The following is a 57,671-nucleotide window of genomic DNA, read 5'->3' as shown; positions in this document are numbered from 1 at the left end:
GGTGGCCCAAGTCTTGACCGATCAAATTGCGGCCCATGCGGTACAACTAGATTCCACCCAGCCTTCAGCCCTGCAGGAAGCCGGTATTCCTGATTTTGACACTGTGATTGTCGCGATCGGCAATTACATTCAAGAAAGTATTATCACCACCCTGAATGTAAAGGAAGCAGGTGTGGCCAATGTGGTCGCGAAGGCGTCTACGGAAATCCATGGCAAACTGCTTCAGCGGGTCGGCGCCGACCATGTGGTGTTTCCAGAATTTGAGATGGGGTGTGAGTTAGCCCGCTCGTTAACCCGCCCAGGCGTGCTAGATCGGTTTGAGCTAGATCCAGACCATAGCATCGTGGAGGTAGTGGTCCCCCAAGAGTTTGATGGTAAAACTATCGTGGAATTGGATTTACGCAACCATTACGGTCTAACGCTAATGGCCGTTAGTAAAGAGAATGCTCTCGATAAGTTTGAAATTAATCCGAGCCCTGTGACCCGCTTAAAGGCAGGGTCGCTAATGGTGGTGGTGGGGGCTAACAAGGGTATTGATAAGCTACCAACTACGTAGAATGCCCCTAAACTATGGGCGAGCGCATAAATAGGCCGGTCCCTTGAGGGTGCTGCTAGAAGAACAGCAGCTTAGAGGCCAGGTGATGCAGAGGCTAGGTGAAATGGATAGACATACATGAAAGTCATTGGCCTGATGAGTGGTACATCCGTTGATGGGATCGATGCGGCCCTAGTAGATGTGACAGGCTCCGGATATGAGGTGGCCATTGAAGTCTTAGGCAGCCTCACCGTGGATTACTCGGCGGAATTACGACATCAAATTCTGGGAGTTTGCAGTGGCCAATCGATAACGATGGCTCAGGTAGCTCAGCTGGATGATGAGATTGCGATCGCATTTGCCCAGGCAGCACAACAGCTAGGCCCCGCCGATTTAATTGCCTCCCACGGTCAGACCATTTACCACCGTCCACCCACCGCCAAACACCTGGGATATAGCTGGCAACTCGGACGGGGCGATTTAATCGCCCACCTGACCCAAACGCCCACAGTCAATGACTTTCGCCAAGCTGACATCGCCGCCGGTGGCCAAGGAGCCCCCCTCGTGCCCCCGGTAGATGCCAGCCTCCTCAGCCATCCTCGCCAGCATCGCTGTGTGCAAAACATTGGCGGCATTGGCAATCTTACCTACCTGCCTCCCTGGGATCGCACCGGACAGCCCCCAACAGATATTGTCGGTTGGGACACCGGCCCAGGCAATGCCCTCATCGACTGGGCGGTAGATCTATTTAGCCAGGGCACACTCACCTACGACCACAATGGAGACTGGGCCGCCCAAGGCACTCCCCATGCCCCACTAATTGACCAATGGCTAGGGCAGCCATTTTTTCAACAACCACCGCCTAAATCCACGGGCCGTGAGTTATTTGGGGCAGACTATGGTCAACGCTGTTGGCAACAAGCCCAAACCCTGGACCTTAGTCAGGCAGATTTTTTGGCCACATTAACCGCATTTACAGCGGCGACAATTGTCCACAGCTACCAACAACTACCCCGTTTACCAGATGAAGTTCTACTGTGCGGCGGTGGCAGCCGCAACGCCCATTTGAAAGCCCAGCTACAAACACAGCTACCGGGCTGCAAAGTAAGGCTCACCGATGATGCGGGGCTCGATAGCAACTTTAAAGAAGCGATCGCATTTGCAATTCTCGGCTACTGGCAATGGCATCAGCACCCTGGCAACCTAACCACTGTCACCGGCGCCAGTCGCCCCTGCATTTTAGGCCAAACCCACATGCCCCACACCTAAACCATCACACCATGGGCAACAAGCAAAAACATTACAGTAGCAATCCCCCAGATTATTCATCTATCCTGATTTAGACAGCTGCTCTAGGGCCATAGCCCCATAGCAAGACCAAGCATATCCCCTGGATCATCGCTCAGTAGAGCTTACCTAGAATCTAAAGGGGGAATATGCAATCATCACAAGGAACAACAACGCCAGCATAGATTACGGATCCACAGCTCTTGATATCAATTGTCATCGACCATTAGGGAGAACAGGTGAACCACAGTTTTCTGATTGAGCCAGGGCGTTGGACCCTTCAAGGTAACTGGTTAGCACAGGATTTATTGCCCATAACGGTTAAGGGCAAAATCTTAGTAGCCTGGAATCGCAAAGACTGGTTCACAATGGTCACGAAACTCGTCTTCCCCAATGGGGAATTGGACGATATTGCCCTTCAATACAAAGGCCGGCTTACGACTGGCAATCGCCAATATACCTTCGTACTGCAACATAGCCTGCTGGGACGTGTAGAAGGAGAAGGCTGGATTGCACCAGAATCAATTGTTCAACAATATTGGGCCCTACAAGATCGACAAATGCGCACCGGATTTGAAACGCTCTATCGCATCGATGCCCATAAGTATCACTTTTCCGGCGGCATTATTGCTGGGCACCACTTAAACAGCACCATGGAAGCCGTCATTGAACAACATTTGGGATAACGGACCAACAGTCTTGCCCAAAGCACCCAAGATTATTCTGTAACCGCGAGTAATCTTAGGAACGTATTATAAAGCGACCCATAAGCTAGCATAGAAAAATTACCCTTTGCCCACCCATAGTCACCCTTGCGAACACAGGTTTCCTGAAGCAAGCCCCCTGACTAACATCTGGGTTTATCAACCAAAACCTGGCACTGAAAGCCGTTCCACCCAGGGGCTGCCCAAGACCCGACATCCGGTTAGAAATCATTAGCACGCCAGCAGCGTTTGAACTCCCATGCCGTTGAGATCACTCATCCAGTTGTTGATCACTTCTTAAAATGCTGACCTTGGGGAATATTAAAACAGTAAGCCCCACAAGAATGGCGCCGACACATCTGCTACGTTTAATGCAACCTCGTCAATTCACCCCGTTACATGCCAGACACTTACTTTGGTCTTAGACTTGCTAATCGATATGAGCTGATGGACTCCATCGGTCAAGGCTCGATGGGCAAAGTCTATCTGGCGGAAGATATGCTGCTCGGAGGGGTGCGCGTCGCAGTGAAATTTCTCGCTCGAACCTTGCTCAACGATCACATGAAAGAGCGGTTTATGCGAGAAGCCATGACCTGTGCCCAGCTAGGCAACAATAGTATCCATGTGGTCAGGGTAACGGACTACGGCGTGACTGACGACGAAATCCCTTTCTATGTAATGGAATATTTAAAGGGACAAAATCTAGGACAGGTTATCCACTCAACACCATTACCCATTGCGAGATTTATCGATTTTACTCGGCAAATTTGCTTAGGGTTAGAAACCGCCCATAAAGGCATTGTTCTCAACGGTCAGGTAATCCCCATTATTCATCGGGACATTAAGCCTAGCAATATCCTAGTCACCCAAAGCACCAGCGTTGGTGAACTGGTCAAAATCTTAGATTTTGGCATTGCGAAATTTATGCAGTCCGACAATAGTGAACAAACCAGTAGCTTCATGGGAACGCTAGCCTATGCATCCCCCGAACAAATGGAGGGGCAAGAGCTAGACCGACGGTCTGACATCTATAGCCTGGGCGTTATGATGTACCAGATGATCACAGGCCGCTTGCCGTTTCGTCCTAACAACAATACATTCGGCGGCTGGTATAAAGCGCATCGTTCCCAAGAACCGACGCCGTTAGAAGGACTATCCCCCTACGGAGCCCTGCCCAAAATACTCAAAGATTCAGTCATGGGCTGCCTGGCGAAAGATCGGGACCAACGTCCCGACAGCGTTGAGCACCTACTGGATCAGCTAGCGCCCCTAGAAAATAGACTCGGTCACTCCATCAAACTGAGTAAACAAATTCGTAGCACGCTACGAAAAACCCCAGTCATTTCTAAACCTGAAAGTCCCAGTGGCTCAGAAGAAGATCGATTTTGTCGACTCCAGGTTTGGCCTCCCAAGACCCCCATTGCTGAAATTGTTTTTCCCAAGTTGCTCTCCATGAGCAATCGTCAGCTGCCGACACTATGGGCCATGTTGGGCTCCCTAGAAATCGAACAGCGCATTACTAACACCAGTGCTAATAATTTTTTGTGTGTTCGTAACCCTTACCCCATGGTGCTTTGGCTGACGGCTTTCTATAACAAACAGCAAGGGGCTCGATGGTTATCTAGCTATTTGGATCTTAAAAATCCTGGCACTCAGAAATTTCTCTGGTGTTTGGGAGAGTCTGGTGTTTATCGCATACTCTTTTTCGGCAAAGAATCTCCTAACAATTTTGTCAACTTGAGACGCCTCAATATTGCCGCACCACAGCAAAAACTCCTGAAAGAATGGATCCTGATGGCACGCTCCATCATGCCCATTGGCAATGCCCAAGAGAGTAAGACCCTACTGAAGAAGGAATTGAATGAAAATCTAAAACCCAGGATGCTGCTGAGCTTTGAGGCCATGCACTCTAGCGAGTAAACCGGCCAAACGCCGCGTGCTGATAGATAAGCTGTGGCTCACGGGCGCCGACAGCCCTAGGTTTTGAAAGCTCAATTAGCGCTGGGGAAGTGAATCACGGGATGCCAGCTAGAGCGCAACAACGCACTGGTAAAGCTAGGAACTGACCATTTCAGGATGCCTTTGGATTTACCGGAGGAAATTGCGATCGCAGAAATATCATTCACTTCTGCCGACTTCAGAATTTCGGACTGGGGATCCCCGGCACGCATCTCAGAAAATACTTCTATGCCAGCCGCCTCCAAATTTGCCTTAGCGTCCTGCAGCAGCGCTTTGACCTGGTCTTCCGGCTGTCGTAACTCCACACGAATAGAATCATCCACCACCCAGCAAAGCGTGCACTGCTTTGGATGGGAATGTGTTTGAGCCGCAGCCTTGATATTTTCAACCAAATGGTTAGCGCTTTTACTGCCGTCAAAGGGCACCAACAGATGGTCAAACAAGGTTTGGCAGCGCAGGCTCAGCTCTTGCTCTCGATAGGCCGATACCAGCGGAGGACGCAAAATCATCAGGGGAATCTCCAACTGTTTGGCAATACCCACCGTCGTACTACCAAAGATGCGCTCCGTTAACAGTGAGCGAGTAGGGGTGCCCAAGATCACGACATCCGCATGGTGGCGACGGGCAACCTTGGAGATATTGTCGAGCACCCGGCCAGAACAGACCTCAACCACCACGGACTTGCCGTCGGGCAACGTAGCTTCTTGGGCTGTCGCTAGGGTTTCTTCCGCACTTGCGATCGCAGCCGCGTCAACTTTCGGAATTTCACGCTCCGCCGTAATCGCAACATTATGGAAAAACACAATTTTGTCCAAACCTGACTGCACCACATCAGGCACAAATTTAATCAGCCGTTGCAAACTATCAGTGAAGTCAGTACAAACGAGCGCACACTTAAACATCTAGCACGATTCTCCAATCACCCAACCGACAAAGAACAGAGACCCAGACACCACCACAGCGGGCGCCCATCAGCGCAAAGCTAGTCTTGAAATGCAACCACCACCACCGTGATATTGTCTCGCCCGCCACGCTGTTTCGCCGCATCCACCAAAGATTCAGCCGCCGTAGGGCAAGCGCGGATACTTTTCAAATGAGTCGCAATTAACGGATCAGACAGCTCCTCAGTCAAACCATCGCTACACAGCAACAAGCGATCGCCCCCCAGGACATCTAACGACTGAATATCAATTCGATTCAAGTCTTTACGCCCCAAACATTGGGACAACACATGGCGCCAAGGATGATGCTTAGATTCATCCACGGTCAACTCACCATCTTCAATGGCTTTGGCCACCCACGTATGATCCATCGTAATCTGATCTAACTTAGCGCCCCGTAAACGATACAGCCGGGAATCGCCCACATGGGCACACCAAGGCTCATGGTCAGGGCCCCAAAACATAACCGCCACCGCCGTCGTGCCCATGTCCGCCCGCTCAGGATGGCTATACTGGTCTTTTAAAATCGCATCGTTAGCCGCAATAAAAGCCTTACGCAGCATCACATCTGGCGATTCGGAACTATCCCAATGATTATCCAAATAGTGATAGATCGCTTCTATGGCTAAACGACTAGCTTCCTGCCCGCCCGCATGTCCGCCCATGCCATCAGCAACTACAAAAAACCGGCCTAAATTATCCAGGTAATAAGCATCTTGATTACTTGTCCTGAGTAATCCTGGATCCGTTAAACCAGCAAAAAAGCGTTGCATAAAGCATCTAGGCATATAGAAGTAGAACGCATTGCTGATAACCCATCGAGTTTTCAATCAGACATCTAGCAATTAAGCAAAACCGACAGATTGAATACGCATTTAGCTCAGCAACAATAAAACTAGGGCATACGGTCAGCACGACCAAGTCGCATCAAAGCACGAATCAATGCAATCCCTGAAGCAACAGCCGGTACAGCCATTGCCAAAGCAATCCACGGCAACTGACTAACCAACAGTAATGTAGCCGACAGGGTAAAGGTGCCCAACAGTAAGGTGTAATTTGTCATCAAATTGACACTGCTAAGGCGACGGATAGCCCGATCGGTTTCAATTGAGCGTACCCTAACCCGAATATCCCCTCGATCTAACCGATCTAAAGAATCTTCAATGCGCCGTGGCAGCCCAAAAGCCGAACTACCCACTTGCGCAGCCTGACGGCTAATTTCACCGATTAATCCGTTGGTAGAGGAGTTAGAAACATTAGTCATAAGCTGATTAGCAAATGGTTTTGCAGCCTCCATAAAATTAAAGTCTGGATCCAGACCTTTACCCACACCTTCTAGTGTAGAAAAGGCTCGCATTACAAAGGTAAACGTCGCTGGAAATCGAAATGGTTGATCATAGGCAACCGCGTACAAATCGTCACTAATGGCGGTGATGGACTGATCCTCAAAGGGCTTGTCCATAAAGTTGTCTAGAATATACTGAATCGAGCGGCGCACAGGCCCCATATCGTCAGTTTCTTCCAACGCTCCCAAATCAAGGAGAGAAGCCATCACCATATCAGCATTACGCTGAGCCACACCCATGAACGTGCGCATCAAGCCATCCCGAGTAATGGGCTTGATTTCCCCCATCATGCCAAAGTCATAAAAAATGAGAGCTCCATCTGGATTGACCGCAATATTTCCAGGATGGGGGTCGGCATGGAAAAAGCCATCATTGAGCAACTGATGTAGATAAGCTTGAGCCCCAAGCTGAGCCAAGCGCTGCCGGTCTAAACCTGCCGCCTCCAAGGACTCGTAGTGGCTAATCTTGATACCGGGCAAATACTCTAAGGTCAATACGCGCTTGGCTGCATATCTCCAATAAATTCGGGGAGCCTTAACCCAGTCGATATCACGGAAATTACGTCGAAACGTATCAGCATTACGACCCTCATGAAGAAAATCAATTTCTAGCCACAAAATACGGCAACATTCTTCATAAATCCCAATCCAGTCTCGACCTTTTCCCCACTCAGGATGGTTTTGAAAATAGTGGGCAATTCCCTTGAGGATAGATAGATCAATCTGAAATAGGCGCTGTAGATCAGGGCGCTGAATTTTTACAACAACGTCTTCTCCAGAATGGAGCTGGGCGCGGTGCACCTGCCCTAAACTGGCCGCCGCTAAAGGAATCGGATCAAAGCTTTGGAAAAGCTCATCAACCGGGCGACCTAGATCCGCAGCAATAATTGTCTTAACCTGTTCGTAACTAAAAGCAGGAACCTGGTCCTGAAGCTTCGATAGTTCCTCAACGTATTCAATCGGAAACAGATCGGAACGGGTTGAAAATAGCTGCCCTAACTTAATGAATGTAGGGCCTAAATTGAGGCATGTATGCCGAATCCATTGGGCCTGAGCGCGACGACGAGCCGCCTGTTTTTCAGGCGAAATGCCACCGGAATAACTCCATGACTTTCCGTACAGCCATCGCTTACCCAGCAGGGTCAAAAAAAACGACCAGATATCAACGAATCGCTCTGGTCGACTGTAACGACGGTTCCAACGATAGCGCTTTTCTTCTGGCAAATTGGGCAACTGTTTATCAGGTAAATGCGTCCTCGACGAAATATCCGATGAAGGCATGGTCAAAGCCGCTGCCTGGATATCGCTGTGGTTATCTGGGGCACGCTTTGGCAACGAATGTTCCCCAGGTGACACTTGATCAGTTGTATTGGGAACTGTAGACACGCAGTCTCCTGAATGGCCAACGGCATAGAAAAGGTGGACTGAAAAGTGGCTGTCGACCTGGCAGATGAATTCTGGCCGCAATGCCGATTACGTTTATATTCTCTCCTATCCCTAGGAAGAAGCGCGATATTGCTGCAGCGCGACTCGAACTTGAGCAATTTCTGCTCTCAAATTATCAATGGTGGCTTGCAAATCTTCGCCAACCTCAGCATCCGTAGAATCTGAAGATGAAACGTTTACTTGGGAGGACTGAGCTTGCTCAAAAACATCTTCAACAAAGCGATGCAGCCATTCCCGCTGTTCAGCATCAAAACGCCCAACATTACTCATGCCAGCGGTAAATGCCTCTTCAACTTTTTCACCGATAGCCGTTGCTAAGGCTCGCCCTAGGAAGAACGCTTGCAGCGTTGGATTACTCATAAATTTATTACGGATATCTAAGCGACATTATACCCATGGTTTAAGGCTAGCTGCGCCCAAATGAGTAAACCTATCAAATATTTTTTGCCCCCACTAATGCGTGGGTTAAGTTTGGGGCCACACACTAAATAATAAGCCAGTTTGGCCGGGCGCATCCCCTCAGCCTGCAAACGGGCTAATCAATAAAATCATCATCCCTAAACGGGGGCAGTTCAGCTGCTGCTGGCAAAGCAGGGTCTGCGTCAGACGAAACATCGGATGATTCTGCCGGATTCGGTGACCATCGATCAGAGTCATCTTCATCAGCGAAAGATTGGCGGTCCGAAGTCCAGCTATCCGCCTCATCTGCTGGCAAATCGTCTAATTGTGTATCGCCCAGGACGGGGGGTGCGGGCACGGTTGAGTCTGGGAAGGAATCGCGATCGTAATCAAATCTAGATGACGAAAAATCATCTCTGCTGGATGCAAAATTTTCAGATACAGGGGGAAGCTCATCATCAGCTACGGCATCCTGCTCCGCATCTAGGGATGAATCGGCAGCATAGTCATCGAAGGGCTCGGGGCCATCGTCGGGCACGTCGTTATATACCAACTGTGGGACTTCGGTCACCCTATCCCAAGCATCTAACTCTCGATTATTGTCTTGCTCTGACGGGACTGCCGGTGGCCATTCGGCTAAAGGGGGAAAGTCCTGCTGAGGCTTAAATAAGGGAGCAACCTCCCCTGAAGCCACCTGAAAGCGGACGGTACTGCCTAAAGCAATGCCAATGACGCTAGCTACCGTTGCCGTCGCCCCCAAAAAAATCCATCGCCGCTTCGCCCCGTTACCAGTTTGGGACTTGAAAGATTGTACGGTTGGTTTAGCAGGTGGCGGTATCATCTGCATATAGGCACCAAGACAGGTAAGGAATAAGTGGAGTAGGGCTTAAAACTTGAGGGCGGAATAGTAGATTACAGAATCAATACAAACGATCTTCGACCTCAACAGCCAAAATAGTATGGCAAAAAACTTAATATTTCATTAGTTTCCAACTGTATCGATAGCAGTGGATAAATGGCAACGGTAGGAGCAAGTATATTTTTGCAACGGAGCCCCTGTAAGGCTTACCCCATGGGAGTTTCCAGCATAAAAAATTAATTTTGCTTGCTACGGTCATAGATTGGGAAATGGCCCATGTAACAATTTTTCGCTGTGTATGGCTCGCTAATCAGATGGATTCGATTGAGGGTGCAGTTGTTCCAAGGGGTAATGCCGCTTTAGATAAGCTTCAGCAGAGTCTACGGAAACGACATGGCCATCTAAGGCGGCATGGGTGAGTACGGTTAGCATTTGCCGATAGGTTGGGCCCGGGGCATACCCCAAACGCTTGAGATGATAACCGTCAATGGGCGATTTTATATGAATCAGACGGGTGGCATACTGCCAAACGTAGGTCCCAATGCGCTTTGGATAGCGCACACTGGCCAGTAGTAGGGTAGGAATATCGTAGGTTTCTAGGGTTTGATAGATATCGCTGGGTAATTGCTTTGGCTGCAACTGCGCTAACAGGGTGGCTTCTGTTGAGCCAAGATGTTCTAGGCGTTGAATCGAGCCAAGGGGTAGTTGCAGATCGGTGGCTATTTGCGATCGCGCATCCAGTTTAGCCAGCAGCACCTCTAGACGCATTAACCAAGGCGCCACCCCCATATCTCGCCCTACAGCATCGATAAAGCGCTGTCGCCACCGCCCGACCCGGTGCATCTGCCGCCAGAGGGCCGCATCAATGGACAAGTCGGGATGCAAACAGCTCAAAGCGCCCAATTTATCCAAAAGACCTAAGGACTGGGCCCAGTAATCCGCTTGAAAAATGTAGGATAGCTCGGCCTTGAGGCGAGTCTGCAGAGCGGGTAGTCGCCGCCTTTCTTTCTGGGCTTGGAGATCCGCGTAGATACCGCTATCGATGGCATAGCGAATAAATCGTTCGGTTTGGGCATCCAGGGTGAACCCCAACCGCACCGCAAAGCGCACGGCCCGAAAAATGCGGGTGGGGTCCTCAATAAAACTGTTAGCGTGCAACACCCGCACCTGGCGCCGCCGCAGATCTAAAGCCCCGCCAAAAAAATCTAATAGCAGCCCTGGCTGAGGGGATGTTAAACGAATGGCCAGGGCATTGATCGTAAAGTCTCGTCGATAGAGATCCTGACGAATCGAGCTAGCTTCTACCTCCGGATTAGCCGCTGGATAAGGATAGAATTCTGTGCGCGCCGTAGCAATATCAATCATTAACGGCGCATGCCCCGCCCGTGCCCGCCAAATCAACGCCGCAGTCTGAAACTCGCCATGGACCTGCAGTTCAGCCTCTGGATACTGTTGCTGTAGCTGCTGCGCCAAAACCACCCCCGCCCCATCCACCACGGATGAGCGAAAACTATCCACCACCAGGTCAATATCTTTTAGGGGAACTACGGTATTTTCAGGGGCCAGTAGCAGATCTCGCACCGCACCACCTACCACATAGAGATGCCATCCCCGTTGCTGGGCAGCCTTGGCGATCTGACTTAGCAAGGCCCAGAGTTCTTGGGATTCTAGAGCCGTTGGATAGGCCTGGAGCGATGTTTGCAACCGCTGATACACATTGATGTTGAGCCCACCCCCATCATTCTGGGCCGAGGCAACAGCGGGATACATCTGCCGCAATACATCGGTGCGGGTAACAATACCGACCAACGCACTCCCATCGATGACGGGTAAACGACCCACATCGTAGGTCACCATCAGGGACTGAATTTCATCCAAAGCCGTCCCAGGAGTAACCGTCTTTAAATCAAGGGTCATATACCCTTTGACCGGTGCATGGCTAAATCCATGGTGCAGGGCTAAATCAATGTCCCGCCGCGAAATAATCCCTTGAAGTTCGCCCGCTTCATTGGCCACACATAGACCTGAATGGCCATAGCGCAGCAAAATTCGTTGGGCATCTGCCACCGTCGTGCCCGCCCGGATAGTTCTGACGGGGGACGACATCACATCTTGAGCCACCACAGACGGATGATGGGCCTGCTTTAGGGCCTGACAGACCTGTTGGAAGACCCCCTCAGGATCGTCATCGGGGGCAAGATTCGCCGCAGCAGCACAAATGTGGCCACCGCCGCCATAGGGCTGCAACAAAGCCTGGCAATTCACCCCGGTATGGGCACGGGTCCGACTAATCAGGGTTAGCCTCGATTTAGCTTTGGCTTCATAGACCGCTGCTAACAACAGACTATCCACCCCCAATAGGGTGATCAAATGACTGGCTAAGGTAGATAGGCCCGCCGTAAATTGTGGGGTCTCTAAATAGACGGTGGCAATGGCATAGCCATTTTCCCGGTGGACCACTGCCGTATCCAAGGCAAAACTCAGCAGATCCTGTAGTACCTGGGACAGGCCTGGTTCACTTGACTCAGCAACGGTTTGCTGGTTCGCCCCCTGCTCCATTAACCAAGCTAAAGCATGGGCATCCCTCGGGGTGGCCTGGGCAAAGGTTAACGATCCTGTATCGCCATGAATACCTAAGGCCATCACCGTTGCTTGGGTGGGCGACAGGGTGCGGTTGGCCTGCTGGAGCGCTTCTACCACCAGGGTCGTCGTGGCCCCCACCGCTTCAATGTGATGCGCCCCAGGCATATCGGGGGCTGATGCCGTGTGGTGGTCGTAAATGGTAATCGGCAGCTGGTTTGCGATCGCATACTCAATCCAGGCTGAGGCTCCCCCCAAGCGACTACGCAGATGGCAGTCCACCACCATAATCGACCGCATCATCGCCAACGTCACCGCACGACGTTCAATTAATGGATACTCATCCCGATGCAGCGCCAAAAATGCCCTTACCGCAGCATGGGTCCCCCCGGGCAAAACAATACGGCTCCCAGGACACAAACATGACAATCCAACGGCGGCGCCCAATGTATCAAAATCTGCAGTTGTATGGCAAAGAATCAAATCCATACCCAATCCCCAAAGCCTGCCCCCATCAAGCTTTCCTCACAGCCAACACCCAGCCATAAATATTGATCTAGAAAAAATTAATCCACCAGATTCATAGAAAACGCTTTATTTAGGGGCCTAATGTTTGATAGCTTACTAAACAGGGCGATCAGTGCTCCATACTGTATCACCATCAATAGATTAAGAGGCTTGTCCAAGCCTAAGATTGAAATTCAGCTGGGCTAATATGGCAGATTTCCATCTAGGGCATGGTGTATCAGATGTTTTGCTGTCTTGAGAGTGGCGAGTTATGTCTATCCTGTTCCAACTGTTATTATTTGTTCTGGTAGTTTGGTCTTTTGTAATGGTAATCGGGGTTCCCGTAGCCTACGCTTCCCCCCAAAATTGGGAGCAATCAAAGCGACTCATTTTCCTAGGTTCTATCATTTGGGCAGTCCTAGTAGTTGTAGTAGGCAGCCTCAATTACCTAGTGGTTTAACATGATCAGCCACAGCAAGCTTGGTTATTTTGCTAGCCATAGCTCCTGAGATCACCAATACGAAACATTTACGATCAGGTGGTAAGGTCATTGAGACTTACCACCTTATTTTTTGGAAAAATAAAGTACCCCCATGGCAGTTTTCGAAGGGAATTTTGATCGTGCACGCAACGCTAAATTTGCAATTGTAATCGGTCGATTTAACGACTTAGTGACCAATAAATTGCTAGAAGGTTGCCAAGATTGCTTGAAACGCCATGGTGTCAATATAGACCCTCAAGGAACCCAGGTGGACTATGCCTGGGTCCCCGGTAGTTTCGAAGTTGCCCTTGTGGCTCGACAACTGGCATTGAGCGGTCGCTACAACGCCATTATTTGTCTTGGTGCCGTCATTCGAGGACAAACCCCCCACTTCGACTATGTCGCTGGCGAAGTGTCCAAAGGCATTGCCGCTGCAGGCTTTCAAACCGGGGTCCCGGTCGTCTTTGGGATTCTCACAACAGATTCCATGCAACAAGCCTTGGAGCGAGCTGGCATTAAAAGCAACCTCGGCTGGAACTACGCCATGAGCGCACTAGAAATGGCCAGCCTCATGTCTCAACTTCCCAAAACAGCCACAACCCTAGATATGCCTAACCTCGTCCCACAGCTCCCCACCGCCACAGAAAGTTAACGCATCGCGTTGAATATGGAGTGGAGAGACTGGGGGAATGCATAGCTCCAAGCGCCTTGGCTACTGACCTCGTAAGCCCGTAGCCACCACAGCCATATTCAACCTCCATGGAGGTATCGCCCTCAAGAATCACGCATCATCAGAATGAGCAAAGATACAGTTATCCGCAGACCAGCAAAACCATTTTTTTTTCAGAATTGGTTTGACAAAGAAAAACTCTTTGTGGCATCCTTAATAAGGTCAAAACAAGGCAAATGCGGGTGTAGCTCAGTGGTAGAGCGTCACCTTGCCAAGGTGAATGTCGCGCGTTCGAATCGCGTCACCCGCTTTTAAAACTAAGTCAGTAATGTATCAACTATTTTCCCATAGTAGATATATTTACTTACAGGCACTTTGTCTGTAGCCCAGATTACAAGATTGGCAGCTCATCGGCTTCTAATGGATGAGTAATGCTTCAATGCTAAAGAATTAGAACTCGTGCCCCTCGAATACGAGTTCAGCGTCAAAGCTAAAAATTAGGATTAGTCGCCATGAGGCGTAAAGAGTGACTCTTCACCTCGCTTGACTCTTTACCCGCCTCATTTCAAGTCATATTCTTGGCAGACCACTAGCTTTCAAGGCTAGCTAGTTCAAGGGACCTAAGCTCAGCTAGGTCTAAGACCATACCTTCACGGGCCACAATACTATTAGGGAACTCAGCCGCTGTTTTATAGCCAATGTCGTCCATAAAGTCATCATCATGGAGAGGGTCATGGTGAAACACCACTAGCTTTTTCACATTGGCAGCTTTAGCTAATTTAACCGCCTCTTGCCAAGTGGAGTGGCCCCAGCCCACCTTGCTACTGGTTTCGGAGTGATACTCTGCATCTGTATAGGTACAGTCGTAAATCATCACATCAGCATTTTGCGCCAGATAGAGCACATTTTCATCTAACCGATCTGGAAAGTGCTCCGTATCCGTAATGTAGGCAGCCGCTAACCCATTCCACTCAACGCGATACCCTACCGCCTCGCCAGGATGGTTTAACAAAGCATTCATGACGTTAATATCACCCACGGCGACTGTTTCACCAATGGACAAATCGCAAAACTTGAGCTGGGCCTGCATAATCTGCAGCGGCACTGGAAAATTGGGATGCAACATTTGATCATTCAAACGCTGCTCGATGGTCGCACCATTAGGTGAAATCACACCGTAAACTTCAAACTGGTTGCTCGGCAAAAAAGCAGGTACGAAAAATGGAAACCCTTGAATATGGTCCCAATGGGAGTGGGTGAAAAATAAACTCGCGTGTACCGCTTGCCCCTCCACCAAAATATGTTGGCCCAGCTCCCGTAAGCCCGTTCCGCCATCAAAAATTAAACGCTCACCATTAATACGCATCTCAATACATGACGTATTCCCACCGTAACGCACTGTCTCAGAACCAGGGCAGGGAATGCTCCCTCGCACACCCCAAAAATGAATTGTAAATTGAGCATTCGAGTCGGACATCAGTGGCTAGTAATGACGTTAATGAGGGACGCGAATTTAGAGCTTAATGGCATTGACTGGCTTGATAAACCCCCTTAGGCCACGCATTTCCCTTTTTTAAGAAATTAGCGATATTCAGGAATCATATTACCCATTGATTCATGCACATCTATTGGAAACCCAGACTGTCTTTATAGATCAGGCCATAGGGCCCATCGCTGTAGAAAGTAGGTTTGTGAATCAAATATAGATACGGCAAACCATTGGGACACTAGATGCTTAATTTTAAGATTAAGCTATCTTGCTTAAAGCCAGTTTGCCCACAGCGGTCCTAAAAGTAGGCGTATGCATCAATATGGAAGCAAGTTAGATAGAGCTCCCTGAAGAGTCGAAAGGTCACCATAGGCCGTGAGATCGTAATGAAGCGGTGTCATCGTGATGTAATTGGCCTTCACAGCCTTAGCATCCGTAGGGAATCGCCCCATAAAGTCCTGATTTTGCTCTGGACTTAGGGCATTGGGCAGTCCATGGGATGAATCCAGCTCGCTTTCCTCGACCACTTCTCCCGCTAACCAATAATAGGTTTTGCCACGCGGGTCGATCCGTTTTTCAAATAAGTCTCGATACCGCCTCACCCCCAAACGCGCCACGGTCACCCCTTGAATCTTGGCTTGCGCCACCGGTGGAATATTTAGATTAAGCAGCAGTGGCTGCTTCAGCAAACATAATTTGGGCACCAATTGACAAGCATAGTCTGCTGCTGGCTGAAAGTCAGAATGACTAAAACTAGCAAGACTGATAGCCACACTGGGAATGCCTTCTAACAACCCTTCCATCGCAGCCGAAACCGTCCCAGAATAGAGCACATCATTGCCCAGATTTGCGCCATGGTTAATGCCTGACAAAACACAGTCAGGTGCAGACTCTAGCAGCGCATCTAGCGCTAACTTAACGCAGTCAGCCGGATTACCGGAACAGGCCCAAGCTTTAACACTATCGCCATATATAGACGTTACCTGTTCAGCCCGAATCGGACGATGCATGGTAATCCCATGGCCGGTAGCAGAACGCTCCCGATCGGGACAGACAACGGTCACCTCATGACCTGCATCGGCAAGACTATTAGCCAGGGTACGAATACCCGTCGCAAAAATACCATCGTCGTTGCTGATTAATAGTTTCATGGGGAATCAAAACTTCGGTGTAGACTAAAGACTGGCTTTCGTGCCTTCCTTTTTCCTGCCTCTTTTGTTTTAACTTTTTGGCCAACATGACCACCGATCTCGAGCAGCAACTGAGTACATTACAGCAAGAAGCCAATGATGAGATTTCAAAGCTGACCAGTTTGGATGAATTGGATCAGTTTCGAGTTGGCTATCTAGGGAAGAAAGGAAAGCTCTCTAAAATCTTAGGTGGCATGGGTAAATTATCCGCCGCAGATCGTCCGCGCATTGGGGCATTGGCTAACCAGGTCAAAACGGCACTACAAGCTAGCATTGAAGACCAAAAAGCAGCCTTACAAGATGCTCAAATCCAGGCTCAATTAGACGCTGAGACCCTAGATGTATCAATGCCTGGAACCTATTTATCCCAGGGAAGAGTACACCCGATAAATAGCATCATCGATCAGATTACGGATATTTTTGTGGGCCTCGGCTACACCGTCGCGAGTGGTCCTGAAATAGAAGAGGATTATTACAATTTCGAGGCCCTAAACTTTTTGCCAGATCACCCAGCGAGGGATATGCAGGATACCCTCTATTTACCCAATGGGGATCTGATGCGAACCCACACCTCCAATACCCAAATTCGCTACATGGAAAACCATGAGCCGCCTCTCAGGGTACTGGCAACAGGTCGCTGCTATCGGCGGGATACAGTGGATGCAACCCACGCAGCTGTGTTTCACCAAATTGAATTTTTCGCAGTTGATAAAAACATTACGTTCGCTGATTTGCGGGGTACTATCCAGCTATTTTTAGAAGCCCTATTTGGTGATATTGAGGTGCGCCTGCGTCCCAGCTATTTTCCGTTTACTGAACCATCTGCCGAGGTGGATGTGAAGTGGAAAGGGAAGTGGCTAGAAATTTTGGGCTGCGGCATGATCGACCCCAATGTGCTCAAGGCAGTTGGCTATGATCCTGAGGTTTATAGTGGCTTTGCTGCCGGTCTAGGTGTGGAGCGTCTAGCCATGGTGCAAAGTCAAATCGATGATATCCGTCGGCTATATGCCAGCGATCTACGTTTCCTTAAACAGTTTTAAGAGCGCGAAGTCCACTGTCGTTAGGCATACTTTATAGCTGCAATTCATAAGCCGGTGAGGTTTGCTTTAGGCGCTAACTTCACCGGCTTATTGCTAATAGTGGAGCCTAGCTATCTGAAGAGGATACTCCTACACCAATGGGGCAGGTGACATTGGTGCCGCCCAAACCACAGTAGCCACCAGGGTTTTTAGCTAAATACTGCTGATGGTAATCTTCAGCATAGTAAAACTCGGGTGCATCCACAATTTCAGTGGTGATAGCCCCCAGACCAGCCTCACTTAGAGCGGCCTGATACATGGTTAAGGCACGTTCTGCGGCTGCCTTTTGCTCCGGGGAATAGGTATAGATGCCGGAGCGGTACTGCGTACCCACATCATTGCCTTGACGCATGCCCTGGGTAGGGTTGTGACTCTCCCAAAAGACTTTGAGGACTTGGTCGTAGCTAATGACCTGGGGATCAAACACGACTAGAACCACTTCGTTGTGGCCCGTCATTCCAGAACAAACTTCACGATACGTGGGATTCGGCGTGTAGCCGGCACTATAGCCAACAGCGGTGGAAAATACACCTTCTTGCTGCCAAAATCGACGCTCGGCGCCCCAAAAGCAGCCCAAGCCAAACATTGCTGTCTGCATCCCCTCAGGAAAGGGGGGCTGTAATGGATTGCCGTTAACGTAATGTTGCTGAGGCACAGGCATTTTGTCGGAACGGCCTGGCAATGCATCCTTAGAAGAGGGCATTGTGGCTTTTTTGCCTAAACCACCAAGTCCAAAAAACACCATAGATTTGTAGTAATAGATGTAAGAACGCCGATATCTTTAGTGTACTCAATCTAGAAGCGCATCATCGGGCAAACCTACTAGAGACTTAGAAAACTTACGTTGGTCGAGACTAGTCATTGCTGATATGGCGTGGCAGATTTTGGGAATGAGGCGTTCTGCAAAGCTGACCCATAGTCTAGAAGTGACCGATAAAACGCATGCTGACGATCAGCAACGCCACTGATATTTAAAGCGATGGCTCACTGATATATCAGCGAGCCATCGTAATTTATTCAATTGGATATGAGTGCATTACTTAAGAACGGTGGCTTCAAATGCTGCACGATCTGCAAAGACTTCAAACACTCGATCCATGCTGGTTAGTTCAAACAGCATGCGAATTTGATCGTTGATCGAACAGATGTACATCTTGCAGCTAGCAGAACGGGCGTTCTTTAAACAGGCTACTAAGACACCTAAGCCGGAACTGTCAACAAATGTGACCTCTTTGAGATCGATTAAAAGAACCTTGGTGCCTTTTTGCAAAGCTGAATCTACTTGCTCGCGAAAGGCATTGGTCTGAGTACCGTCTAAAGTACCTTCGGGCTCAATTACATGAACACCTAAGTCCATAGAGATTGTCATGGCTAAATATCAATAATTTATAGTTTAGCTTTGCAGATGTTCAAACTAGCAAACTGAATGGGGACATGCCCACTGTCGATGCTCCCCAAATAAGCCAACGTGGTCACTCTTTCCTAGGTAGGTTAGGCTTTCCACGGCGGATGCCTGTAGCTTAGAACATTTACTTCTTCAACAAAACCGAAACTGTTCCGGTTGATTGATTGGTAGTTTGTATGTAGCTGGTAATTGCGATCGCATCAATTGATTGAGTCCATGGCTGCAGAATAGGCTGAACCAGGGTAAACCAACGATTACTAGCTAAGAGACGCTCCATATCGTTCCAAGTTCCATAGATATATCCTTGATTGGGAGTATCCATTATTTGAACCGTACGCTGAAATCGTTGAGTCGACGTCAGTGCATGCCCGGGAGCATCTAATGCAGCCGTTAAACTCGCCAAGGAAGTTGTAAAAACATCACAATCATCAACTTTTGTATGTAATGCCACCAAGTCTGTTTCAACCGTTGTTTCACGATTACGAGCATCCTGACTGAGGCGGGTAGTCAATCGACTCCACGCTGTTACAGTATGCCCGCCCAAGGTGAGTTGACTAACCGTCAGTCCCTCATCCGCTGCAAGTTGATCTAAATTCGCCACATTTTTAGCATCAGCATTGGAGACAGCCATCACCCAACTTCCATCGTCCAATTGCCCCACACTGTAGTCATGCGCCAACAGCTGACGAATAGGGGCCGCTATTTTCTGGCCTAGCTGGGTTGTGGTCCATTGAGTCAAGGACCTTAATGGCAACGGTAGCTTTTCATAATGGCTGAGTTCGTTCTGTATGTTCAGCCATAGGGGCTGTAGATCGTGACCCAGGGCGACCCATGCCATGGATGGGGGCATATATTGCTGGGGAGACATATCAGCAGAAACGCTGTCGGTAACGGGAGCATCGGCTCCAGACCTAACCTGGCCCAAGGTCGCCAGTTGCGTATTAATAGCAAGGCCTTGGGGGGATATCTCGCCCAGTGCCCATAGTTGCTGCCAGTGATCAGCCGTTAGAAATTGCTGTTCCTTAGGCAAGGCTAGCCCCAACCAATCAATAACGCCAGGGATCCGCAGAGTCAGCCAAATAGGCTGACAGCAATTACGTTCTGGCATTTGCAACTGAGGCGCTTGCGACACCCGCAGACTCTGCCGCAATACCTGCGGATCATTCGCCACCAGCAAGGTGCGCTTATCCACAATCGCAGTTACTAACGACTGATCCGCACTGGCGGTTCCGGCAATCAGCGGCACCCCATTGGTCTGGGCAAACTCAAGCTCGATCCCAGCAACGGACTGCCGCTGCCAAAATAGCTCTAGAAATTCTCGTAGTCGCTCACTATCCGCTATCTCAGCCACCCATAGGTAACCGGTTTGGCGACCATTACTGCGATCTCGATCAACATCACTATCGGTCACAGCAAAGGCCATATTATTGCCTAGCCAAGGGCGAACATCGTTATCAAAATCAATGGCCAACGGCTCCAAAAGAGCGGTTAAGGAACCGGGCAATATTTTACTTAAAGCCGATGGCAAACCAGCATTGCTCGCGTCAATAACTGTCGCCAGCAACGCCTGACGAGGAATAAACTCCAAAACTGCATTATTTTGGGACGCAGAGTTTTGTGGCGACACTGGAGATAGCTGACCGCAGCCCACAATCACTAGACTGATACAGACAAATGCGATCGCAACTAGTTTGCGCATCATCCACCTAGCCCTATGCTCCATAAAACCTTTGCCCAACCTGATGAAACTCTAGTTTAGTAGAGCAAAGACCTAGAACTTAGTTGGACTTAGTCCGTCGACAACGAAACTTAGGAATGGCGATTAAATAACTTCCAATTTTGCCGGACTTCGACTCCGCTCAGTCCTCTGTGGCTAGCGGTGACAATTATGGATTTAATTGATTGCGTTTTCCTTAGCTTAAATCTTGACTGCGCCAAACGGCTAATAAACGCCCTTGAATATCAACATCCTGAGCAGGATAGACCATGGGCTCATAATTGGGATTTGCAGGCTTTAGGACCACATCATTTCCCTCGCGGTATAAATACTTTAATGTAGTCGCACTTTCCACACGGGCGGCAACGATAGTGCCATCGCGAATTGCAGCAGGATCTTCCACCGGACGCATAATCACGTAGTCCCCATTATCAATCAGGGCATCCACCATGCTATCCCCCCGCACCCGCAACGCATAATCTCGAGCCTTGATAGGCAGGGAAGACAGATCAAGCCGCTCTTCCGCAACATCGGCAAAGGCTTCGACCATAGAACCAGCGGCAATGGTGCCCTTAATGGGCACCCCCGCCCCCTGCAAAACACGAATCGTTCTAGCTTTGCCCTCATTCCAATCGATGTAGCCTTTTTTACGAAGGTGATCAAGGCGACTTTGGATAGGAGCCGGTGATTTTAAACCCATCGCTCGCATCATTTGACGTATGGAAGGGGAATGTTGATGCGTACGAATGTAGTTAGTTAACCAGTTATAAAGCTCCTCTTGAGCATTGGTAAGAGGTTCCATGGGGCACCAATAAGACAAACCATAGGGGAACAAGCGTACCCCTACAAGAACAACAGTACCAACTTATACTCCATTTTGTCCACACATATTCATGTAAAGACTCCTATAGCGATCTCGGGCGGCATGATCGCCAAACTATCAAGTCCTAGAATCCAACCATCAACCTGTTTGGAGCTAAAAAAGTGGGCTTCAGGAAAATTCCTAAAGCCCACTTTTCAAAAAAATATGGTTCTAATACTAGCTAGCGCTAAAACCTAGCGGATATATTCCTTTAGAACACTATTGCGGTTGGGGTGACGCAACTTACGCAGAGCTTTCGCCTCAATCTGACGAATTCTCTCACGAGTTACATTAAAAATCTGTCCAATTTCTTCCAAAGTCTTCATGCGACCATCGTCCAAACCGTAACGTAACCGCAGGACATCGCGCTCACGAGGGCTGAGGGTACTTAAAACACCCTCTAGGTCTTCGCGCAGAAGACTCTTAGAAACCTCATCTTCAGGCGTTTCACCATCGGACTCAATAAAGTCTCCTAAGCGAGAATCCTCTTCCTTACCAATCGGAGTCTCCAAAGAAATCGGTAGCTGGGCAGACTTAGCAATGAAACGCAGCTTCTCGATGGTCATTTCCATGCGAGTGGCAATTTCTTCCTCAGTGGGCTTGCGACCCAACTCCTGGGAAAGGAGCTTGGTAGTCTTCTTAATACGAGAAATCGTTTCGTATAGGTGAACAGGGAGGCGAATGGTGCGGGACTGATCTGCGATCGCACGGGTAATTGCCTGACGAATCCACCATGTTGCGTAGGTAGAAAACTTATAGCCCTTCTCGTGATCAAACTTTTCAGCAGCACGAATCAGACCCAGACTGCCTTCCTGAATCAGGTCCTGAAAAGATAGACCGCGATTCATGTACTTCTTGGCAATGGATACAACCAATCGCAGGTTGGACTGAACCATCTTATCTTTAGCCCGACGCCCAAGATAGAGACGGCGACGAAACGCTGGCAGAGGCATATCAACGGCGGCAGCCCAAGCAGCATCGTCAGGCTCTTCATCCATGCCATCGGAAAGGTCGTCACGAATACGCTCGAGCTCGAGCAAATCGGCAATCTTACGAGCAAGCTCAATTTCTTCTTCAGCCCGCAGCAGACGAATCCGACCAATTTCCTGAAGATAGAGGCGAATAGAATCCTCTGTGTAATGCTTTTTCTTAGCTTGAGAGGCAGCAGCAGCGGCACTACGACGACGAGTTGTTCCCTTAGCAGCAGGCTTGCTAACAGCCTGAACCTCTTCCTCGGAACTCGAAAAAGTTTTCCCAGCCTCAGGATCGATCAGCGAATCCAGCTCATTTCTGGGACTCAAGTCCTCTAGAACAGTATTTGCTTGGGTCATGCCGCTTTCCTCGTATTCCTTCAAATGCAATAGATCAAGATATCAAACCAGTAAATCCAATAACTCTAGTGAGCGTTCTTTCTAAACTTATAAGCACAATGCCAAAGCCCAAGAACACCCTCACAAGTTATTAATTTACAAATACTGGTCCGATAGATTTAACAGGTTAGCCAACTTCAAATTCCATCGTCTACAACAGTAAACATTCGCCAACATATCGAACAAAGATTTCCCGGTTAGCAAAGCCTTCAATTATTCTCACCGATGTAAAAACGCTGGACTGACTTGTTGGTCTATCCGTGTTTCTACAGTAGTAACACGCTTTCCAATAAAACGCCCAGAGGTTTTAGCACGAGTTGTCAAAATTCCATAGCTTTTGCACAAACCCAGAAACCTCAAGCCCTTAAATCACAAGGCGTATAAGACTGTATCAACGCACACATTAATATTGCCTATCTAAACATAAATAAATTATAAACTTTATTTGTGTTCTAATTCTGTCCAATGTGGGAAGTGCCGCCATGACTTGGGTAGCTGCATCCGGCAATTTTATAAATGGCCGTTGCTGTGAATGCGGCTATCTATCGGCTTTGCATTTGAGATTTAACCACAAATGACAGGCTTTGTCGTTGCGGGTAATGATGGTGTCCGCCCCATTTTGAGCCAGTTGATTGGCCTTTTGATACAGCTGATGACGGTGTTCGTAATCTAAGGTGCAAATTCGTTGGAAAAGTGCAGATTGATACTGCATCCCATCTTGTAGAGTTTGCTCTAACCAAAATTTAAACTGCCGAGCCTGGGGGGATTTAACTGTTTTAGACACTAGATATTGAAGAAGATAAAACAATGTTTCACGTCCTGTTTTTGGAACGTAAAACATTTTGTTTAGAGCAAACTGAAGTATGGGCTAGCGCTAAACCACACACGCAAGTGCCAAAAGCCCCAATGCTCCAATGTGAAATAAGACTACTTAATAGAACATACGTCCCATGAAGGCAGACGTTGCAACTCCATGGGCAACTAGGGTCGAGTTAGAGCGTAGTTTTTGCTGCTGCTGACTCTACCACAAGGTGTAAAACATCTTGCGTCAGTGGCTCTACTAAAAAGCCATCAATACCTGGATGTTCTTCCTGGGGGGACCAACTAGGTTCATGGGACTGAGTTAACGCCACAATCGTTGTGCTACCTGAGGGTCTAACAGTCTCCCGCAATCGATCGACTAAGGCTGGAGACCAATTTTTGTGGGCACCAGAAAGAATTACTAAATATGGAATACTTTCTTCAATACGGGCAACGGCTTGATCGGCAGAATGCGCAACAAAAACATTACTCTCTAATTGAATAGAGAGAGATTGCACCATCAGGTCTTCCTCACACTGCGAATCTAATAAAAGGATGTAGCCGCTTGAGCTGTTCATATGCCATTTCCCATTAGGCCTATTTCAGCACCCTAAGTCTATGGGCCACTACCAATTGCAGGAGACAGATGAAAGGTATTTAAAGGCTTCTTAGGCTGAGTTATTAAAGTTGTGTACTTGTACATTCAAGTTAATGAATTGCAAGGTTCATCTAAAAAAACTGTTAAATACCTAAGGGTGTGGGTCATTTAGGGGGCCAAACGCGCCTTCTTCAAGCGATGGGATTCATACCAGTCTGCGATCGCAGGCACCCAGGCCTGAAAGTGGGGCCAAATCACTTCGCAGAGTTTTTGTGCTTCTAGCTGGGCATCGGCTTTCCAACGCAGATCGAGCAGATGCATTAGAGACCGCACATTGGCAGACATCACCCAGTGCTGACGCACATCAAAAGGAATGAGCCCCCGCGCATGTTCTTCGGCAAATCCCTGCTCTATGCGAATTTTATATCGGTGACACGCGTCCAAACACCAGTCCATATCTTGCTGCCGCAACTCTGGGGTATAGGTATATTTTTTGCCCTGCCGGTCACTGTAGTCGCCAACAGGACGTAGATAAAACACCTCTTCCACATGCCGTTTCCCAGCCACAACGTCCAAGATGCGCGACCCCGTGTAGCGAAATGACTGCACATCAAAAGACACCCCCACCCGATGGGTGCGAATCTGCTGCATGGTGGAATGGGGCAACCAGCCACAGTTCAACACTATTTGGGGATGTTCCAAAGGACCATAGTGGCCGCGTCCTCCCTTAAGCAAATTCCGAATAACTAAGTCACCGCACTTTTCCTCAGCAGGCCAATCGTGTCGTTCATTGCAAACAAACCCTTCGGCGTAGTCCTGATGCATGGCAGCGTAAATTGTCTGCTGGGGATTAGGCGTTTGGGAAATAACTTCGACGGTAAACCGTTGCATGGGCAATTGCTAAAGAGAAGAAGGAGAAGATGCAGACAATTAAACAGTGGCAGACCCCAGAAGACCATCAACTGACATCTACCAAAGACACGTTAGTCAATAGTCAACCGATATAGTCTATCGATAGAGAAGCAACAGCTCAAGCTAACTTATCGGAACCTATAGTTTCCTGAAACTACGTGACAAATATCGCCATATTTCTCCATCAAAAAGCGCTAGCCCGATCCCTAGCTAGGGACCATAGCCACGTTTCGATCAGGTTTAGGCATTTCGATGTAGCTTTTGCCTGAGCTCATCTTTCAGCCGCGCCATAATCGAGGCTTCATCTAAGGTTTCGACAATGTTGGCGATGGTCGCTTTGGGTCCTTGCTCACCCCAGCTCGCGCCGTTGACTAAATAGGTGCGCGTTACTTGACCAATGGCATAGGTGGCCACACCTGCTACAGCCGCTTGGGTTAAAGCGACCGAAACATAGGGCGCTAGACTGATGCCCCCCGTCGCTAACCCGGCCATACCCAACAGACTTTTGAGGGAGCTGAGGCCGAGGGTAATGAATAATTCGGTGACAGATAAACTGCCGGTTGCGATCGCAATAGTTTTCAGCAAATGGAGCGACTCCTGCTGCGTCATGGGCAAACCATATAGCTTAGATAGGCTCACCACCAACCCCACATCCACAGCTACCCCACCCACCACATCGGCCAACAACATCGGGTTAACCGCCACCGCTATCGATTTGGTTAAGGCCGTTTGCCAGATCAAGTCATCCGCACGATGCTGACGAATTTGGAGCTTCCGCTCCACCAACCGGGTCTGAACATCATCCATATATAGGAGAGTATTCAGCGCAATCAGGGCTTTACCCTCCTTCGCTAGCACATCCAGCATTTTGAGCTTGAGCGCTGCCACATCCGGCAGTCCCCGCGTGCGGCGCCGGGCACCATCGGCCACCGTGATCTGTAGCGGGGCCGCCGCCGCAACCACCACATCATCGGCCAAAATATTCAGGGGCTTTACCCGTTCACCCAGGGTCTCTAGTAATAAAGCCTGTTCCGGCGGAGCATACTGATCCGCTTTGTTCAGCACTAGCAAAATTGGCTTCCCCGCCTGCCTTAACCAGGCCAGGGCGTCATATTCTACCTGGGTCAAATCGGCAGCGATGACAAATAGAATCAGGTCACTTTGCTGGGCCACACGCTCCGCCAATTGCTGGCGCTGTTCCCCGTCGACTTCATCAATGCCTGGGGTGTCGATTAACTCAATCCGAGCGGCGGCATCCAGGTTTTGGTCAGTGCTATTGGCCAGGGTAACCCGACTTACCAGGCCTGCATCTTGATCAGAATTTAGAACTTGCCAGTCCACACTGGCGATATCTTGGGTGACGCCATGGAGGGGACCGGTGACAAAAATTGGCTGTCCCACCAAGGCATTCAATAGGGAGGACTTACCGCGCCCCACCATACCAAACACGGCTATGTGGACAATGCCCTGGTCTATTTTTTTTTGCAACCCGAGTAAATTATCAATTTCAGGTTGTAAGCCTTCCCGTTCACGGGGTGTGAGATCAAGGCCATCAATCACCTGCTTGAGACTAGACTGAGCCTGGGTATGGTACGAATCTGCCATGAGCCGCTCAAACTGGCGTTCTAAGGCAGACTCTGGGGACGAGGAAAAATCAGGCAAATGGGTCACGTTAGAGGGCGCTGTCATGCATTTATCAGTCGTTCCCCCAGTTTAAGCGCCCCTTACGGTAAGTAACATCATTTAGAAACTTTTGAGAACCTGTAAAACATAGATGAGAGAATATTATGTGGGTACAACAAACTGCTGAAGTCATTTAGCCGTTTTTGCTGCACATAGCTGTTGCTACTTCAGGCTTTCAGCAATCTATGCTGTAGTTTTGCGTCAAGCTATAGTTCGCTGCCCCAGTCGTCAATGTTGCTGCCGCTCCATGGATTTTGAAAGTTCAGCTCAAAAAATCTGCTATGAACGCATTGCCCCCTGGATGGATGAGTTATTCGGTGAGGCAACGGTTGCTTTTGAGGATGAACCGCTGTTTATCATTACGATTGGCTCAGCGGTCGCATCCACCCGCGTCGTTCCCTGGGGTGATAATGAAGCGCTGATTACCACGCGGTCCTATGTGGTTACAGATGTGGATGCTACGCCGGAGCTAACATATTATTTGTTACGAGCCAATGACAATATTCTGTTTGGGCGCTTCGCGTTAGATAGTGAAGACGACATTGTCTTTGAGCATAGTTTAGTGGGCTCAACCTGCGATCGCATCGAACTCAAGCATTCGGTCACGACAGTGGTGCGCCTGGCCGACGACTATGACGATGAAATCGTGGCCCGATGGGGCGGTAAACGCGCCCTCGACCGCTGGGCATCCCCCGGTGTGTAGCTGCCCAAACCTCCTTGAGAATAAAAATTCAAAAAAATAGGGGAGACAATGGATCGTCTCCCCTATTTTTTTATGGGTTAGCCAATTAGCAAGCCCCGGAGCTCTGGTGGCCCACTGCTCTAGTGACCTACACCAGAGTAGGTAAATCCAGCCTCTTCCAATGTCTTGCGATCAAGGAAATTACGACCGTCAATCATATTGGGTGTGGTCATCAGCTGAGCCATCTTGCCGTAGTCAAGATCCTTAAACTGTTGCCAGTCGGTCACCAATACCAGCGCATCGCAGCCATCAGCCAGACGCTCGACATCGGTTTCCACAATCACACCGGTCATGCCATTGCGCATACCGCTCTGGGAAACGATGGGGTCGTAGGCCTTGACCTTGGCCCCCAAACGATTCAGATGCTCAATCAAAATCAGAGAAGGCGCGTCGCGCATATCGTCGGTATCGGGCTTAAAGGTGAGGCCTAGTAGACCCACGGTCTTACCCTTCAAGATTTTCAGCATCTGCTGTAGCTTCTCTAGGGAAAGCAGGCGCTGGCGGGTGTTCACATCGATGGTGGCACGCAGCAGCTGGGCTTCGTAGCCATAGTCATCGGCGGTGTGCAGCAGGGCGGAAACATCCTTGGGGAAACAGGAACCACCCCAGCCAATACCCGCCTGGAGAAACTTGCTGCCGATCCGGGAATCTAGACCAATGCCCTGGGCAACTTGAACCACATCGGCACCGACGCGATCGCAAATATTAGCAACCTCATTGATAAAGCTAATCTTGGTGGCCAAAAACGCGTTGGACGCATACTTCACCATCTCAGCAGAGCTCAGATCCGTCACCAGAATGGGCACCTGGGGAGCGTCCTTATCTTCAGCAAACTGACGCTCCACGATGGGCTCATACAGTTCCTTCATCATGGCAATGGCTTTAGGGTTGCTGCCACCTAGCACAATCCGGTCGGGGTTGAAGGTGTCATATACAGCGGAGCCTTCCCGCAAAAATTCAGGGTTGCTCACCACATCAAACATGGGATCCTCGGGCTTAGCCGCTGGGGCACCAACACCGACAGGCACCTGCTGCCGCTCAGAAATACCATCCATGACAATCATGCGGACCCAGTCACCGGAACCAATGGGTACCGTGGACTTGTTCACAATGACTTTGTAGCCGCCATTGAGGTGCTCACCAATGCCGCGGGCAACCGCCTCAACATAACGCGTATCACTTTCACCGGTGGGCAACGGTGGGGTACCTACAGCAATAAACAAGATATCGCCATGGGCCACACCTGCGGCTAGATCAGATGAAAAAGAAAGGCGACCGGCCTCCATAGAAGACTGCATCAACTCCGAGAGGCCAGGCTCAAAGATAGGAGACTGGCCAGACTGCATCAGTTTGACCTTTTCTTCATTATTGTCAATACAAATAACGTCATGGCCGATGTGCGAAAGAGACACACCCGTCACTAGACCCACATAGCCTGTACCAATAACACAAACACGCATATAAGCACTCCTTGATATATCTGAAAATGGTTAAATTAAACGTAAGCGAGCAGATACATTGCCCACATACAGGCCCCTAGAGCAACCAAGCACAAAGGAGCCTGCATTCTTCAACAGCGTTTCATAACTGCTAAATAGCCTATCAATTAGGCCAATGGCTGTGGCGTTGACGACCCAGCCAGTTTACCCGCCGCTTCCATGCGAGCTTTAAAGTCTGCAATGGTAAGTTCCAGACCTTTGTTTAAAGGCACCTGAGGCTCCCAACCCAAAATGGACTTAGCCTTGCTGATATCGGGCTTACGACGCCGTGGATCGTCCTGGGGTAAGGGCTCATACTGAAGCTCAGCGTCAGGGTTGATCATTTTCTGTACCGATTGAGCCAGCTCTAGAATGGTGTACTCACCAGGATTCCCCAAGTTCATAGGGCCGATGTAGTCACTATTCATTAACCGAATAAAGCCCTCAACCAAATCAGATACGTAGCAAAAACTACGGGTTTGGGAGCCATCGCCATACACCGTCAGAGGAGTACCCTGCAGAGCTTGAACAATAAAGTTGCTAACAACACGACCATCGTTTTCCAACATGCGAGGGCCGTAAGTGTTAAAGATGCGGACGACACGAATATCCACGTCATTTTGGCGGTGGTAGTCAAAGGCTAGGGTTTCAGCCACACGCTTACCTTCGTCATAACAGCTACGAATACCAATGGTATTAACGTTGCCGCGGTACTCCTCAGGCTGGGGATGCACCTCGGGATCACCATAAATTTCAGAGGTGGAGGCGAGGAAAAAGCGAGCTTTGACCCGCTTTGCCAAGCCCAGCATATTCAGGGTGCCCATCACATTGGTCTTGATGGTTTTGACCGGATTGTACTGATAGTGAACGGGTGAAGCAGGACAGGCTAAGTGATAGATCTGATCAACTTCTAAACGAATCGGCTCAGTGACATCGTGGCGAATTAGCTCAAAGTTTGGGTGATTCAACCACGGCAAAACATTTTGCTTACGACCTGTGTAAAAGTTATCCAAACAAATAACTTCGTGCTGATCTGCCATAAGGCGATCAATCAGATGAGAACCGATAAAACCGGCTCCACCAGTCACTAAAATTCGCATAATATTTCTGAACTAATAAGACACCAATATGGAATGAGGATGAGACACCTACTCTCTAAGTCTTAGCACCTGCCATCAGACACTAACCACAAGGATATTAGGTATGACTGCAATTAACTGCCGTACAAGCACCGCATAGGGCAGTAGATAGATTTGAATTGCAGACCGATGCCCTCATTCCTGATTAAACACACCTTTAATGTGTCTGCAATGTACCAAAGTTTCTTGGTGGAATAGCTGGGCCGAATCGGCATTCACTACAACTTCAAATCTTTTTTACAGGAGTACCCAAAAAAAGACCCCAGGTACCACCCACCTAGTTCCCATTATTTTCAACAAAACTTGATTTCATAACTGTGATAGAACGTCAAGATCTGCTTTGACCCAATCAATTCCTGACTTTGTCCCTTGACGGCTATAGATATCACTGGCAGCCACTAAATCAGCTACGGCATTTTGTTTTTTGGCTAAATTCGCCTGGGCACGGGCACGGTTATGAAAACTTTCCGCTAGGCCGGGCTCACAATTAATCACATTGGTAAAGCAATCTACGGCGCGACCAAATGACCGTTCTCGATAGGCAAATACGCCTTGATTGAACTGGTGACGCGCTTCGCCTGAAATTGGTATAGACAAGTCTGTAATCGGTGTGGTGAAAGGAATTTTTTGCCCCCAAGGACGCAGCGTAGTAGAGGCAATCAAGCTTCCACCCACTCCCAAAATTAGGCCAAACACCACCAAAACAATCCATACGTTACTAGAAACTTCCATACCCCCTTCCCTTTCGCATTATTTATATTGTGCCAACGCCACCAGGACCTGAAAACACTATCGATTAAATTGATCGAAAGTCCTGTTATCGCTCAAAAACCTATGAAAAGATTCTAAGAAATCTCCCAAGGTACACAACTAATCCAGAGATTCCCAATCAGGTTCGTCCGCTTTATCGAGTCTTTAATTTTTATGGTTAACCCTATATCTAATAACTAGGCTAAGTTAGCCTTACACAACGCTCGTAAATATGAACTTTTCATGATTCTACCGCTCTAATTTTGAGTTGCTAGAATCTTGAGTGTTTCATTCCAGGCAGTTTGGTTAGCAACAGGACCAATGCCCGTTCATCAGATTCACTACAACAGTTAAGTCATCGACCATTCAGAGGATAGTTAATGCCTGTAATGTTTCCCGGCATGAACCCTTACCTGGAACACCCCGACCTTTGGCCTGAAATTCATCCGCAGTTTGTAACTGCATTGGCCAATTTGTTGAAAAATGAAGTCTCTGACCGCTACCTCATCATCATTCGCAAACGGGTTTACCGTGTGAGTGGCGAGGATAGCTTGGTGGTGGGGCAATCGGCGCAGGAAAACCGATTTAAAGGCCCGATTGCTCAAAATGGAGCCTCATCTCAACAGCCTATTCCTACCTATATTGCCGTTCCTCAAACCATCCAAGAAGACTACATCGAAATCGTGGATCAGCACATTGGCACCACGGTCACCATTGTCGAAACCCTGACGCCTCAAAAGAAACGACCTGGACGGGGTCGAGACAACTATGAGCAGCGATGTGAAGCCATTTTTGGCGGCGACACCCACTTTGTAGAAATCGATTTACTCCGGGGATGGGAGCCGATTTCTGCCTATGGCCCTAGCAATATCGACTATCGGGTTCTAGTCAGCCGCAGCGATCAGCGTCCGAAGGCAGAGATGTATACATGGCAGGTGAATGCACCCATTCCACTGCTAACGATTCCCATTAGCCGTTCCCAGGATGGGGAGGGCACCCAAGCGCAATGTACCGTTAATTTAAAGCAGGCTCTGGATGATGCCTGTGCCGGCGCGAACTACGATTTTTCCATCAACTACGAGCGGGATCCCATTCCTCCACTACAGCCAGATGCGAGCCAATGGCTCGATAATTTATTAGGTGAGGCTGGGTTGAGGCAATCGAGTCAGATCACAAACGGATATGATGAAGAAAAGTTAAAAAGACGTAGCGCACATTTGCAGGCATGACCGGCCAAACTATTACCCCCTCTGCTCCATCGCCCACCGATTTAAATTCCCTGAGTCCTGCGACTGCGCCCCCTGCTGAAAGTGATACCCAAAGACAGACGGGCCTTTGGAACTGGCGAGGCTATGACGTTCAATATGCCGTTGAGGGTCAGGGTATACCGTTGGTTTTAGTCCATGGCTTTGGTGCGTCCATTGGCCACTGGCGGCAGAATATTTCTGTGTTGGCAGCAGCAGGGTATCAGGTGTTTGCCCTAGATTTATTGGGGTTTGGGGCATCGGAAAAGCCAGCTTTAGATTACTCCCTTAATCTTTGGGAATTTCTGCTACGGGATTTTTGGCGGCAGCATATTCGTGTCCCTGCTATTTTTGTGGGTAATTCCATCGGTGGATTATTGGTTTTGATGACCCTAGCCAATTCCCCGGATATTGCAGCAGGTGGTGTATTACTCAACTGTGCGGGCAGTTTGAACCACCGGCCAGAGGATTTACCGAGACCTCTCAGTGTGGTGATGGGCCTCTTTAGTAAAGTGGTGAGTGCCCCAGTATTGGGACCGTTAGTTTTTGACCAGGTGCGATCGCGATTTCGGATTCGCGGGGCCCTAAAACAGGTTTACGGCAATCGTGATGCCATTACCCCTGAACTGGTGGAGTTACTCCACCGTCCGTCCTGTGATCCAGGGGCTCAAAAAGTTTTCGCCTCAATTTTGACGGCACCTCCAGGGCCTCGCCCCAGTGAACTACTCCAAAAAATTAACCAGCCCTTGCTGGTGTTGTGGGGCGAAACGGATCCTTGGACGCCGATTCAAGGTGCCAAACTGTATCAACAAATGGCAGCGGATCCCACACAAGACGTGGCGTTTCACTCCATCCCAGACACCGGCCACTGTCCCCATGATGAACGACCGGAAATCGTCAATGGGCTGATTCTAGATTGGCTCAAGCAGCAAACGTTATAGAGAGCGGCCAGAATTGATCAAATCCAGCGCCCCACTACGGTTTTGCTAAGGTCAAAATGCGCTTGGCAATGTCGTCAGCGATGGGCATCACGGACAAACGATTGCCCCGTTTGACCACCTGGAGTTCGTCGGGTTCAAAATTTTGCTTTAGTTCATCCAGGCTAATGTAGTGGCCAAAGGTTTCCACATAGCTGACGGTGACCGTGTGCCAGCGGGGAGCCCCTGGGGTGGATTTGGCATCGTAGTATTTGCTGGCTTGGTCAAACTGGGTGGGGTCGACCACCATCTCTTCGCTAATTTTCATCAGCCCGGCAATGCCCGGGGGCTTGGTATTGGAATGGTAGAAAAAGGCAATATCGCCAATGGTCATGGACTTGAGGAAATTGCGGGCCTGGTAGTTGCGCACCCCATCCCAAATTTCGTTGCGATCGCGCTCCAAATCATCAATGCTGTACACATCGGGTTCAGACTTCATCAACCAATATTTCATCGTGCCGTAATCCCTCCTGCAATTTGCGCCACACCTCAGCCTGCCAATCAGTCGGCCAGGTCAGTTCAGCCCGACGGCCATTACCTGCATAGGCCAAACTAAGTCGAATTGGCACATCCGGCAAGTATCGCAACCGTTCGGCCCACTCGATCACCAAAATACCAGGCTCCACCTCTTCCCCATCCCAATAGGTTTCCAGATACAGGCTATCCGCCGCCGCCCCCTCCAAGCGATACAAATCCACATGATAGAGGGGCAATCGTCCCGTCAAATACTCATTGATTAAGGTAAATGTCGGGCTATCAATAGTTTGTTCAATCCCTAACCCTGCACCCAAACCCTGGGTCAACGCAGTTTTACCACTGCCCAAAGGCCCCGATAGCAGCAACACCGTCCCAACTGGTAAACATTGCCCCAGCAGCCATCCGAAACGATGGGTGGCCCTAAGATCCGCCAGTTTTACTGAGATGGGCATAAATAGTCCTTAAACCAACAAAAATTACGGCAATCAGGTTATGAAAACCCACCTTGGACAGACAGCACTCCAACTGTATCGTTGTGTATAACATTTATCAGGTTAGTTAAAACCATGGTCATGCCGACAGCGTTGACCTAACCAAACTAGCCTGATGGGCAGTTGGCATATCGGTCAATTGCAATAGCCAAGATTAGCAGTGCCTATGATTATCACGGTAGCCAGCTTCAAAGGTGGCGTCGGCAAAACAACAACCGCCATCCATCTAGCTGCCTTTTTTCAAGGCAAAGGCAAAACATTACTGATCGATGCCGATCCCAACCGCTCGGCCCTAGGTTGGGCGAGTCGTGGGGAGCTGCCATTTGTAGTCGTAGACCAGTGGCAAGCAGAAACCCAAAGCGACGCCTACAAACACATCATTATTGACACCCAGGCACGACCCACCACCGAAGATTTGGCAGCCCTAGCCAACTCGTGCGATTTGCTCGTTTTGCCCACAATGCCCGATATTTTGTCCTTGGATGCCCTGGTATTAACCATTGAATACCTCAAATCCATCCAGACCCACCAATATCGGATCTTGGTGACGTCCATTCCGCCGAAGCCAAGTCGTGCCGGGGATGAGGTCAAAAAGCTGCTCAAAGAAGCTGATCTACCCACCTTTGACCGTGGCATTGGTCGATTGGCCGCCTTTCAAAAAGCCGCCATGCAGGGCATACCGGTTTACGACGTGAAAGACCAACGCTCTGAACGGGGATGGCAAGACTATAAGTCGGTAGGCAACGAAATTCTCAACCTCCTCAAAGGACGGTAGAGACATATTTTCCAACCACGGGGTCTGCCAGTCATCCAATTAAATTCCTACAGCAAACCCCTGGCCAGGACCAGGGGCTGCCAAGCATTTAAGAATGAGATGCGCGTCCTAACGGCGAGAGGACATCACAATGCGCAGCACATACCAAAACAGCAACATGACCGCAGCGAATAACTCTAAGGACGCTGCCACATGCTGGTTGGTGGAGTAGCGGTACATCACATTCGATGTTTTGTACAAAATCGCAGCCCCGGCAAAGGCCACCATAAAGAAGGAGAAAATCAGCCCCAGGGAGAAGCCAAACAGCAGGCTACACACAATCAGCCCCAGGGCAATCATGCCGGCAATTTTGAGCACCCCACCTAGGAACGAAAAGTCTTTACCGGAGGTAAAGGCGACCGCCGTTAAGCCCCCAAATAGAAACAGGGTAATGACCGCAGCGGTGGGCAACACCGATGGGTCAGAATATAGGACGGCCATCACTAAAAGTGGAGCAAAAAGAATTGCCTCACCGATGACGTACAGCCCCAACCCCATATATTGGGTATTGACATCATTGGCTTTAGCCGCCATGTTGCTGGCCATGTACCCCAGCAAAGCAAAGCCCCCCAGCAAAGCTAACCAACCAAAGCGACTACCCATAAAGAAAGTAGCCAGCATTTGGGCAATGCCCAGCTGAAAAAATAAAAACTCAACTACGATAAACGCGCCGACGGCCCCTGCAAGATGGGTGTAGGTGCGTTTAATAAATTCCGCTCGCTCATTGGGTCGAGCTTGAGCCACCGTAATCATGAACAAATGCCTCCCGTTGGCAAAATTTAGAACCAACCCAGATGCATGTATTCTCTAGGTTGTCAATTAGCGATACCTTAATCAGAGGCTAGCATACTTAACTGGGCCATGAAGATAGCCGCCACAGAAGGTAATCTATCGTCCGTGCGCCTGCCATTGACTTCCACAAGGCATACATCCGGCCATGGGCAGCGCCTTAGATATAGGGCTGGCAAGTATAAAGCTGGCAAAAAAGCCTTACAACACTTAATTCGGTAGAAGTACCGAAAATGTAAGATAAGTAACATCGGCGTTGCTGAACCTCGGCATGATTGTCTTGCTTAAATCTGAGCCAAGAGCCAGTTAGGCAGATCGTTTCATCCCCTCCATCAGCAACGGCATAATATCCCGCTTATTATTCATAATGGTTGATTCAGCCACTGAGCCCTTGGGCCAGGCCATCTATTCCCCCAGTCCTGCAGCCACGTCCATTGAGCTCCGCCAATCCCTTCAAGGAGATCGAATTTTAGCGGCGATTGACGTGGGGACAAACTCAGTCCACATGGTGGTGGTGAAAATTCAACCCGATCTGCCCGCATTCACCATTATTGGTCGAGAAAAGGATACCGTGCGCCTCGGCAACTTTCGCCCAGGCACCAACTGCCTGTCCGATGAAGCCATGGACCGTGGCATTGCAGCCCTGAAACGGTGCCAACAAATTGCGGCAAGTCTCAATGCCGATGACATTGTTACCGTTGCCACCAGTGCGAGCCGTGAAGCCAGCAATGGCCAGGTCTTTATTGATCGGGTTAAGCAGGAAGTGGGCCTGGATATTAACCTCATTTCAGGGCTAGAAGAAGCGCGGCGGATCTATTTGGGCGTTCTTTCTGGCATGGAACTCCATGGCCAACCCCACGGCATTATTGATATCGGTGGGGGGTCTACCGAAATTATCTTGGGTACTGGCGAACGCCATCGCTTCCTCAGCAGCACCAAGGTGGGGGCTGTGCGCCTCAACGCCCAGATGATCACCACCAACCCCATTAGTGCGGAAGAGTTTTTACAGCTACAGGCCTATGTGCGCGGGCGGCTAGAGCCTAACACCGATGAGCTTAAAACTAAACTTGGGGCAGGGGAATCCTTGTCTTTGGTGGGCACATCCGGCACCATTGAATCCCTTGCCATTGTGACGGCCATTGATAAAGCGGGCGCCGCCCCAGACCCGATCAATGGGTATACCATGACCCTCAAGGAACTGGAACGGGGCATTGAAAAGCTGCGACGCATGAGCTTTAGTGAGCGTTTGAAGCTGCCTGATATTTCTGCACGGCGGGCTGAAATTATTGTGCCGGGGGCAGTGATTTTGCAGGAAGCCATGCGGCTGCTGGGGGTGGATCGGATTACCATTTGCGAGCATGCCCTGCGGGAAGGGCTGGTGGTGGACTGGATGCTCACCCACGGGCTGATTGAAGACCGCATGCAGTATCAGCAGTCGGTGCGGGAACGCAGTGTGATGAAGGCGGCCCATAAGTATCGGGTCAACATGGACCACAGTAAGGTGGTGGCTAAGTTTGCGTTGACCTTGTTTGATCAAACTCGCAATATTTTGCACCAGTGGGGACCGATAGAACGGGAGCTGCTATGGGCGGCGACCATGCTCCATAACTGTGGTCACTTTGTTAGCCATGGGGCCCACCACAAGCATTCTTACTATTTAATTCGCAATGGGGAGCTGTTGGGCTTTACCAGCACTGAAATTGAACTTATTGCCAATATTGGTCGCTACCATCGCAAGAGCCAACCCAAGCTCAAGCACGATGCCTATAAGGCTTTGACTAAGGAGAACCGCAAAATTGTTAGCCAGCTCAGTGCCATGCTGCGGGTGGCCGTAGGGCTGGATCGACGGCGACTGGGTGCGATCGCAGGTTTCCAAACCACATTCACCGCCAAAAAGCGTCAGGTCACCATCCGCTTTACCCCCAACCATCCGGGCGACAGTTGCGAACTCGAAATTTGGAGCGCCAACGACAAAAAAGCTTGCTTTGAAGCAGAATTTGACGTGTCCTTAGAGTTTCAACCCGCCGGTTGAGGCGGCATTCCAGGCCCGCCCGGCATTCCATGCCCGCCCGGCTCAAGTCTCTCTTTGGGCAGTTGTAGCATCTCTGCCACAAAGGTTTCCACCACGGGTGTCGGCTGGTCTTGTCGCCAAACCATGCATACCTCCGCCTGGGGTGTGGGTTGAGTAAAGGGCACAAAACACACCCCACGACGCTGTAAATTTTGCAGGGATTCGGGCACAATGGCTACCCCCAGATTGGCTGTCACCAAACTTAGAATTGTTTGCATTTGGGCCGCCTGCTGCACCACGTTAGGGCTAAATCCGCCCTGATGACACAGGTTCACAATTTGATCGTATAGCTGCACCGCCTTGGGCCGAGGGAATAAGACAAAGGCTTCGGTTTGCAAATCGCTGATCGCAATGCTGGGCCGCCCTGCCAAAGGATGATGGGCGGGTAGCGCCGCCACTAAGGATTCCTGCAGCACAGATTGGGTTTGTAATTTTTCTTGATCTATAGGAGGGCGCACAAAGCCAATATCCAACTGGTTGTTAAACAACCCTTGAATTTGTTCTTGGGTGGACAGCTCATGGAGAACAATATTGACCTGGGGATAGTGTTGTCGAAACCGTTGGAGCCCCTCGGGCAGCAGGCTGTACATGGCAGAACTAACAAATGCGATCGCTAAACTCCCCACCGCACCACGATCGGCCCGTTGGGTTTTGGCCACCGCCTGCTGGAGCTGGGCCAACAACAATTCCACCTCTTGCTGAAACACCACACCAGCAGCGGTCAATGCCACCCGTCGTCGGGTACGGGAAAACAGCTGCACCCCCAGCTCAGCTTCTAGTTGCTTAATCTGCTGACTGAGGGGCGGTTGGGCCATTTGCAACCGTAAGGCCGCCCGGCCAAAATGCAGCTCCTCAGCCACCGCCAAAAAATAACGCAGGTGTCGCAGTTCCATGGCCAGGCAACTAATACTTTTTAAATATCAATAGAGCCTTAACTATATATTGGACATCTTAAAAAATCCTCCGTAGGTTGGAAGTAGTCCAGAGATCATCGCCATGGCCACTAACCCCCAACAACATTGGAACCCAGACCGCTACCAAACCCAACACAGCTTTGTTTGGCAGTATGGGGCAGACGTGCTCCAGCTGCTCGCCCCCCAAGCTGGCGAACATATTCTTGACTTGGGCTGCGGCACCGGCCAGCTGACCCAGGCCATCGCCCAAACCGGAGCGACGGTTACCGGCATCGACGCCGATGCCGCCATGGTCACCACAGCGCAGCAACAATATCCCCACCTTGCCTTTCAGGTGGCCGATGCCCGCTCGTTTACAGTTGCCCAACCCTTGGACAGCATTTTTTCCAATGCCACCCTGCACTGGGTAAAACCACCGGAGCAAGCGGTGCAAGCCATTGCCCAAGCGCTAAAACCCGGAGGCAAATTCGTTGCCGAGTTTGGGGGCAACGGGAACGTACAAAATATTGTGGGCGCCGTTGAAACCGTTAGACAGCGACAGCACCTAAGCCCCTGGTACTTTCCGAGTATTGGGGAATACACTCAGCTGTTGGAGCAAAACGGCTTAGAGGTTACCTTCGCCGCCCTGATTGATCGCCCCACCCCCCTGAATGAGAGAGAAAATGGCCTGGCCAATTGGCTCAAAATGTTTGGCGGCTCACTCTTGGCAGGCCTCGATAGGGCCGCAACAGAAGACGTCCTCAGGCAAGTTGCAAACCGCTTACGCCCCCATATGTACGACGGCACCCAATGGCATGCGGACTACCGACGGCTCCGGGTTGTCGCCCAGAAACTGGGCGCGTAGCGTTTTGTTAACCGGGGATCAAACCGCCCTTGGCAAAGCCTTTCCGCTATGATGCAATGATGGGACGACCCGGTATCTTTGGCATTACCCCCATAGACTTCCAAACTGGCATCATGGAGTGGCTGAAACTATGACAAACGCAGTGCTAGAAAGCGACTTAGATCTTGAAGCACTCAATCAAACCCTAAGGGATATGGATGCCGCTGAGCTCGTTACCTGGGGTGCGAAAACCTTTGGCAACACCTTAGTCATGAGCACTAGTTTTGGCATTCAGTCAGCGGTGATGCTACACCTGGTGACCCAGGTGATGCCTGATATCCCGGTCATCTGGGTCGATACGGGCTATCTCCCCGAAGAGACCTACCGCTTTGCCGATGAGCTAGCCCAGCGCTTAAACCTGAACCTCAAGGTTTACCAGTCATCCATGAGTCCGGCCCGCATGGAAGCCCTCCATGGGCGGCTGTGGGATCAAGATAATGTTGATGCGTTCAACCAATACGACTACATGCGCAAGGTTGAACCCATGCAGCGAGCCCTAAAAGAACTTGGAGCTAAGGCATGGCTGGCGGGACTGCGCGCGACTCAAACCTCCCATCGCCAAACTCTAGGGCGGCTGGCCCAGCAAAACGGCATCTATAAGCTCCATCCCATTTTGACCTGGCATTCCCGGGATGTTTATAAGTATTTGACGGCCCACGACCTGCCCTACCATCCGTTGTTCGACCAGGGCTATGTAACCGTAGGCGACTGGCATTCGAGCCGGCCCATGACCGCCAGCGATGGTGATGAGAGGGCCACACGGTTCAATGGTCTCAAACAGGAATGTGGTTTACATTTGCCCCAAACCCAAGGGGAAGCCGACAGTTTAAATTCCAGTTCCCTGTAAGGGTGGCTATAGCCGACCATAGGCGTGGGTTAAGGGGGGTAGAGCATGGCAATATCCTCCATGCCTAAGCCCCTGACCGCCCAGTTGGGCAACCGGCCAACGCCCCTGTATTTTGGGCTTTTCATTGCAGGGGTTCTCATGGGTCTGTGGCCCCTGTGGCCCTTAGCCTGGGTAGCCCTAGTGTTGCTATGGTGCGTCATCCATCAGGAGGCTGGGTTACAACGCAGTGCGGTCAGTGCGCTGATATGGGGGGTGGGCTACCAGGGCACCATGCTGACCTGGATACTACATCTGCATCCAATGATGTGGCTAGGGATTCCCTGGTTGGGCAGTATTGCGATCGCACTCTTCGCCTACACATTTGTCACCCTTTGGGGTGCGGGCATTGCGGTTGCTTGGGCCGTGGCCATGGCCGCGCTGCAAAAATTCAGCCCCTTAGGCCCCGTGGCGCGAGTCTTGATCGGCACCGTTCTATGGTGTGCGGTGGAGGCCATATGGAGCATTAGCCCACTGTATTGGACGTCATTGGCCATGACCCAAAGCCCCGGAAACTTAGCCATCCTCCACCTGGCCAGACTGTCGGGGCACCTCACCATTACCGCCGCCATTGTGGCGGTGAATGGACTACTCGCCGCCGCGCTAACGCGCCCAAGGGCACGACCCTGGCTTGGGGCGGCGGTCGGGATATTTGCGATCGCGCATCTCACGGGTTGGGGGCTATACCAACAACCGTTACAAGATGCATCAGCCCAAGCCATCAAAATTGGCATCATCCAAGGCAACATCCCCAGTCGCGAAAAACTCACATTTGCCGGCATTCGCCGCGCCGATGATCGCTACTTAAGCGGCTACCGCCAGCTAGTGGCCGCCGGTGCCGACGCCGTCCTCACGCCAGAGGCCGCCATTCCAAAACAATGGAATCCCAACACTAGCCTGTTTAAAACTGCCGTCGAACAAACCGGTATTCCCCTATGGTTAGGCACATTTACCAAAACGAACGACCGCTCTAACCACCTCCACCAAAGCCTGCTGGCCATTGCCCCCACGGGCATCAGTCAGTACAACAAAATCAAACTTGTTCCCCTCGGAGAATATATTCCCTTGGAAGCTGTGCTTGGAGAGTTCATCAGTAAGCTCTCATCCATTGGTAGCAGTTTATTGCCAGGCAGCCTCAACCAACGGTTTGACACCCCCTTCGGTCAAGCCGCTGTGGGTATCTGTTACGACTCTGCCTATGGTTGGATTTTTCGTCATCAGGTTGCCCAGGGGGGAGAGTTTATTCTCACGGCGTCTAACAACGACCCTTACCCCCCCCGGATGATGGCCCAGCACCACGGCCAGGATGTGATTCAAGCAATTGCCACCGATCGGTGGGCCGCCCGCAGCACCAATACGGGCCTATCCTCCGTTGTAGATCCCCACGGGCACACCCAGTGGAAATCCATCCCCCAAACATTTGCCACCCAAATCGAAACGATTTATCGCCGCCAGACCCAAACACCCTACGTCCGCTGGGGCAATTGGTTAGTGCCCCTAGGTTTGGTCATCAGCCTGGGCTGGCTTTCTCTGCGGCCCCGGCCAGATCCATGACCCACCGGAGCAAACACCTTTGTAATATGGACCATAGCCGTTAACCACTAGGGCGCTGCCATGAAATCGTTTGAAACAAGCATCAACATTGCCTGTCCTGGGGCAGATATCTGGGCGGTGTTAACCGATGCCACGACCTACCCAGAATGGGCGGCGGGCACCCACCGACTGGACGGGGAAATCGTCCATGGGGGAGTTTTAAAGCTGTTTACGGTCTCAAAACCTCGGCAGCCAATGATTTTGCGGGTGACTGCCCTGGCCGCCCCCTCCACATTTACCCTCAGCGGCGGCTTACCCTTTGGGCTATTTCGGGGCGATCGCACATTTACCCTCACACCCAAGCCAGATGGCAGCACCCAGTTCCATATGCGTGAAGTATTTACCGGTCTTCTAGAACCCCTAATCGGCCGGATGCTCCCCGACCTCACCCCATCCTTTGAAGCCTATGCGGCTGGACTAAAGCAAAAATGTGAAGGCCAGTGAGCGATGCCATTGCCCCCACGTACCGACGAAATCGAAACCATCGCCAGACAACTAATGCAAGACCTGGCGGCAGATCCACAGCATGCCCCTGGCAATGTATATGGGATATTGCTGGCCACAAATAAACACGGCCAACGAGAACTACTCAAAGGATTTTCAGGGGAACTAAAGGGGCAAAATCATTGGCCAGGATGGGTGCCCCCCTTGTCCCATCGGGCAGAAATATGGCTAACGGAAGCCTATATTTTAGATACCCTGGCCCAGCTCAAAACCCAGCTTATTGCCTTAAGTCAGCGGCCTGGACGTACGGAACACCAACAAATACTAACAACGTACCAAAAACAATTAGAACAGCTAAAGGCCCACCATCAAACCCGAAAAACCTGTCGAGCTATCACCCGGAGGAACTATTACAGCAGCCTTAAGGGCGATGCCCTCATCCAAGCTCTCCTAACGCTTGATCAAGAAAGTCAGCAGGACAATCTTCAATATCGTCGCCTCAAACAAGAACGCAACCAGGCCCTGACCCCACTGCATGGCGAAAGTCTCCAAGCCGAGCAACAGCTCAAGGCACTCAAAAAGCAATACACCACAATTGCCAAAACGTGGCAAGCTCAACTGCAAGCGGCCTATGGGGCTGAACTAGCGGGCAAAGAATATGCGTTAGACCTGGGGGCCTCGATCAATTGCGCGGCAGCCTCCATCTGCCAACGCGCCGCGGCCAAACTATTGCACTATGCAGCCAGCCATAGCCTAGAGCCCGTGGCCATGGCAGAATTTGGCTGGACCCAATCGACAGGCACGTTGGTCCAGGGCGAATTCTATGGCCCATCGGCCAAAGAGCGTCAATGGCTCGAACAACTGGCTACGATGCCCACTGGCACAACGGCCATAGCGCCAACGCCCCTGGCTGTTCTATATCACGATGAGGCCCTAGTGGTGGTGGATAAACCCGCCGGGCTACTGTCTGTGCCCGGCAGACGATATCGGCACCAAGACAGCGCCCTCAGTCGATTGCGCTACCAGTTAGGGCCCGATTTCCTCCAGCCCGTACATCGCCTAGATCAGGCCACGTCTGGCATTCTGGTGTTCGCACTTGCTGCGACGGCCCACAGGGCCCTAAGCCAGCAGTTTGCCCAGCACAGGGTACACAAAACCTACGAAGCGATCCTAAGCCAGCCCATTGCCCTCGATCGGGGCACCATTGACCTCCCCCTGTGGGGCAACCCGGAGGAACGGCCCAAGCAATCGGTCAATGTAGAGCACGGCAAACCCAGCGTTACCCACTTTCAGGTACTGCACCCAGGCCCCCAGCCCCGGCTCCAGTTTATGCCCCAAACCGGCCGCACCCACCAGCTACGGGTCCACGCGGCCCATGGCCAAGGGTTGAACTCGGCCATAGTAGGCGATGGCCTCTATGGACCGTCGCCCCAGGCAGGGCGACTACATCTCCATGCCACTGCGCTCAAGCTATACCATCCCATCAGCCAGGAGCCGCTGCACCTCACAAGTGCTGTGCCGTTCTAGCCCCTAGGTGGAACTATAGCCATCCGCTTCCAGTTCACGTAGGACTTCCTCTGCCAGGCTCTGGCCCCATTGCTGGCCCGCCATAAAACTCTCCTGCAGCACAATGGGCATCTTGGCATTAATCGCTCGTCCCACCTCCGTGCGGTTAAACTCGATTAAGGCGCTGATTTCTTCGACGGTAAAATACTTATCGTAGATTCTGGCCACTATTGCGTCGATTTCAGTGGGGTCCACCTTAGCCAAAAATCTCTCCCACCAATCATTAGGCACATTCGGGAAAGACTGTCGCATCGAGGCCACAACAAGATTCATGATTTGTCCATACTGATCTTTAGAGCTGGTTAACTCCAACAGCTCTTGGATCTGTTCAATCTTATCGGTCTGTACCTCGACGGGAGCTGCCTCGACGGGAGCTACCTCGACGGAGAACACTGGCTGTGCAATCGATAGAACCAGGGCGAGTGCGAAAAATAAACCAAGCACTTTCTTAGAAATTTTTTCCATAGTTCTAGGGTTGCAATGTTAGTTTTGAAAGTTTTTATAATGGGCGTCCCTTGCATCGTTCGCCATGGCCCCTGCAAACCTCCGTCCAGTAGTTCGCAGGGGCCATGGATGCGAAGCCAATAAAATCTACAGACCCAGTCGGCGGATTTCAGGATATGGGCCGTCGCGATCGCATCCCAAAGCCCCAATGCCAGATCCGGACCAAAGGGTCAAAAGCCTTGAACGATAGGCGACAGGGGCACTAAACTAAAACCCATCGCTAGCAAACGGCCCAAACCGTGAATCGATTAAAAAATTTGCGCGGGGGCGCACTGGTGAGCCTCGGCTATATGCTGTCCCCCCTATCGTGGTGGAACGATTTATTTTTTAACCTGCCCATTGCCCTGGTGTTCGGCTACGGGGTGAGCTGGTTCAACGGCAGCTGGTTTCTGCCAGGCACCATCGTGGGCTATTGGCTATCCAACGTGATCGGCATGGTGATGATGCAGTTCGGAGCCATCGACATTTTTATGCCAGAGACGCAGCGCAATATGCTCCGAGACAGCCTAATTGGCTGTGGCGGAGCCACCCTATATACCGCGGGTATCGCTGCCCTGATTTATTTTCACATTTTAGAAATGCCTGATTTTCTCACCGACCTACATCGCTAGAAATCAGCTTAGGGCAGACATCATGGCCTGTTGGGCCACACTTTGATACAAACTTGTAAAGTGGCCATTGATCACCTGGGCATCGCTGGCGGGTAAAGGCATGGGCCCCAACAGGTCCAAAACCGTTTGCTCTGCCGGGGTGATTACCACCAAAGAAGAGTCGAGGGCATCGTCATAGTCCCAAAAGTTCTCCAGGTTCAGGGTTTGAGACTTAGGTTCCGCCGCAACAACAACAATCTCTTCCGCGTCATCAACCACAGTTTCCACAGGGTTTTCTGCCACCTGTTGTTTCCGTTTTTCACGGATAGCTTCAATGATTTGTTCCTTGGTGCGCCCCCGCAGCTGAAAGAGCACAAAGGGCTCTTCTCGGAATGCGTCTGCCAGCTGGTAGTACACAGCCGCAATGTGCTTACAAGGGTTTTTGGGATCGGGACAGTTGCACTTGGAATGTACATCCGCCAAGGTAAAGGGAAATAGGCTAAGGCCGTTGGCGGTAAAGACACTTTCAATGTCAGCGGGCATTTCCCCCGCTAGCAACTGAGCTGAGTAAAGGGCCTTTTGGGCCAGGGTATCGATGACAAAATCCCAGTCTTCATCGGCAAATCGATCAATCCAGATCGATAGCTTGTAGGGTTCATCAGCGGTGCCCTGCACTGAAGCATGCACCTTGGAGTCGGTGAAGTCTAGCCGCAGAATGTGTCCCTCCCGGGCATAGCGCCGCCCCCGCTCCAGCCGCTTTTTGAAGCGGTAAGAGTTAAGCAAATCCACCCACTGCTGGACCCACCAGGTTTCGGAGTCGAGTTCGTAGGGATTGGGTGCGGCTTGGTAGGAGGTCATGGGGAGGCAAACGGTAGAAGTTGTGGGGAAAGACGGATGGCAGATATCAACTTTAGACAAGAAATTTTGGCGAGGCCAAAGTTCGGAATTTTGCGTTCAGAATTCGGAATTTGGTGATTAGGACCTACTCGGGAATTTTGCTCATTTTTTCCAGGTCCAGCACTTCATTTAGTTTATCTTCTGGCATCAGATTTTTTTCTAACACAAGCTGACGCATGGACTTGCCAGTTGCTAAGGATTCTTTCGCAATGTCGGCGGCATTGAGGTAGCCAATGTGGGTGTTGAGGGCCGTCACCAGGGCGAGGCTACCCTCGGCAAACTCCCGACAGCGTTCTGGGCGAGCGGTGATGCCTGCCAGACAGCGCTGGTCGAGGGCGCTGATGGTGTTGCCTAAAATTTCGATGCTGTGGATCAGGTCGTAGGCGATCAGGGGCATCATCACGTTTAGCTCCAGCTGACCGGCTTGGGCAGCGCAGGCAATGGACTGATCGTAGCCCATGACTTGAAAACACACCATGGAGGTCATTTCGGCCATCACGGGGTTATATTTCCCCGGCATGATGGAAGAGCCGGGCTGCACCGGCGGGAGCTGGATTTCTTTGAGGCCGGTTTTGGGGCCAGAGTCTAGCAGGCGCAGGTCGTGGGAAATTTTCAGCAGGTCCTGGGCCACGTTGCGCAGGGCGCTGGATACGGAGACGAAGGGGGCCATACTTTGCATGGCGGCCATTAGGTGGGGGGCGCTGGTGAGGGGCTGGCCGGTGAACCCGGCCAGCAGTTCGGCCACGCGGAAACGATATTGGGGATGGGTGTTGAGGCCAGTGCCGGTGGCGCTGCCGCCGAGGCCCAACGGGCACAGGTCCTGGGCCGCGGTGCGCAGGCGGCGCAGGTGGTCGGTGAGGATAATTTCCCAGGCGCGGAAGCTTTCGCCGAGGCGAATGGGGACGGCGTCCTGCATGTGGGTGCGTCCGGAGCGCACTACGTCTTGGAATTCGGTGGCCTTGGTGTGCAACGTCGCGATCGCACCTTCCAAGGCCGGATATAGGGTATGCTCCAGCGCCAGCAACCCGCCGATGCGAATGGCGGTGGGAATCACATCATTGGTTGACTGGCCATAGTTGACATGGTCGTTGGGGCTGACGCGCTGGTAGTTGCCCTTTTCATCCCCCAGGATTTCTAGGGCTCGGTTGGCCAGCACCTCGTTGATGTTCATGTGGTGGGAGGTGCCTGCCCCCGCCTGGTAAACGTCCACAATAAACTGGTCCCGCAGTGCCCCTTTGAGGATTTCATCGGCGGCAGAGACAATGGCCTGGGATAGGTCGGTGGGGATACAGTCGAGTTCGCCATTTGCGATCGCAGCCGCTTTCTTAATTAGCAAACAGGCATCCACATAGGTGGGCAAAGGTTTCAGGCCGCTGATGGGAAAATTCTCCACCGCCCGCAGGGTTTGAATGCCGTAGTAGGCCGCCGAAGGAATTTCCTTTTCCCCCATGGAATCTTTTTCAATGCGGCTGGTGGAAGTAGTCATTAGCGCTGGTTCGATGGATGGTTAACTGGACCGATTTGGGCCAATGTTGATAGTAGCGGTTGAATGAATGTCTGTGCAGCCCCCGTAATATTCAGACGCACCATACCTATTCAGATCCAATCAGCTCCAACAAAACAGTTCAGACACACAATTCCGGTGGCGGCTCGCAGGTTAGGGTCAGCCCCTGGCCAGCCGGGTGCACAAACGATAGCTGGTGGGCATGGAGCCAATAGCCACAGTCGCTCGGGATGGCGGTAGATTCTGGGTGGGGCTGCCCCCCAGGCACATAGAGCGGGTCCCCCAGCAGCGGGTAGCCAAGGGCGGCCAAATGAATGCGAATTTGGTGCGGTCTGCCGGTGAGAATGGTCACATCCAGCAGCGTGGCATCGGCGCTGCGCCCCACCACCGCACAGTCGCTGTGAGCCTCTACCCCCTCAGCATTGGCCCCATAAACATAGCCCAGCTGGGGATAGGGAATTTTGCCAATGGGGTGGGTGATGGAAAACCGGTCCGATAAATTCTTGGTGGGGCCGATGAGGGTGCGATAGACCTTGCCCAGACGACGCTGGCGCAGTTGTTGGCTCAGGTGGGCGCGGGCCGCTTTCGTTTTCGCCAGCAGCATAATGCCGGAGGTGCCCCGCCCCAGGCGATGAATAGGAGACGCACTGGACGCACGCTGGCGCAGCTGCCACAGTAGGGTGTGGTGCAAAAAATTGCCGCCGGGGAGAACGGGCAGGCCCGAAGGCTTGTGGACCGCCAACAGCACGTCGTCTTCGTAGATAGTTTCAATGTCTAGGGGAACCGGGGGTTCTTCCCATGGGGGACGATGGTAGCTGAGGCGCTGTCCTGGGCTTAGGAATGTATCCGGTGGGGTGGGCTGATTATTGAGTAAAACCTGGCCCGCCTCAATGCGGTGCTGCCAGGTGGCTTGGCCAGAATGGCGATAGCGCTGGGTGTAGTAGTCGAGAACGGTCGTCGCTTGCTGACCTTTAGGCACAACGTCATGGTAAATCCAGCCATCATTAAACCTCGGAGGATGGGCATTCTCCACCCTCCGAGGTTCAAAATGCTGTTGGCTCGATGCGTTCAATCTTTCTAACGCGCTCTAACGCTTGAAAAGACCGCCAATGCTGCTTTTAACCTGGTCCGCAATGGCCTGCACACCACCGGCAATACCGGGTTTGGGCGGCACGGCCACGGTAATGGGCTCATCCTTGAAGGCCTTTACCCGATAGCCATATTCCAGGTTAGTTTTGTTCTTGCGCAAAATGGGGTAAATGCGAAACGCCCCCTGGAGCAGATCCTCTTCGCTAGCAAAAATCGCTCGATCAATATCCACGGACCGTTTCACCGAAACGACGCCCACCGGATACCACTGTTTTTTATCCTTAATGCGAATGTGCACCTCAAACTCAGGATCGCCAGATGAGCGGCGCTGGTCCATTTCTTGGGAGGCTTGCTTACGGCGCTGGGTGGATTCAGACACCTTGGGTTTCGGTTTCGCTTTGCCAAATCCAGTTGCCATTGGAATACCTCTTGAGGACTACACGTTATAAAAGTTTACATCGATTTAAGAAATGGGGCATCGGTATGCACGGCGTCGATGGCTGCTAAGCGATCGCACCTGGTAGGGTGAAGCCATCATCTACCCGGTCCAAGTCGTTGAATTCAAACCCTGGTCTGCTCTACGCCCTGTTTGCCTATGGTGCCTGGGGGCTTTTCCCCATCTACTGGAAGTTCTTTAAGGCGGTTTCTCCCATTGAGGTACTCAGCCATCGCATGCTGTGGTCTGTAGTATTTTTGGGCCTGATTTTAACTCTCCAGAATCGCCTGGCCGAACTGCGCAAACTGCGCCGCCGTCAGGTGCTGTGGTTAGTGGCCACCGCCCTACTATTGAGCTGCAACTGGGGGCTATATATCTATGGTGTGAATACGGACCGGGTGGTGGAAACCAGCCTGGGGTATTTCATTAATCCCCTGGTGTCGGTGCTGTTAGGGTTTCTCGTGTTGCGCGAGCGGCTGCACCGAGGACAGCAGATCGCCGTGGTCCTGGCGACCATCGGCGTCGGTTACTTTGTCTGGCAGTTTGGGGCGGTGCCCTGGATCGCCCTGGGGTTAGCGGCCACCTTTGCCCTCTATGGTTTGTTGCGCAAGATTGTTACGGTTTCCCCCATGGTGGGGCTAACGGTGGAAACCGCACTAATGACTCCGGTGGCCCTACTGATCATTGGTTACTGGGGCATCCAAGGAACTGGGGGCTTTGGCAGCACCCCCGGCTTAACCTTGTTATTTATGGGGGCGGGCATCGCCACCTCCATGCCGTTGTTATGGTTCAACAATGCGGCCCAACGTTTGTCCCTGGCCACCCTGGGCTTTTGCCAGTATGTGGCCCCCTCGTTTCAGCTCATGTTGGGGGTGTTTCTATACCAAGAAGAGTTTACCCAAACCCATTTGGTCAGTTTTGGGTTGATTTGGATGGCGCTGGTGATTTATTCCTATACGTCTTGGACGAGAGCTAGTAAAACGTTGGCAAAAGGCTAGCACAAGCCATCGGGTGATGTTGGCTGCGACTCCGCTCAGCAAAAGAGATAGCCTAGCTCTTGCACCAAGTCGGTTTTGAGCCTTAAACCCACGTTGGATTCAAAATCCAGCGCTAATTGAGGGCTGTCCACTAAAGGGACAAGCTTGGATTACAGGCTCTAAATGTAACTCTTTCAGAGATGCTCTAGCCCCATGGAGTGGGTTTTAATTCGATTAGCCTTGGAACTTTGAGTCCAAGGTGAGCCGTGCTTCATCACCAGAGGCAAGAGTTAAGATAGCCAACATCACGCTAAAAACCTTTTTTCTGGAGCTTTTCCAATTCTCGTTCAAGCAGTGCCTGGCTGTCCTCCGGTTTCCCCACCGATGGGGTGGCCTGGGCCCTAAGCACCCATTGCTTCAACAGTTTGCACTGGGCCTTGGCAATGTTAAATTTACAAATTTCCACCACCGCATTGGGAGGCCGTTGGGAGAACAGCAGGGCATGGTAAGCCATGGCATCGCTCAGCTGCCATAGGAATTTGCGATCGCCATTTTTCTTGGGGTGCAAATAGTTGGCCCACCAGCTATAGCCATGGGTGCTGCTATAAAACGCCGTCACCCATAGCACCATGGGATAGGGGTGCATGGTACACAAAAATGTATTGTAGCGCGTACTATTGGCCCGCTGGGTAATCTCCTGGGCAGACAACTTCAGCCATAGGGTGGCGAGGGGCTTTTCATCATCCAACAACAACATTTTGGGCAGGGGATTCTCCAGGTCGGCCGCGTTTTTCTGGGGCCAGGTTTGCGATCGCAAAAACCAATCCACATCAGGTCCCACCTCACTGGGGGGCGGCGTGGGCAAGGTCCCATGGGTATCCTCAGAAAACTGAAACGACAATGGCTTGCTAGGGGTCACCCCATCCCGCTGCAACGCCATCAGGGTCGTCAAGATTTCATCTACACTCTCAGGCCGCCGACTACGATTTCTAGAAAGGCAACTCATCACCAAATCACTCACCCCATTGAGTAATTTAGGGGACGTTCCCAACGGAATAATCGACTTTAACGGCCTTGGGGCATAGGTGGTGTGGGCCTTATGCCAGCCACCAAACGTATTGCGCCGGGGCTGATACGGCAAGGCCCCGGTCAACATTTCGTACATGGTAATGCCCAGGCTATAAATGTCGGTGCGATAGTCTAACTCCTGACCATCCATCTGCTCCGGGGACGAATAGGCCATGGTCCCCATAAAATTAATCTCATCGACTTTGCGGCCCTGGAGAAGTTTCGCAATACCAAAATCCAGCACCTTCACCAATTCCCCCGACGAGGCCTTAGTCACCAAGATGTTGCTAGGTTTAATATCCCGGTGAATAATCGGCACCAGCCTATCGTTAAATAAAATGCCGTCGTGGGCCGCCTTGAGCGCGATGCACGTTTGGCGGGCCAATTCCAAAAAGCGAGGAATATCCAAAGGCTGGGGACGAATCAACTGTCGGATATTCTTACCCGCCAGATATTCCATCACATAAAACGGCTGGCCTTCCTGGGTAAACTTTTGATCAATAACCCGCACCACATGCATACACTTCTGGCCCAGCAGGGCAGAAATAGTAGCCTCGATTTGAAATTGCTTAACGCTCCTATCATTAAGCACATCCTGGGACAACAGCTTGACCGCAACCGACACATCACCTAGCACCCTATCCTTAGCCAGGTAAACGGTGCCCATTGCCCCTTGCCCAACGGATTTAATCAGTTCATAACGATTGGCCAATATGCGACCCAAGTTTCCGTCTGTCATGGCAGCCTATGGAGATGAACCAGCGTGCCGATCCATCCCCACGACTCTCTCCCAAAGACGTTATCCAAAACATCCGCAAAAGTGTTAGTCATGGTCTAAATCAGCAACAGCGATGCACTTAAACGCAGGATCACAAAGCATTTTTAGCCCACGCACGTTATCAAGAACGCCGTCGGGCTAATCTACCGGCCACGGTGACCTGCAAAATGCGATGGGGCCTAGCCCGTAGTCGGACACTTATTACTACTGACGCCTGGGTTTATTTTCCTTACAAAAATAAGGACTTCGCCGATCCTCACCATGATTTCATCTGTAAAATCCAGGGCAGCCATGGCTGATTTTCATAGCCAAATCTCTTAGATCTGCAATAACACTGGAAATATCAATTACTCGCGATGGGTAAGCGTTTCCCCAAATACCCTAAACTCATCAACAAATATTAGTCAGTAGCCACCATGGGCTTTATTTGAGCTTTAAGAAAAACGCCCGCTGTCTCGATCAACGGCATTGTCATAGGTATGACCATAACGGCCTTTAACTTTCTCAACAGGAGGTGGGTAGTCCTAGAAAAATGCGCCATAGTCTTAGGCATGGCCAGTGTGGAGCACAAACAGGAGCGGCGCAAATGGGAGTCAATCTAGGTCGATTTTTTCGAGCGTGTAACCCGAGTAAAACGCTCAATCTCACATCCCCCGACGATGGCAAATACTACATCGACTTCTCGGACGTGCGGGGCAGCGACCTGGTGCGAGAGCTCAAGCGCACCATCACCTTTTCCGACCAGGAACCCACCTGCCAGCTCTTTACCGGCCACATCGGCTGTGGCAAATCCACGGAGCTCTCCCGCCTGCGCCAGGAGCTAGAGGCCGACGGCTACCACGTGGTCTATTTCGAATCCACCGACGACCTGGACATGGGGGATGTGGACATCAGCGACATTCTGCTGGCCATCGCCAAACAGGTGAGCAAAAGTTTAGAAGCCGCCCGCCTGCGTCTGGAGCCCAATAAATTTCAGAACCTGCTCAAGGGCGCCGCCGACCTGCTAAATTCCGAGGTCACCGGGCTCAAGGTAAAAATTCCCGAAGTGGCTGGTCTGAAGGTGGCAGACGAAGTGGGCCTAAGTGCCGAAGATGGCACCTACTCCCTGGCCTTTGGCATCGGTGAGCTAACCACCAAAGCCAAGGATAGTAAAGATGTGCGATCGCTCCTGCGCCAGCACCTGGAACCGCGCATCAACTCCATCCTAGAAGTGATCAACAATGAGCTGATCGACACCGCCAACCAGCAGCTGCTGGACCAGGGCAAGGCCGGTCTAGTGGTGATCGTCGATAACCTGGACCGGGTGGACAACAAGCCCCGAGGCCAGGGCCGTCGTCAGCCCGAATACCTATTTGTGGACCGGGGCGACCAGCTCAAAAAGCTGCGGTGCCATGTGGTGTACACCGTGCCCCTGGTGCTTTCCTTTTCCAACGAACAGGAAAACCTCACCAACCGCTTTGGCAGTGCGCCCCAGGTCTTACCCATGGTGCGCACCCAAAACCGAGACGGCACCCCCTGCCAAGCGGGCATTGTCGCCCTGCGCCAAATGTTACTGGCCCGCGCCTTTCCAGAACTCACCACAGACGAAAGGCTGGGCCAAGTCGGCGCCCTATTCGACTCGCTGGAAACCCTGGACCGGCTGTGTATCGCCAGCGGCGGCCACGTGCGCAACTTACTCGTGCTCATTAGCTACTGCCTCAAAAAAGCCGATCCGCCCTTTAGCAGTGAACTGCTCGACCGGGTAATTAGCCTGCGCCTGAGCGACTTAACCAAGGCCATCGACTTCGAAGAATGGGACCTATTGCGGGAGGTGCACCGGACCAAGACCGTGCGGGGCGAAGGGGAATATCAGTCGTTGTTACGTAGCCTATTTGTGTTTGAATATCGAGATGCTGGACAAACCTGGTTTGCCCTCAACCCAGTGTTGCTTGATGCCGAGGAATTAAACCCTCATGCCTGAGACACCGCTACACCAAAATCAAGAAGCCCTAGACGAACTCTGTCGCTTAATGCGATTTTCCCAGGGCGAATTTGCCTTGATTTTGGCCGTATGCAACTCCACCAATCACCGCCAGATCCTGGTGAATCAACTGCGGCAACAGTGCCCCATCGGTTTCGATGAGATCACCCTGGCCCCCACCGCCAGCACCCTGTTTACCACCGTCAATGCCTACCTGCGCACCACAGCGGCCAGCCCCGATGCCCTTATGGTATATGGCCTGAGCGCCGTGGCAGATCCAGAACATCTGCTCACCGCCACCAACCAGATCCGCGAAGAGTTTCGTGAATTTGAGTTTCCCCTGATCCTGTGGCTCACCGACGACGACCAAAAACACCTAATCCGCACAGCGCCTGATTTTTACACCTGGGCCAACCCCATCACCTTCGACACACCGCCAGCATTTTTTCTCTCCTTTATCGATGAACTAATTGAAAACGTGTGGCAGCGGGTCACCCAGTCCCAGGAAAACAGATTTCTCACCACCCAGGATCTAGGTTTAACCGCTAACTCAGCCAACTACCGAGAACTAGAAACCAGCCTGGCCGCCTTATCAGGCAAAAATATTCAACTCTCCCCCGTGCAGGCGGCGGATCTAGAATTTGTTAAGGGACGCATCGCGGACAACAACAGCTCCGTTGCCCGTGAGCACTACGACTACAGCCTAGATCTATGGAAAGCCCTAGTCACCGGCAAAGATGATGATCCTGCGCACCAAGAAAAAATGGGCCATGTGCAGTTTTACATGGGCCTATGGTGGCGCAACTATGCCGAACGGTATCGACCAGATTTTGACCTGGCGTTTAATAATGCGCGTGAATATTTTTCAGCGGCCATAGAAACACTTGAAGGGATGGGGGAATTGGGCGCCAGGGATCCAGCCCCCTCCGCCTGCGGCATATCCACTGATCAAGGACCTTCACAAGGGGAGGACAATACCCATCAGACTCTCGCCAGGGGCCAAATTTTAGCGGCTAGATACCAAAACTACCTGGCAGAATCACTGCACCGGCTGGAAGCATGGGACGAGCTAGAGCTAGTGGCCACCAAGGCCAAAAGACTACACCAACAGTTGCAACATCCATTTCGGGTGGCCCGGGCGGAAGGGTTTCTGGCAGAGGTTGCCTTAGCCAAGGCCGACTGGCCAGGGGCACAACGCCATGCAGAACAGGCACTAACCCTAATCCAACCCGCCAACCCATCGCCCACCCAGCCAGACAAGGCTGAATTTTATCGCTGGGTCAACAGTTTTCATCGCAGTTGGTATTTGTTTTCCCTAGGAAAAGCCCAGTGTGAGCAAGGGCACCTGGACGCGGCTGTACCCACCCTAGAAGAAGCCAGAACCATCACCCAGCCAGACTATGACCCCCAGCTCTACAGCCTGATTTTAGCCAAATTGCAGCAGTGTTATTTTCAGCAGGGGCTATACCTACCCGCCTTCGAAACCCGACGGCAGCGGGATGCCATCGATAGTCGGTTTAACTACCGGGCATTTGTGGGGGCGGGGCGGCTGCAGCCCAAGCAGCAAATTGCCAACCCCGCTTTGCCGACGGAAACCCAGGACAAGGATGTGATTGTGGCCTCCGGGCGCAAGCAGGATGTACACACACTGGTGCAGCGTCTGGGCCAGGATGAGTATGTGCTGACCATTGTGTATGGCCCGTCGGGGGTGGGCAAAAGTTCGCTGATTGAGGCGGGGCTGGTGCCTGCCCTAGAGCAAGAACGCATCGACACACGGCGGGTGGTGCCGGTGTATCTGCGGCGCTATCGCAACTGGGTGGAGGACCTGGTGCAGCAGCTAGACGATTTAGAGGCGGGGGTGTCGGCCTATAGGTCGGATGTTTTTAGCTATCCGCCAGAGGTGTTGGATACGCAAGCAGACAGTGCGGCACCGGAACAGGAGATATTGCCCGCCAAGGTGCTGAGGCGGTTGAAGCACCACACGCACAAGAACCAGGTGCTGGTGCTGGTGTTTGACCAATTTGAAGAGTTTTTCTTTGAGTTTGAGCGCACGGCTGAGCGGCGGGAATTTTATGACTTTTTGGCAAATTGTTTGGGTACGCCCTATGTGAAGGTGGTGCTGTCGCTACGGGAGGACTATATCCACTACCTGTTGGAATGTGACCGGCTAACCAAACTGGATATTGTGGATAACAATATTTTGGATAAGAAGTGGCTGTATTATGTCGGCAATTTTAAGCCGGATGAGACGAAGGTTATTTTTAATGACCTGACCGATCCGACGCCCTATACGCCGGAACAGGACTTGGTGGATAAGGTGGTGGATGATTTGGCGGCGGGGGCGGGGGAGGTACGCCCCATTGAGCTACAGATTGTGGGGGCACAGCTACAGGCGGAGGGGATTACGACGCCAGAGGTGTATTACAACTGGGGCGACCCGCAGCAGCCGACGAAGGAGCTGTTGGTGCAGAAGTATTTGACGGATATTGTGGATGAGTGCGGTCCCCAGGAGCATCAGGATCTGGCGAATATGCTGCTGTATTTGTTGACGGATGAGAAGGGGACCCGTCCGTTAAAGACGGAATCGGATTTGGCAGATGATTTGAAGACGATGACAAATCGAGGGCTGGATCGGGATTTGTTGTCGTTGATTTTGAAGATTTTGACGGAGTCGGGGTTGGTGATGGAGGTGCCGGAAGCGCCGGAAGAACGGTATCAGTTGGTGCATGATTATTTGGCGGCGTTTATTCGGTCGTTGCAGCAGCCGTTATTGGTGCGGATTGAGGAAGAACAAAAGAAACGAGAAACAGCAGAACAGCGACAGATTGAAGAACAGAAAAAGCGATTGAAAGCGGAGCAGCGACAACGAAAGCAGGCCCAACTAGCAGCTGCAGGGTTAGCCGTCATCACCCTAGTTGCCGTGGGTGCTGCCAGTGTAGCTGGGATTCAGCAACGCAAAGCTGTGAAAGGAGAACGTAAAGCCGTCAATGCGGCACTATTGGCAGATAGGTTGACGATGCAAGCATATCTCAGCGCCAATCTAGAGAAAGATGCTGTTTTCCAAGCTGTACTCACTGGTCAAGCATTTGAGGCTGCTCGTAGCGACTATTTAGAAAAAGATACACGGTTTCGCATTAGCTCTAATATGCGAGAGGCTATATATGACGTTAAAGAGAGAGAACGACTAATAGGTCATAGCTCTAGGGTCAGCAGTGTGGCCTTCAGTCCCGATGGAGAGACCCTTGCCAGTGCCAGTGAAGACAACACCGTCAAGCTGTGGTCGAAAGACGGCGAGGAATTGAACACACTCAAAGGCCATAGCTCTAGGGTCTTGAGTGTGGCCTTCAGTCCCGATGGAGAGACCCTTGCCAGTGCCAGTGAAGACAACACCGTCAAGCTGTGGTCGAAAGACGGCGAGGAATTGAACACACTCAAAGGCCATAGCTCTAGGGTCTGGAGTGTGGCCTTCAGTCCCGATGGAGAGACCCTTGCCAGTGCCAGTTCCGACAACACCGTCAAGCTGTGGTCGAAAGACGGCGAGGAATTGAACACACTCAAAGGCCATAGCTCTAGTGTCAGGAGTGTGGCCTTCAGTCCCGATGGAGAGACCCTTGCCAGTGCCAGTTCCGACAACACCGTCAAGCTGTGGTCGAAAGACGGCGAGGAATTGAACACACTCAAAGGCCATAGCTCTAGGGTCTGGAGTGTGGCCTTCAGTCCCGATGGAGAGACCCTTGCCAGTGCCAGTGAAGACAACACCGTCAAGCTGTGGTCGAAAGACGGCGAGGAATTGA

The 57,671-nt window shown here is 51.2% G+C and carries 51 protein-coding genes and 1 tRNA gene (1 of these 52 cut by a window edge); 22 read left to right on the top strand and 30 right to left on the bottom strand.

The features are described 5' to 3' along the window. From IXB28_RS00790 to IXB28_RS00775, 4 genes are all read left to right on the top strand, one after another. Nucleotides 1-556, top strand: the 3' portion of a protein-coding gene (locus IXB28_RS00790) for a potassium channel family protein (protein WP_215616639.1). 152 nt of this gene lie to the left of the window's left edge; the window shows 556 of its 708 coding nt (coding positions 153-708); its start codon lies off the left edge, out of view; it ends in the stop codon at nt 554-556. Nucleotides 557-673: 117 nt separating this feature from the next. Next, on the top strand, nt 674-1,804 hold the full coding sequence (locus IXB28_RS00785; RefSeq protein ID WP_215616638.1) for an anhydro-N-acetylmuramic acid kinase: 1,131 nt from the start codon (nt 674-676) through the stop codon (nt 1,802-1,804). A 257-nt stretch (nt 1,805-2,061) separates the two neighbouring features. Further along, nucleotides 2,062-2,508, top strand: coding sequence for a hypothetical protein (locus IXB28_RS00780; RefSeq protein ID WP_215616637.1), 447 nt, complete (start codon nt 2,062-2,064; stop codon nt 2,506-2,508). Between the two features lie 417 nt (nt 2,509-2,925). Further along, nucleotides 2,926-4,446, top strand: coding sequence for a serine/threonine protein kinase (locus IXB28_RS00775; protein ID WP_215616636.1), 1,521 nt, complete (start codon nt 2,926-2,928; stop codon nt 4,444-4,446). Nucleotides 4,447-4,517: 71 nt separating this feature from the next. Here IXB28_RS00775 and IXB28_RS00770 read toward each other — a convergent pair whose 3' ends face one another. The 6 genes from IXB28_RS00770 to IXB28_RS00745 form a co-directional block, all read right to left on the bottom strand. Next, nucleotides 4,518-5,387 (bottom strand): universal stress protein, encoded by an 870-nt coding sequence (locus IXB28_RS00770; protein ID WP_215616635.1) that lies wholly within the window; start codon nt 5,385-5,387, stop codon nt 4,518-4,520. Between the two features lie 80 nt (nt 5,388-5,467). Then, nucleotides 5,468-6,199 carry a PP2C family protein-serine/threonine phosphatase gene (locus tag IXB28_RS00765; RefSeq protein WP_215616634.1) on the bottom strand — a complete coding sequence of 244 codons (732 nt, stop codon included), beginning with the start codon at nt 6,197-6,199 and terminating at the stop codon, nt 5,468-5,470. A gap of 122 nt (nt 6,200-6,321) precedes the next feature. Then, nucleotides 6,322-8,052, bottom strand: coding sequence for an ABC1 kinase family protein (locus IXB28_RS00760; protein WP_246559569.1), 1,731 nt, complete (start codon nt 8,050-8,052; stop codon nt 6,322-6,324). Nucleotides 8,053-8,268: 216 nt separating this feature from the next. After that, nucleotides 8,269-8,577, bottom strand: a complete 309-nt coding sequence (locus IXB28_RS00755; protein WP_215616633.1) for a DUF6825 family protein — start codon at nt 8,575-8,577, stop codon at nt 8,269-8,271. 175 nt (nt 8,578-8,752) lie between these two features. Next, nucleotides 8,753-9,463, bottom strand: a complete 711-nt coding sequence (locus IXB28_RS00750) for a hypothetical protein (RefSeq protein ID WP_215616632.1) — start codon at nt 9,461-9,463, stop codon at nt 8,753-8,755. 318 nt (nt 9,464-9,781) lie between these two features. Continuing rightward, nucleotides 9,782-12,544 carry a CBS domain-containing protein gene (locus tag IXB28_RS00745; protein WP_215616631.1) on the bottom strand — a complete coding sequence of 921 codons (2,763 nt, stop codon included), beginning with the start codon at nt 12,542-12,544 and terminating at the stop codon, nt 9,782-9,784. A gap of 289 nt (nt 12,545-12,833) precedes the next feature. Here IXB28_RS00745 and psbZ point away from each other — a divergent pair, with 289 nt between their 5' ends. The 3 genes from psbZ to IXB28_RS00730 all read left to right on the top strand — a co-directional run bounded on the left by psbZ (nt 12,834) and on the right by IXB28_RS00730 (nt 14,023). Further along, nucleotides 12,834-13,022: a photosystem II reaction center protein PsbZ gene (gene psbZ / locus IXB28_RS00740; RefSeq protein ID WP_215616630.1), complete on the top strand. Its 189-nt coding sequence runs from the start codon at nt 12,834-12,836 to the stop codon at nt 13,020-13,022. 133 nt (nt 13,023-13,155) lie between these two features. Further along, nucleotides 13,156-13,695, top strand: a complete 540-nt coding sequence (gene ribH, locus IXB28_RS00735; protein ID WP_215616629.1) for a 6,7-dimethyl-8-ribityllumazine synthase — start codon at nt 13,156-13,158, stop codon at nt 13,693-13,695. 256 nt (nt 13,696-13,951) lie between these two features. Continuing rightward, nucleotides 13,952-14,023: transfer RNA gene (locus IXB28_RS00730), tRNA-Gly, on the top strand. Nucleotides 14,024-14,302: 279 nt separating this feature from the next. On the opposite strand, the gene IXB28_RS00725 is transcribed toward IXB28_RS00730, so the two are convergent. Both IXB28_RS00725 and surE read right to left on the bottom strand, forming a co-directional pair. After that, nucleotides 14,303-15,190 (bottom strand): MBL fold metallo-hydrolase, encoded by an 888-nt coding sequence (locus tag IXB28_RS00725; protein ID WP_215616628.1) that lies wholly within the window; start codon nt 15,188-15,190, stop codon nt 14,303-14,305. Nucleotides 15,191-15,519: 329 nt separating this feature from the next. Then, nucleotides 15,520-16,353, bottom strand: coding sequence for a 5'/3'-nucleotidase SurE (gene surE / locus IXB28_RS00720; RefSeq protein ID WP_215616627.1), 834 nt, complete (start codon nt 16,351-16,353; stop codon nt 15,520-15,522). Nucleotides 16,354-16,439: 86 nt separating this feature from the next. Between surE and pheS the strand changes: the two genes are divergently transcribed. Further along, nucleotides 16,440-17,432, top strand: coding sequence for a phenylalanine--tRNA ligase subunit alpha (gene pheS / locus IXB28_RS00715; protein WP_215616626.1), 993 nt, complete (start codon nt 16,440-16,442; stop codon nt 17,430-17,432). 106 nt (nt 17,433-17,538) lie between these two features. Here pheS and msrA read toward each other — a convergent pair whose 3' ends face one another. The 9 genes from msrA to IXB28_RS00670 all read right to left on the bottom strand — a co-directional run bounded on the left by msrA (nt 17,539) and on the right by IXB28_RS00670 (nt 26,825). Continuing rightward, on the bottom strand, nt 17,539-18,216 hold the full coding sequence (gene msrA / locus IXB28_RS00710; protein ID WP_215616625.1) for a peptide-methionine (S)-S-oxide reductase MsrA: 678 nt from the start codon (nt 18,214-18,216) through the stop codon (nt 17,539-17,541). Nucleotides 18,217-18,507: 291 nt separating this feature from the next. Then, nucleotides 18,508-18,828 (bottom strand): STAS domain-containing protein, encoded by a 321-nt coding sequence (locus IXB28_RS00705; protein WP_215616791.1) that lies wholly within the window; start codon nt 18,826-18,828, stop codon nt 18,508-18,510. A gap of 172 nt (nt 18,829-19,000) precedes the next feature. Next, nucleotides 19,001-20,578 (bottom strand): DUF3352 domain-containing protein, encoded by a 1,578-nt coding sequence (locus IXB28_RS00700; RefSeq protein WP_215616624.1) that lies wholly within the window; start codon nt 20,576-20,578, stop codon nt 19,001-19,003. Nucleotides 20,579-20,789: 211 nt separating this feature from the next. Next, nucleotides 20,790-21,395, bottom strand: a complete 606-nt coding sequence (gene lexA, locus IXB28_RS00695) for a transcriptional repressor LexA (RefSeq protein WP_215616623.1) — start codon at nt 21,393-21,395, stop codon at nt 20,790-20,792. A 254-nt stretch (nt 21,396-21,649) separates the two neighbouring features. Continuing rightward, complete coding sequence (gene rpoD, locus IXB28_RS00690; RefSeq protein WP_215616622.1) at nt 21,650-22,786, bottom strand: RNA polymerase sigma factor RpoD; 1,137 nt, start codon at nt 22,784-22,786, stop codon at nt 21,650-21,652. Nucleotides 22,787-23,363: 577 nt separating this feature from the next. Then, nucleotides 23,364-23,609, bottom strand: a complete 246-nt coding sequence (locus IXB28_RS00685; protein WP_215616621.1) for a hypothetical protein — start codon at nt 23,607-23,609, stop codon at nt 23,364-23,366. A 208-nt stretch (nt 23,610-23,817) separates the two neighbouring features. After that, on the bottom strand, nt 23,818-24,204 hold the full coding sequence (locus IXB28_RS00680; RefSeq protein WP_215616620.1) for a response regulator: 387 nt from the start codon (nt 24,202-24,204) through the stop codon (nt 23,818-23,820). 188 nt (nt 24,205-24,392) lie between these two features. Beyond that, nucleotides 24,393-25,115 (bottom strand): FAD-dependent thymidylate synthase, encoded by a 723-nt coding sequence (gene thyX / locus IXB28_RS00675; protein ID WP_215616619.1) that lies wholly within the window; start codon nt 25,113-25,115, stop codon nt 24,393-24,395. A 261-nt stretch (nt 25,116-25,376) separates the two neighbouring features. Then, nucleotides 25,377-26,825, bottom strand: coding sequence for a GTP-binding protein (locus tag IXB28_RS00670; RefSeq protein WP_215616618.1), 1,449 nt, complete (start codon nt 26,823-26,825; stop codon nt 25,377-25,379). A 241-nt stretch (nt 26,826-27,066) separates the two neighbouring features. Between IXB28_RS00670 and IXB28_RS00665 the strand changes: the two genes are divergently transcribed. Continuing rightward, the gene (locus tag IXB28_RS00665; RefSeq protein WP_215616617.1) at nt 27,067-27,522 is read left to right on the top strand and encodes a T3SS (YopN, CesT) and YbjN peptide-binding chaperone 1; all 456 of its coding nucleotides are present in this window, start codon (nt 27,067-27,069) and stop codon (nt 27,520-27,522) included. A 119-nt stretch (nt 27,523-27,641) separates the two neighbouring features. Here IXB28_RS00665 and IXB28_RS00660 read toward each other — a convergent pair whose 3' ends face one another. The 3 genes from IXB28_RS00660 to IXB28_RS00650 all read right to left on the bottom strand — a co-directional run bounded on the left by IXB28_RS00660 (nt 27,642) and on the right by IXB28_RS00650 (nt 30,910). After that, on the bottom strand, nt 27,642-29,021 hold the full coding sequence (locus tag IXB28_RS00660) for a UDP-glucose dehydrogenase family protein (RefSeq protein ID WP_215616616.1): 1,380 nt from the start codon (nt 29,019-29,021) through the stop codon (nt 27,642-27,644). A 146-nt stretch (nt 29,022-29,167) separates the two neighbouring features. Further along, complete coding sequence (locus IXB28_RS00655) at nt 29,168-30,139, bottom strand: UDP-glucuronic acid decarboxylase family protein (protein ID WP_215616615.1); 972 nt, start codon at nt 30,137-30,139, stop codon at nt 29,168-29,170. 348 nt (nt 30,140-30,487) lie between these two features. Then, complete coding sequence (locus IXB28_RS00650) at nt 30,488-30,910, bottom strand: hypothetical protein (protein WP_215616614.1); 423 nt, start codon at nt 30,908-30,910, stop codon at nt 30,488-30,490. Between the two features lie 398 nt (nt 30,911-31,308). On the opposite strand from IXB28_RS00650, the gene IXB28_RS00645 reads away from it, so the two are divergent. Both IXB28_RS00645 and IXB28_RS00640 read left to right on the top strand, forming a co-directional pair. Next, nucleotides 31,309-32,157, top strand: coding sequence for a DUF4058 family protein (locus IXB28_RS00645; protein ID WP_215616613.1), 849 nt, complete (start codon nt 31,309-31,311; stop codon nt 32,155-32,157). Next, on the top strand, nt 32,154-33,113 hold the full coding sequence (locus tag IXB28_RS00640; protein ID WP_215616612.1) for an alpha/beta fold hydrolase: 960 nt from the start codon (nt 32,154-32,156) through the stop codon (nt 33,111-33,113). The genes IXB28_RS00645 and IXB28_RS00640 overlap by 4 nt, the downstream gene beginning before the upstream one ends. A gap of 34 nt (nt 33,114-33,147) precedes the next feature. Here IXB28_RS00640 and IXB28_RS00635 read toward each other — a convergent pair whose 3' ends face one another. Beyond that, complete coding sequence (locus IXB28_RS00635) at nt 33,148-33,603, bottom strand: EVE domain-containing protein (RefSeq protein ID WP_215616611.1); 456 nt, start codon at nt 33,601-33,603, stop codon at nt 33,148-33,150. Next, complete coding sequence (gene tsaE / locus IXB28_RS00630; protein ID WP_215616610.1) at nt 33,578-34,078, bottom strand: tRNA (adenosine(37)-N6)-threonylcarbamoyltransferase complex ATPase subunit type 1 TsaE; 501 nt, start codon at nt 34,076-34,078, stop codon at nt 33,578-33,580. Before tsaE ends, IXB28_RS00635 begins: the two co-directional genes overlap by 26 nt. Before the next feature lie 205 nt (nt 34,079-34,283). Here tsaE and IXB28_RS00625 point away from each other — a divergent pair, with 205 nt between their 5' ends. Next, complete coding sequence (locus IXB28_RS00625) at nt 34,284-34,892, top strand: ParA family protein (protein ID WP_215616609.1); 609 nt, start codon at nt 34,284-34,286, stop codon at nt 34,890-34,892. A gap of 108 nt (nt 34,893-35,000) precedes the next feature. On the opposite strand, the gene IXB28_RS00620 is transcribed toward IXB28_RS00625, so the two are convergent. Continuing rightward, nucleotides 35,001-35,684 carry a Bax inhibitor-1/YccA family protein gene (locus IXB28_RS00620; RefSeq protein ID WP_215616608.1) on the bottom strand — a complete coding sequence of 228 codons (684 nt, stop codon included), beginning with the start codon at nt 35,682-35,684 and terminating at the stop codon, nt 35,001-35,003. A gap of 403 nt (nt 35,685-36,087) precedes the next feature. Between IXB28_RS00620 and IXB28_RS00615 the strand changes: the two genes are divergently transcribed. Further along, nucleotides 36,088-37,752: a Ppx/GppA phosphatase family protein gene (locus IXB28_RS00615; RefSeq protein ID WP_215616607.1), complete on the top strand. Its 1,665-nt coding sequence runs from the start codon at nt 36,088-36,090 to the stop codon at nt 37,750-37,752. Here the strand turns inward: IXB28_RS00615 and IXB28_RS00610 are convergent. Next, nucleotides 37,737-38,684 (bottom strand): LysR substrate-binding domain-containing protein, encoded by a 948-nt coding sequence (locus tag IXB28_RS00610; protein ID WP_215616606.1) that lies wholly within the window; start codon nt 38,682-38,684, stop codon nt 37,737-37,739. The genes IXB28_RS00615 and IXB28_RS00610 overlap by 16 nt on opposite strands. A gap of 103 nt (nt 38,685-38,787) precedes the next feature. Here IXB28_RS00610 and IXB28_RS00605 point away from each other — a divergent pair, with 103 nt between their 5' ends. The 5 genes from IXB28_RS00605 (at nt 38,788) to IXB28_RS00585 (ending at nt 44,035) form a co-directional block, all read left to right on the top strand. Continuing rightward, nucleotides 38,788-39,549: a class I SAM-dependent methyltransferase gene (locus IXB28_RS00605; protein WP_215616605.1), complete on the top strand. Its 762-nt coding sequence runs from the start codon at nt 38,788-38,790 to the stop codon at nt 39,547-39,549. Nucleotides 39,550-39,679: 130 nt separating this feature from the next. After that, complete coding sequence (locus tag IXB28_RS00600; RefSeq protein WP_215616604.1) at nt 39,680-40,435, top strand: phosphoadenylyl-sulfate reductase; 756 nt, start codon at nt 39,680-39,682, stop codon at nt 40,433-40,435. Nucleotides 40,436-40,480: 45 nt separating this feature from the next. Next, entirely contained in the window at nt 40,481-42,025 is a 1,545-nt protein-coding gene (gene lnt / locus IXB28_RS00595) for an apolipoprotein N-acyltransferase (RefSeq protein WP_215616603.1), read from the top strand. 60 nt (nt 42,026-42,085) lie between these two features. Further along, on the top strand, nt 42,086-42,508 hold the full coding sequence (locus tag IXB28_RS00590; protein ID WP_215616602.1) for an SRPBCC domain-containing protein: 423 nt from the start codon (nt 42,086-42,088) through the stop codon (nt 42,506-42,508). A 3-nt stretch (nt 42,509-42,511) separates the two neighbouring features. Then, a complete protein-coding gene (locus IXB28_RS00585; protein WP_215616601.1) occupies nt 42,512-44,035 on the top strand; it encodes an RluA family pseudouridine synthase in 1,524 nt (507 codons plus the stop codon). A 3-nt stretch (nt 44,036-44,038) separates the two neighbouring features. Here IXB28_RS00585 and IXB28_RS00580 read toward each other — a convergent pair whose 3' ends face one another. Continuing rightward, nucleotides 44,039-44,539 carry a DUF2059 domain-containing protein gene (locus tag IXB28_RS00580; RefSeq protein WP_215616600.1) on the bottom strand — a complete coding sequence of 167 codons (501 nt, stop codon included), beginning with the start codon at nt 44,537-44,539 and terminating at the stop codon, nt 44,039-44,041. A 329-nt stretch (nt 44,540-44,868) separates the two neighbouring features. On the opposite strand from IXB28_RS00580, the gene IXB28_RS00575 reads away from it, so the two are divergent. Beyond that, nucleotides 44,869-45,189, top strand: a complete 321-nt coding sequence (locus IXB28_RS00575; protein ID WP_216862934.1) for a hypothetical protein — start codon at nt 44,869-44,871, stop codon at nt 45,187-45,189. 3 nt (nt 45,190-45,192) lie between these two features. Here the strand turns inward: IXB28_RS00575 and IXB28_RS00570 are convergent, their stop codons facing one another. From IXB28_RS00570 to IXB28_RS00555, 4 genes are all read right to left on the bottom strand, one after another. Further along, nucleotides 45,193-46,026: an SWIM zinc finger family protein gene (locus IXB28_RS00570; RefSeq protein ID WP_215616598.1), complete on the bottom strand. Its 834-nt coding sequence runs from the start codon at nt 46,024-46,026 to the stop codon at nt 45,193-45,195. A 124-nt stretch (nt 46,027-46,150) separates the two neighbouring features. Continuing rightward, a complete protein-coding gene (locus IXB28_RS00565) occupies nt 46,151-47,551 on the bottom strand; it encodes an aspartate ammonia-lyase (protein ID WP_215616597.1) in 1,401 nt (466 codons plus the stop codon). Nucleotides 47,552-47,690: 139 nt separating this feature from the next. After that, the gene (locus tag IXB28_RS00560; RefSeq protein ID WP_326520904.1) at nt 47,691-48,548 is read right to left on the bottom strand and encodes an RluA family pseudouridine synthase; all 858 of its coding nucleotides are present in this window, start codon (nt 48,546-48,548) and stop codon (nt 47,691-47,693) included. Nucleotides 48,549-48,656: 108 nt separating this feature from the next. Next, nucleotides 48,657-49,076: an HHL1-like protein gene (locus tag IXB28_RS00555; RefSeq protein ID WP_215616596.1), complete on the bottom strand. Its 420-nt coding sequence runs from the start codon at nt 49,074-49,076 to the stop codon at nt 48,657-48,659. Nucleotides 49,077-49,183: 107 nt separating this feature from the next. Here IXB28_RS00555 and rarD point away from each other — a divergent pair, with 107 nt between their 5' ends. After that, nucleotides 49,184-50,092: an EamA family transporter RarD gene (gene rarD / locus IXB28_RS00550; RefSeq protein WP_326520903.1), complete on the top strand. Its 909-nt coding sequence runs from the start codon at nt 49,184-49,186 to the stop codon at nt 50,090-50,092. A 289-nt stretch (nt 50,093-50,381) separates the two neighbouring features. Here rarD and IXB28_RS00545 read toward each other — a convergent pair whose 3' ends face one another. Further along, the gene (locus IXB28_RS00545) at nt 50,382-51,878 is read right to left on the bottom strand and encodes a serine/threonine protein kinase (RefSeq protein WP_215616595.1); all 1,497 of its coding nucleotides are present in this window, start codon (nt 51,876-51,878) and stop codon (nt 50,382-50,384) included. Nucleotides 51,879-52,503: 625 nt separating this feature from the next. Here IXB28_RS00545 and IXB28_RS00540 point away from each other — a divergent pair. Further along, nucleotides 52,504-53,877 (top strand): AAA family ATPase, encoded by a 1,374-nt coding sequence (locus IXB28_RS00540; protein WP_215616594.1) that lies wholly within the window; start codon nt 52,504-52,506, stop codon nt 53,875-53,877. After that, nucleotides 53,870-57,671 (top strand): nSTAND1 domain-containing NTPase (locus IXB28_RS00535; RefSeq protein ID WP_326520902.1); only part of this gene is annotated, 3,802 nt, incomplete at its 3' end. The genes IXB28_RS00540 and IXB28_RS00535, both read left to right, overlap by 8 nt.

Origin of the sequence: Leptothoe kymatousa TAU-MAC 1615, assembly GCF_018739865.1 — a bacterium.
Classification (GTDB): domain Bacteria; phylum Cyanobacteriota; class Cyanobacteriia; order Phormidesmidales; family Phormidesmidaceae; genus Leptothoe; species Leptothoe kymatousa.
Note: the sequence above shows the minus strand (reverse complement) of the source record. Positions and strands in the feature narration are given on the sequence as shown.

Bases quoted from the DNA above. Each gene is read 5' to 3' on its own strand.
- tsaE (WP_215616610.1), bottom strand. From the start codon at position 34,078: ATGCCCATCTCAGTAAAACTGGCGGATCTTAGGGCCACCCATCGTTTC.
- psbZ (WP_215616630.1), top strand. From the start codon at position 12,834: ATGTCTATCCTGTTCCAACTGTTATTATTTGTTCTGGTAGTTTGGTCT.
- IXB28_RS00640 (WP_215616612.1), top strand. From the start codon at position 32,154: ATGACCGGCCAAACTATTACCCCCTCTGCTCCATCGCCCACCGATTTA.
- IXB28_RS00610 (WP_215616606.1), bottom strand. From the start codon at position 38,684: ATGGAACTGCGACACCTGCGTTATTTTTTGGCGGTGGCTGAGGAGCTG.
- IXB28_RS00650 (WP_215616614.1), bottom strand. From the start codon at position 30,910: ATGGAAGTTTCTAGTAACGTATGGATTGTTTTGGTGGTGTTTGGCCTA.
- IXB28_RS00555 (WP_215616596.1), bottom strand. From the start codon at position 49,076: ATGGCAACTGGATTTGGCAAAGCGAAACCGAAACCCAAGGTGTCTGAA.
- IXB28_RS00580 (WP_215616600.1), bottom strand. From the start codon at position 44,539: ATGGAAAAAATTTCTAAGAAAGTGCTTGGTTTATTTTTCGCACTCGCC.
- IXB28_RS00750 (WP_215616632.1), bottom strand. From the start codon at position 9,463: ATGCAGATGATACCGCCACCTGCTAAACCAACCGTACAATCTTTCAAG.
- IXB28_RS00760 (WP_246559569.1), bottom strand. From the start codon at position 8,052: ATGCCTTCATCGGATATTTCGTCGAGGACGCATTTACCTGATAAACAG.
- IXB28_RS00635 (WP_215616611.1), bottom strand. From the start codon at position 33,603: ATGAAATATTGGTTGATGAAGTCTGAACCCGATGTGTACAGCATTGAT.
- thyX (WP_215616619.1), bottom strand. From the start codon at position 25,115: ATGCAACGGTTTACCGTCGAAGTTATTTCCCAAACGCCTAATCCCCAG.
- msrA (WP_215616625.1), bottom strand. From the start codon at position 18,216: ATGGTGTTTTTTGGACTTGGTGGTTTAGGCAAAAAAGCCACAATGCCC.
- ribH (WP_215616629.1), top strand. From the start codon at position 13,156: ATGGCAGTTTTCGAAGGGAATTTTGATCGTGCACGCAACGCTAAATTT.
- surE (WP_215616627.1), bottom strand. From the start codon at position 16,353: ATGAAACTATTAATCAGCAACGACGATGGTATTTTTGCGACGGGTATT.
- pheS (WP_215616626.1), top strand. From the start codon at position 16,440: ATGACCACCGATCTCGAGCAGCAACTGAGTACATTACAGCAAGAAGCC.
- rpoD (WP_215616622.1), bottom strand. From the start codon at position 22,786: ATGACCCAAGCAAATACTGTTCTAGAGGACTTGAGTCCCAGAAATGAG.
- IXB28_RS00700 (WP_215616624.1), bottom strand. From the start codon at position 20,578: ATGATGCGCAAACTAGTTGCGATCGCATTTGTCTGTATCAGTCTAGTG.
- IXB28_RS00625 (WP_215616609.1), top strand. From the start codon at position 34,284: ATGATTATCACGGTAGCCAGCTTCAAAGGTGGCGTCGGCAAAACAACA.
- IXB28_RS00660 (WP_215616616.1), bottom strand. From the start codon at position 29,021: ATGCGTGTTTGTGTTATTGGTACAGGCTATGTGGGTCTAGTGACGGGT.
- IXB28_RS00680 (WP_215616620.1), bottom strand. From the start codon at position 24,204: ATGAACAGCTCAAGCGGCTACATCCTTTTATTAGATTCGCAGTGTGAG.
- IXB28_RS00600 (WP_215616604.1), top strand. From the start codon at position 39,680: ATGACAAACGCAGTGCTAGAAAGCGACTTAGATCTTGAAGCACTCAAT.
- IXB28_RS00725 (WP_215616628.1), bottom strand. From the start codon at position 15,190: ATGTCCGACTCGAATGCTCAATTTACAATTCATTTTTGGGGTGTGCGA.
- IXB28_RS00645 (WP_215616613.1), top strand. From the start codon at position 31,309: ATGCCTGTAATGTTTCCCGGCATGAACCCTTACCTGGAACACCCCGAC.
- lnt (WP_215616603.1), top strand. From the start codon at position 40,481: ATGGCAATATCCTCCATGCCTAAGCCCCTGACCGCCCAGTTGGGCAAC.
- IXB28_RS00605 (WP_215616605.1), top strand. From the start codon at position 38,788: ATGGCCACTAACCCCCAACAACATTGGAACCCAGACCGCTACCAAACC.
- IXB28_RS00770 (WP_215616635.1), bottom strand. From the start codon at position 5,387: ATGTTTAAGTGTGCGCTCGTTTGTACTGACTTCACTGATAGTTTGCAA.
- IXB28_RS00755 (WP_215616633.1), bottom strand. From the start codon at position 8,577: ATGAGTAATCCAACGCTGCAAGCGTTCTTCCTAGGGCGAGCCTTAGCA.
- IXB28_RS00575 (WP_216862934.1), top strand. From the start codon at position 44,869: ATGCTGTCCCCCCTATCGTGGTGGAACGATTTATTTTTTAACCTGCCC.
- IXB28_RS00785 (WP_215616638.1), top strand. From the start codon at position 674: ATGAAAGTCATTGGCCTGATGAGTGGTACATCCGTTGATGGGATCGAT.
- IXB28_RS00765 (WP_215616634.1), bottom strand. From the start codon at position 6,199: ATGCAACGCTTTTTTGCTGGTTTAACGGATCCAGGATTACTCAGGACA.
- IXB28_RS00655 (WP_215616615.1), bottom strand. From the start codon at position 30,139: ATGCGAATTTTAGTGACTGGTGGAGCCGGTTTTATCGGTTCTCATCTG.
- IXB28_RS00775 (WP_215616636.1), top strand. From the start codon at position 2,926: ATGCCAGACACTTACTTTGGTCTTAGACTTGCTAATCGATATGAGCTG.
- IXB28_RS00615 (WP_215616607.1), top strand. From the start codon at position 36,088: ATGGTTGATTCAGCCACTGAGCCCTTGGGCCAGGCCATCTATTCCCCC.
- IXB28_RS00540 (WP_215616594.1), top strand. From the start codon at position 52,504: ATGGGAGTCAATCTAGGTCGATTTTTTCGAGCGTGTAACCCGAGTAAA.
- IXB28_RS00665 (WP_215616617.1), top strand. From the start codon at position 27,067: ATGGATTTTGAAAGTTCAGCTCAAAAAATCTGCTATGAACGCATTGCC.
- IXB28_RS00590 (WP_215616602.1), top strand. From the start codon at position 42,086: ATGAAATCGTTTGAAACAAGCATCAACATTGCCTGTCCTGGGGCAGAT.
- IXB28_RS00565 (WP_215616597.1), bottom strand. From the start codon at position 47,551: ATGACTACTTCCACCAGCCGCATTGAAAAAGATTCCATGGGGGAAAAG.
- IXB28_RS00545 (WP_215616595.1), bottom strand. From the start codon at position 51,878: ATGACAGACGGAAACTTGGGTCGCATATTGGCCAATCGTTATGAACTG.
- IXB28_RS00570 (WP_215616598.1), bottom strand. From the start codon at position 46,026: ATGACCTCCTACCAAGCCGCACCCAATCCCTACGAACTCGACTCCGAA.
- IXB28_RS00620 (WP_215616608.1), bottom strand. From the start codon at position 35,684: ATGATTACGGTGGCTCAAGCTCGACCCAATGAGCGAGCGGAATTTATT.
- IXB28_RS00670 (WP_215616618.1), bottom strand. From the start codon at position 26,825: ATGACAGCGCCCTCTAACGTGACCCATTTGCCTGATTTTTCCTCGTCC.
- IXB28_RS00705 (WP_215616791.1), bottom strand. From the start codon at position 18,828: ATGGACTTAGGTGTTCATGTAATTGAGCCCGAAGGTACTTTAGACGGT.
- IXB28_RS00585 (WP_215616601.1), top strand. From the start codon at position 42,512: ATGCCATTGCCCCCACGTACCGACGAAATCGAAACCATCGCCAGACAA.
- IXB28_RS00745 (WP_215616631.1), bottom strand. From the start codon at position 12,544: ATGGATTTGATTCTTTGCCATACAACTGCAGATTTTGATACATTGGGC.
- lexA (WP_215616623.1), bottom strand. From the start codon at position 21,395: ATGGAACCTCTTACCAATGCTCAAGAGGAGCTTTATAACTGGTTAACT.